At 64.9% G+C, this 57,671-nt stretch carries 50 protein-coding genes, 1 tRNA gene and 1 pseudogene (1 of these 52 running past the window's edge); 28 read left to right on the plus strand and 24 right to left on the minus strand.

The annotated features are described in order from the left end of the window. From IB258_RS21610 to IB258_RS21635, 6 genes are all read right to left on the minus strand, one after another. A partial coding sequence (locus tag IB258_RS21610) for a retention module-containing protein (protein ID WP_192353186.1) occupies positions 1–2,686 on the minus strand: 2,686 nt, incomplete at its 3' end. An 84-nt stretch (positions 2,687–2,770) separates the two neighbouring features. Then, positions 2,771–3,427 carry a response regulator transcription factor gene (locus IB258_RS21615; protein WP_054458286.1) on the minus strand — a complete coding sequence of 219 codons (657 nt, stop codon included), beginning with the start codon at positions 3,425–3,427 and terminating at the stop codon, positions 2,771–2,773. A gap of 19 nt (positions 3,428–3,446) precedes the next feature. Next, entirely contained in the window at positions 3,447–4,868 is a 1,422-nt protein-coding gene (locus IB258_RS21620; protein WP_192353187.1) for an HlyD family type I secretion periplasmic adaptor subunit, read from the minus strand. A gap of 7 nt (positions 4,869–4,875) precedes the next feature. Continuing rightward, entirely contained in the window at positions 4,876–7,041 is a 2,166-nt protein-coding gene (locus IB258_RS21625; protein ID WP_370539850.1) for a type I secretion system permease/ATPase, read from the minus strand. Next, a complete protein-coding gene (locus IB258_RS21630; protein ID WP_042792889.1) occupies positions 7,025–7,237 on the minus strand; it encodes a hypothetical protein in 213 nt (70 codons plus the stop codon). Before IB258_RS21630 ends, IB258_RS21625 begins: the two co-directional genes overlap by 17 nt. Before the next feature lie 24 nt (positions 7,238–7,261). Continuing rightward, the gene (locus tag IB258_RS21635) at positions 7,262–8,755 is read right to left on the minus strand and encodes a TolC family outer membrane protein (RefSeq protein ID WP_054458283.1); all 1,494 of its coding nucleotides are present in this window, start codon (positions 8,753–8,755) and stop codon (positions 7,262–7,264) included. Positions 8,756–9,282: 527 nt separating this feature from the next. Here IB258_RS21635 and leuC point away from each other — a divergent pair. The 11 genes and pseudogenes from leuC (at position 9,283) to IB258_RS21690 (ending at position 21,434) form a co-directional block, all read left to right on the plus strand. Beyond that, on the plus strand, positions 9,283–10,686 hold the full coding sequence (gene leuC, locus IB258_RS21640; RefSeq protein ID WP_054458282.1) for a 3-isopropylmalate dehydratase large subunit: 1,404 nt from the start codon (positions 9,283–9,285) through the stop codon (positions 10,684–10,686). Positions 10,687–10,711: 25 nt separating this feature from the next. Beyond that, on the plus strand, positions 10,712–11,362 hold the full coding sequence (leuD, locus tag IB258_RS21645; protein WP_054458281.1) for a 3-isopropylmalate dehydratase small subunit: 651 nt from the start codon (positions 10,712–10,714) through the stop codon (positions 11,360–11,362). A gap of 35 nt (positions 11,363–11,397) precedes the next feature. Continuing rightward, a complete protein-coding gene (gene leuB, locus IB258_RS21650) occupies positions 11,398–12,474 on the plus strand; it encodes a 3-isopropylmalate dehydrogenase (protein ID WP_042792892.1) in 1,077 nt (358 codons plus the stop codon). Between the two features lie 249 nt (positions 12,475–12,723). Continuing rightward, positions 12,724–13,854, plus strand: a complete 1,131-nt coding sequence (gene asd, locus IB258_RS21655) for an aspartate-semialdehyde dehydrogenase (RefSeq protein ID WP_054458280.1) — start codon at positions 12,724–12,726, stop codon at positions 13,852–13,854. A 257-nt stretch (positions 13,855–14,111) separates the two neighbouring features. Continuing rightward, positions 14,112–15,995: a FimV family protein gene (locus IB258_RS21660; RefSeq protein ID WP_192353188.1), complete on the plus strand. Its 1,884-nt coding sequence runs from the start codon at positions 14,112–14,114 to the stop codon at positions 15,993–15,995. Between the two features lie 3 nt (positions 15,996–15,998). Continuing rightward, on the plus strand, positions 15,999–16,808 hold the full coding sequence (gene truA, locus IB258_RS21665) for a tRNA pseudouridine(38-40) synthase TruA (protein WP_119451610.1): 810 nt from the start codon (positions 15,999–16,001) through the stop codon (positions 16,806–16,808). Positions 16,809–16,860: 52 nt separating this feature from the next. After that, positions 16,861–18,072, plus strand: coding sequence for a TRAP transporter substrate-binding protein (locus IB258_RS21670; RefSeq protein ID WP_054458315.1), 1,212 nt, complete (start codon positions 16,861–16,863; stop codon positions 18,070–18,072). Between the two features lie 63 nt (positions 18,073–18,135). Then, positions 18,136–18,804: pseudogene (locus tag IB258_RS21675) on the plus strand (phosphoribosylanthranilate isomerase); the annotation flags it as partial. Between the two features lie 223 nt (positions 18,805–19,027). After that, positions 19,028–19,104, plus strand: a tRNA-Val gene (locus tag IB258_RS21680). A 395-nt stretch (positions 19,105–19,499) separates the two neighbouring features. Then, the gene (locus tag IB258_RS21685) at positions 19,500–21,080 is read left to right on the plus strand and encodes a sensor domain-containing diguanylate cyclase (RefSeq protein ID WP_192353189.1); all 1,581 of its coding nucleotides are present in this window, start codon (positions 19,500–19,502) and stop codon (positions 21,078–21,080) included. Between the two features lie 159 nt (positions 21,081–21,239). After that, a complete protein-coding gene (locus IB258_RS21690; RefSeq protein WP_054458275.1) occupies positions 21,240–21,434 on the plus strand; it encodes a hypothetical protein in 195 nt (64 codons plus the stop codon). A 90-nt stretch (positions 21,435–21,524) separates the two neighbouring features. On the opposite strand, the gene IB258_RS21695 is transcribed toward IB258_RS21690, so the two are convergent. After that, positions 21,525–22,163 carry a LysE family translocator gene (locus tag IB258_RS21695; RefSeq protein ID WP_119451612.1) on the minus strand — a complete coding sequence of 213 codons (639 nt, stop codon included), beginning with the start codon at positions 22,161–22,163 and terminating at the stop codon, positions 21,525–21,527. A 111-nt stretch (positions 22,164–22,274) separates the two neighbouring features. Beyond that, entirely contained in the window at positions 22,275–23,771 is a 1,497-nt protein-coding gene (locus tag IB258_RS21700; protein ID WP_119451613.1) for a methyl-accepting chemotaxis protein, read from the minus strand. Positions 23,772–23,979: 208 nt separating this feature from the next. Between IB258_RS21700 and IB258_RS21705 the strand changes: the two genes are divergently transcribed. Beyond that, positions 23,980–24,363 carry a YbaN family protein gene (locus IB258_RS21705; protein ID WP_082401328.1) on the plus strand — a complete coding sequence of 128 codons (384 nt, stop codon included), beginning with the start codon at positions 23,980–23,982 and terminating at the stop codon, positions 24,361–24,363. A 9-nt stretch (positions 24,364–24,372) separates the two neighbouring features. Here the strand turns inward: IB258_RS21705 and IB258_RS21710 are convergent, their stop codons facing one another. From IB258_RS21710 to IB258_RS21725, 4 genes are read right to left on the minus strand one after another with little or no spacing between them, the layout of a single operon-like run. After that, positions 24,373–26,154: an IlvD/Edd family dehydratase gene (locus tag IB258_RS21710; protein WP_192353190.1), complete on the minus strand. Its 1,782-nt coding sequence runs from the start codon at positions 26,152–26,154 to the stop codon at positions 24,373–24,375. 58 nt (positions 26,155–26,212) lie between these two features. Then, positions 26,213–27,229 carry a TRAP transporter substrate-binding protein gene (locus tag IB258_RS21715; protein WP_054458271.1) on the minus strand — a complete coding sequence of 339 codons (1,017 nt, stop codon included), beginning with the start codon at positions 27,227–27,229 and terminating at the stop codon, positions 26,213–26,215. A 22-nt stretch (positions 27,230–27,251) separates the two neighbouring features. Further along, positions 27,252–28,532 carry a TRAP transporter large permease gene (locus IB258_RS21720; RefSeq protein ID WP_054458270.1) on the minus strand — a complete coding sequence of 427 codons (1,281 nt, stop codon included), beginning with the start codon at positions 28,530–28,532 and terminating at the stop codon, positions 27,252–27,254. Between the two features lie 42 nt (positions 28,533–28,574). Beyond that, positions 28,575–29,117 carry a TRAP transporter small permease gene (locus IB258_RS21725; protein WP_054458269.1) on the minus strand — a complete coding sequence of 181 codons (543 nt, stop codon included), beginning with the start codon at positions 29,115–29,117 and terminating at the stop codon, positions 28,575–28,577. A 132-nt stretch (positions 29,118–29,249) separates the two neighbouring features. Here IB258_RS21725 and IB258_RS21730 point away from each other — a divergent pair, with 132 nt between their 5' ends. Then, entirely contained in the window at positions 29,250–30,275 is a 1,026-nt protein-coding gene (locus IB258_RS21730; RefSeq protein ID WP_125471405.1) for a LacI family DNA-binding transcriptional regulator, read from the plus strand. Between the two features lie 10 nt (positions 30,276–30,285). Here IB258_RS21730 and IB258_RS21735 read toward each other — a convergent pair whose 3' ends face one another. From IB258_RS21735 to IB258_RS21770, 8 genes are all read right to left on the minus strand, one after another. Then, the gene (locus IB258_RS21735; protein ID WP_192353191.1) at positions 30,286–31,173 is read right to left on the minus strand and encodes a DMT family transporter; all 888 of its coding nucleotides are present in this window, start codon (positions 31,171–31,173) and stop codon (positions 30,286–30,288) included. Positions 31,174–31,187: 14 nt separating this feature from the next. Further along, positions 31,188–32,252: a histone deacetylase family protein gene (locus IB258_RS21740; protein ID WP_192353192.1), complete on the minus strand. Its 1,065-nt coding sequence runs from the start codon at positions 32,250–32,252 to the stop codon at positions 31,188–31,190. A gap of 17 nt (positions 32,253–32,269) precedes the next feature. Continuing rightward, positions 32,270–32,560: a cupin domain-containing protein gene (locus tag IB258_RS21745; RefSeq protein WP_054458265.1), complete on the minus strand. Its 291-nt coding sequence runs from the start codon at positions 32,558–32,560 to the stop codon at positions 32,270–32,272. A gap of 39 nt (positions 32,561–32,599) precedes the next feature. Beyond that, positions 32,600–34,231, minus strand: a complete 1,632-nt coding sequence (locus IB258_RS21750; RefSeq protein ID WP_192353193.1) for an ABC transporter ATP-binding protein — start codon at positions 34,229–34,231, stop codon at positions 32,600–32,602. A gap of 9 nt (positions 34,232–34,240) precedes the next feature. Next, positions 34,241–35,080, minus strand: coding sequence for an ABC transporter permease (locus tag IB258_RS21755; RefSeq protein ID WP_059380519.1), 840 nt, complete (start codon positions 35,078–35,080; stop codon positions 34,241–34,243). Continuing rightward, positions 35,077–36,084 carry an ABC transporter permease gene (locus IB258_RS21760; RefSeq protein WP_054458263.1) on the minus strand — a complete coding sequence of 336 codons (1,008 nt, stop codon included), beginning with the start codon at positions 36,082–36,084 and terminating at the stop codon, positions 35,077–35,079. Before IB258_RS21760 ends, IB258_RS21755 begins: the two co-directional genes overlap by 4 nt. A 102-nt stretch (positions 36,085–36,186) precedes the next feature. Beyond that, positions 36,187–37,761, minus strand: coding sequence for an ABC transporter substrate-binding protein (locus tag IB258_RS21765; protein WP_192353194.1), 1,575 nt, complete (start codon positions 37,759–37,761; stop codon positions 36,187–36,189). 140 nt (positions 37,762–37,901) lie between these two features. Beyond that, complete coding sequence (locus IB258_RS21770) at positions 37,902–38,633, minus strand: FadR/GntR family transcriptional regulator (RefSeq protein WP_054458261.1); 732 nt, start codon at positions 38,631–38,633, stop codon at positions 37,902–37,904. A 291-nt stretch (positions 38,634–38,924) separates the two neighbouring features. On the opposite strand from IB258_RS21770, the gene IB258_RS21775 reads away from it, so the two are divergent. Then, positions 38,925–40,418, plus strand: coding sequence for a glycosyltransferase family 39 protein (locus tag IB258_RS21775; protein WP_370539851.1), 1,494 nt, complete (start codon positions 38,925–38,927; stop codon positions 40,416–40,418). Between the two features lie 7 nt (positions 40,419–40,425). Here IB258_RS21775 and IB258_RS21780 read toward each other — a convergent pair whose 3' ends face one another. Beyond that, positions 40,426–40,692: a hypothetical protein gene (locus IB258_RS21780; protein ID WP_054458311.1), complete on the minus strand. Its 267-nt coding sequence runs from the start codon at positions 40,690–40,692 to the stop codon at positions 40,426–40,428. 167 nt (positions 40,693–40,859) lie between these two features. On the opposite strand from IB258_RS21780, the gene hemN reads away from it, so the two are divergent. Further along, positions 40,860–42,290, plus strand: a complete 1,431-nt coding sequence (hemN, locus tag IB258_RS21785) for an oxygen-independent coproporphyrinogen III oxidase (protein WP_192353195.1) — start codon at positions 40,860–40,862, stop codon at positions 42,288–42,290. 30 nt (positions 42,291–42,320) lie between these two features. On the opposite strand, the gene IB258_RS21790 is transcribed toward hemN, so the two are convergent. After that, on the minus strand, positions 42,321–43,061 hold the full coding sequence (locus tag IB258_RS21790; RefSeq protein WP_054458258.1) for a response regulator transcription factor: 741 nt from the start codon (positions 43,059–43,061) through the stop codon (positions 42,321–42,323). A 589-nt stretch (positions 43,062–43,650) separates the two neighbouring features. Here IB258_RS21790 and thrS point away from each other — a divergent pair. From thrS to ptsP, 6 genes are all read left to right on the plus strand, one after another. Next, positions 43,651–45,603: a threonine--tRNA ligase gene (thrS, locus tag IB258_RS21795; RefSeq protein ID WP_054458257.1), complete on the plus strand. Its 1,953-nt coding sequence runs from the start codon at positions 43,651–43,653 to the stop codon at positions 45,601–45,603. Positions 45,604–45,623: 20 nt separating this feature from the next. After that, positions 45,624–46,175, plus strand: a complete 552-nt coding sequence (gene infC / locus IB258_RS21800; protein WP_080551054.1) for a translation initiation factor IF-3 — start codon at positions 45,624–45,626, stop codon at positions 46,173–46,175. 154 nt (positions 46,176–46,329) lie between these two features. Further along, entirely contained in the window at positions 46,330–47,301 is a 972-nt protein-coding gene (gene gshB, locus IB258_RS21805) for a glutathione synthase (RefSeq protein ID WP_054458256.1), read from the plus strand. 18 nt (positions 47,302–47,319) lie between these two features. Continuing rightward, a complete protein-coding gene (locus IB258_RS21810; RefSeq protein WP_054458255.1) occupies positions 47,320–47,721 on the plus strand; it encodes a PTS sugar transporter subunit IIA in 402 nt (133 codons plus the stop codon). A gap of 109 nt (positions 47,722–47,830) precedes the next feature. Continuing rightward, positions 47,831–48,100: an HPr family phosphocarrier protein gene (locus IB258_RS21815; RefSeq protein WP_013392913.1), complete on the plus strand. Its 270-nt coding sequence runs from the start codon at positions 47,831–47,833 to the stop codon at positions 48,098–48,100. A 106-nt stretch (positions 48,101–48,206) separates the two neighbouring features. Next, positions 48,207–49,916: a phosphoenolpyruvate--protein phosphotransferase gene (gene ptsP / locus IB258_RS21820; RefSeq protein ID WP_054458308.1), complete on the plus strand. Its 1,710-nt coding sequence runs from the start codon at positions 48,207–48,209 to the stop codon at positions 49,914–49,916. A 101-nt stretch (positions 49,917–50,017) separates the two neighbouring features. On the opposite strand, the gene amt is transcribed toward ptsP, so the two are convergent. Then, positions 50,018–51,256, minus strand: a complete 1,239-nt coding sequence (amt, locus tag IB258_RS21825; protein ID WP_013392915.1) for an ammonium transporter — start codon at positions 51,254–51,256, stop codon at positions 50,018–50,020. Between the two features lie 28 nt (positions 51,257–51,284). Next, the gene (locus IB258_RS21830; protein ID WP_054458254.1) at positions 51,285–51,623 is read right to left on the minus strand and encodes a P-II family nitrogen regulator; all 339 of its coding nucleotides are present in this window, start codon (positions 51,621–51,623) and stop codon (positions 51,285–51,287) included. 540 nt (positions 51,624–52,163) lie between these two features. On the opposite strand from IB258_RS21830, the gene IB258_RS21835 reads away from it, so the two are divergent. The 7 genes from IB258_RS21835 to pheT form a co-directional block, all read left to right on the plus strand. Continuing rightward, positions 52,164–52,577, plus strand: a complete 414-nt coding sequence (locus tag IB258_RS21835) for a DUF5339 family protein (protein ID WP_175214310.1) — start codon at positions 52,164–52,166, stop codon at positions 52,575–52,577. Between the two features lie 181 nt (positions 52,578–52,758). Further along, complete coding sequence (locus IB258_RS21840; RefSeq protein ID WP_054458252.1) at positions 52,759–53,010, plus strand: accessory factor UbiK family protein; 252 nt, start codon at positions 52,759–52,761, stop codon at positions 53,008–53,010. Positions 53,011–53,195: 185 nt separating this feature from the next. After that, a complete protein-coding gene (locus IB258_RS21845; protein WP_192353196.1) occupies positions 53,196–54,725 on the plus strand; it encodes a YifB family Mg chelatase-like AAA ATPase in 1,530 nt (509 codons plus the stop codon). A 340-nt stretch (positions 54,726–55,065) separates the two neighbouring features. After that, entirely contained in the window at positions 55,066–55,263 is a 198-nt protein-coding gene (gene rpmI, locus IB258_RS21850) for a 50S ribosomal protein L35 (RefSeq protein WP_008159912.1), read from the plus strand. A 17-nt stretch (positions 55,264–55,280) separates the two neighbouring features. Continuing rightward, complete coding sequence (rplT, locus tag IB258_RS21855) at positions 55,281–55,640, plus strand: 50S ribosomal protein L20 (RefSeq protein ID WP_006218741.1); 360 nt, start codon at positions 55,281–55,283, stop codon at positions 55,638–55,640. A gap of 75 nt (positions 55,641–55,715) precedes the next feature. Then, positions 55,716–56,738, plus strand: a complete 1,023-nt coding sequence (pheS, locus tag IB258_RS21860) for a phenylalanine--tRNA ligase subunit alpha (protein ID WP_054458250.1) — start codon at positions 55,716–55,718, stop codon at positions 56,736–56,738. 13 nt (positions 56,739–56,751) lie between these two features. Next, a protein-coding gene (gene pheT / locus IB258_RS21865) for a phenylalanine--tRNA ligase subunit beta (protein ID WP_175161086.1) crosses the window boundary here: on the plus strand, positions 56,752–57,671 show its beginning. 1,498 nt of this gene lie beyond the right edge of the window; 920 of the gene's 2,418 nt are visible here — the first part of the coding sequence; its start codon is at positions 56,752–56,754; its stop codon lies off the right edge, out of view.

The raw sequence follows: 57,671 nt of genomic DNA on the forward strand, positions 1-57,671 counted from the left end.
TCTGGCCGGCGGGGACCGTGCCCTTGGCCACGCCGACGACGTTGGTGACGTCCGCGCCGAGGGTGTCGGCACCGGTGCCGGTGATGACGTTGCCGGAGGCGGTCAGTGCGGTGTCTTCCGTGACGGAAGCGGTGTCGGGCTTGGCTTCGGGCGCGGTGTCGGTGATCTGGATGACCAGGTCATTGCTGCGGGTCTCGCCGGCAAAGTCCGTAACGGAAACCTGGAAGAGGTCGCGGACCGAATCGTCGCCATTGGAGTGATCGGCGGCTCCGCCAGTTTCCTGGTAGGAGTAGGTGATCTTGCCAGTGGCGGCGTCGTAATTGGTGACGGTCAGCACCCCCTTGTCGGTGGCGATGACTACCGGGTTGGCGGCGCTGGCGTTGCTGACGTCCTTGCCGCCCACCGTGACCTTGTCGACGCCGGCCTCGGCGGAGACGGTCACGGAACCGGTGACCGTGGCGCCAGACGCTTCGGCCACATTGTTATGACCCGCCGTCACATCGCCGTCGCTGTCTTCAGGCGTGATCACCGGAGGAGCGTCGGTCTGGCCGGTGACCGTAATGGTCAGGGTGGCAGTGCTGGTCGCGCCTTGCGCGTCGGACACGGTGTACGTGATCGACGTCGTTGCGGTCTGGCCGTCATTCAAATACTGGAATGCCGTGCCGGGGTTGAACGTGTACGTGCCGTCGGCGTTGAGCGTGAACGTGCCGCCATTCGAACCGACGACAGGCTTGCCGACGTCGGCGTCGGCGCCATTGACTTGCGAAACGCGGATGGTGTCGCCGTCCGGATCGCGATCGTTGCCCAGCACGCCTTCGGTAACGTGGTCAACGACCAGGGGCTTGTCTTCACCGGTGGTGCCTTCGTCATTGGTGGCGACCGGGACGGGGTTGCCCACGGTCCAGACGAAGGTCTGGGAGACGGTTGCGCCCGACTTGTCGGTGGCGGTGACGGTGATGAGGTACTCGCCCTTGACGCCCGTGTTGGTGTGATCGGACGCCCAGTTGGCGAACTGGCCGGTGAAGGTGCCGGTGGTGGGGTCGAACTTCAGGCCGCCGGGGATGTGGTCGACCGAGTAGACCAGGGAGTCGCCGTCGTCGAGGTCGCTGAAGAAGCCGGACAGGTTGTAGTTGACGACATCGCCGTCCATGTTGTCCTGGTTCTGCAGGGCAACTGCGGTCGGCGCGTCGTTGGTGCCGGTGATTTCGACCGTCAGCGTGGCGGAGCTGGTGCCGCCTTGGCCGTCCGTGACGGTATAGGTGATCGAGCTGGTCGCCGTCTGGCCCGCGGCCAGGTGCTGGAAGGCATTGCCGGGATTGAACGAGTACGAGCCGTCGGGATTCAGGGTGAACGTGCCGCCGTTGGAGCCGGCCGTCGGCGTGCCCACGTTGCCAGTGGCGCCGTTGACTTGCGACACGGTCAGGGTGTCGCCGTCCGGGTCCACGTCGTTGGACAGGACGCCGTTCTGGGCGTTGACGTTGAGCGTGGTGTCTTCGTCGGTGGTGCCGTTATCATCGGCCGCCGTCGGCGCAGGGTTGGTGACGTCCCAGTTGAAGTCCTGGGAAGTCGTGGCGCCGGACGGGTCGGTGGCGGTCACCGTCACCGTGTAGACGCCATTGTTGCCGCCTTGCGAGGCGGAATGGTCGATGGTGCCGGTGATGATGCCGGTGTTCGGGTCGATGGTCAGGCCGGGCGGCAGGCCGGTGGCGGTAAAGGTGAGCTTGTCGCTGGTGTCCGGGTCCGAGAAATGGCTGGAGACGTTGTAGCTCACGCCGGTCTGGGCGTCGATGCCCGAGGTGTCGGCGATGGAGGTGGACACCGGGCCGTCGTTGGTGCCGGTGATCGTCACGACGACGTTCGCCGTGGAGGTGGCGCCGCTGGGATCCGTGATGGTGTACGAAACGGTACTGGTGGCCGTTTCGCCCACGGCCAGGTGGCCGTATTCGTTACCCGGGTTGAAGACGTAGCTGCCGTCGGGCAGGACCGTGAAGGTGCCGCCGTTGCTGCCGTTGACCGTGATGCCGGCCGGGGTCATGGGGCGGCCGCTGACCGAGACGATCGCCAGCGGGTCGCCATCGGGATCCGAGTCGTTCAGCAGCAGGTTGCCGCGCACCAGGCTGTTCTGCTCGCCGCTGCCGGTATCGTTCAGCGCGTTGGGCGGGGTGTTGACGGTGGCCGGAGTGGCTTCATCGTCGCCGCCGGCGCCGGTGCCGGACAGGCGGGGCAGGATCTCCTGGCCACGGCTGGGGTTCGGGTAGGCCAGGTCGAGCGGGGTGGTGGTTTCCAGGATGCGGGCCAGGCGCACGAAGCTGCTGCCGCCGGCATCGCCGCCGCCGGCCACGACGGCAGCGGTGGGATCCAGTTCATCGAACGGGTCGCGGCCGTCGCGCAGGGCGGCCAGCAAGCGGTCGGAGTCGGTGCCGGAGGGCGGAGCCACAGCCGCTTCGGACGGGTCGGCCAAGGGGCCGGTCATGTCGCCGGTCACGGCAACCTCGCGGCCTTCGCCGATGACGATCGGCATGCCGTTCTCGACCTGAAGCGAAACCGTGGCGCCCGAGGCAGTGACCACGTCGCTGCCTGCGGGGACCTTGCTGCCTTGATGCAGTTCAGTCAGGGAACCGTCGCTATTGCGTATCCACGCGCGACCGGAGATTTCGTTGACGACTGCGGGAGAGGTGTTGGCCATGTTGGTTCCGTTTCAGGGAGTTATCCAAGATGGCCAGATACTAGATTGCGCCGCCGGCGCGGGATATTGTCCTCAAGGACAGTATCAGGAAGTAATTTTGATTTTGGCGTCGGCGGGGGCAGAAATGCCGTGGACGAGCAGGGCGAGCTGCAGGCGGTCGGTTACGCCCAGCTTTTCGAAAACGGCTGACAGGTGGGCCTTGACCGTGCGCTCGGTGATGCCCAGGGCTTCGGCGATCTGCGCATTGGCCTGGCCGCTGGAGGCATAGCGGGCCACGGTGATTTCACGCTCGGTCAGCACGCCGCCATCCCAGGCGTGCTCGTCCTGGGCGCGCTCGGCGACCAGCTTGAGCAGCCGCGACACCAGCGAACGGCCCATCCAGATGCCGCCGGAGGCGACGACTTCCAGCGCCTGCGACAGCGAGGCGGCCGAGGCATAGCCGTGGCAATAGCCATGCGCGCCGGCGCCCAGCACCCGGGTGCCTTGCTCGTCGTTAGGACTGGGGCTGGCGACCACCACGTGCAGGTCCGCCAGGGTCGCGGCCCAGATGGGATCTTGCCAGGACGGCAGCCGGGGCAGGTCCGCATCCAATACCGCCAGAGTGCGGCCCTGTTCGCGCCAGCGTTGCAGGTCGGCCAGGCCGCGCCCGCGGGCCGCCAGCCAGCGGGCCGGATTCAGGCCGCGCCAATGCTGCCACAACAGGTCGTCGTGCGTAATCAACAGGACAGGAACGGGTTTCATAAGGCCTTGCAGCCCTCCTTTAACGTTCGGTAAAGGCATTCGCCTTGGCGCGCAGTATGGGCTTGAGCAGGTACTGCAGCACCGTGCGCTTGCCAGTCAGGATATGAACCTCCGCCACCATCCCGGGGATGATGGGCAACAGTTTGTCGCCTACCGTGCTGCGATCCGTGCGGACCCGCACCACATAGTAGGAATTGCCTTTCTCGTCGGTCACGGTGTCCGCGCCGATCTGTTCCACCTTGCCTTCGAGGCCGCCGTAAATGGCGAAGTCGTAGGCCGTGAATTTCACTTCTGCCTTCTGGTCGGCATGCAGGAAGCCGATGTCGCGCGGCTGGATGCGGACCTCGAGCAGCAGCGTGTCGTCCTTTGGCACGATCTCGATGATGTCCTTGCCGGGCTGGACCACGCCACCGACCGTGTTGTTGAACAGCGTCTTGACCGTGCCGCGCACCGGGGCGCGGACCTCGGCCAGCTTTACTCGGTCGGCCAGCGCCAGCTTGCCTTGGCGCAGGGTCGCCAGCTTGGTGTTGGTTTCCGACAGCTCGTTGCGGGCCTGGTTGCGGATGTTCAGCTCAGCTTCCTGAAGCTTGCTTTCGGCTTCCTTGATGGAGGCCTGGAAGCGGTCGATCTGGGCTTCGGCGCCTTTTTGTTCGCCGCAGTAGCGGGCCACGTCGCGTTGCAGGCGCAACAGATCGACTTCGGACACGGCGCCGCTCTTGAGCAGGGGACGGGTCACCTGCAGCTCGCGCGAGGTCAGACCGCAGCTGGCCGCGGCCTGGTCGCGCTTGGCGATCGTTTCGCGCAGATCTTCCTGGCGTTGCTTGAGTTGTTCGCGCGCGACGTTGACCGTGGCGTTCAATTCAGTGGTGCGCGCTTGCCAGGCATTGCGCTCCATTTCCACCAGCCCGGGCGCCTGCGTCAGCACTTCCTCGGGAGCCACGAAGGGTTCGCCCGTGGCCAGGGCCTGCAGGCGGGCAGCCTTGGCGAGCAGGGAAAGGTATTCGGCGTTGTTCTCGCCCAGCGACGAGGCGAACCGGGTGGAGTCGATCTTCAGCAGGATCTCGCCCGCCTCGACTTCCTGGCCCGGGCGCACCAGGATTTCTTCGACGATGCCGCCGTCCAGACTCTGGATGATCTGGACCTGGCGCGAGGGCACGACCTTGCCTTCGCCGCGGACGACTTCGTCAATGCTGCCGGTGCCGGCCCACAGCAGCAGGCCGCCGGTGGCCAGCAGGCTGACCCACAACAGGATGCGCGAACCGCGCGCCTGCGATTCATGGATGACCCATTCGGCGTTGCCGACGTAGTCGGAGCGTTGCTGGGGCTTGCCTTTTTCGGCGCCGTCCAGCAAGCGGTCGAAGAAGAACACGAAGACGCCGCGCAGCATGCGCCACAGGCTTCCAAACATGCCGTGCCGGGTTTCGCCAGGATTGTTCAGCATGGTTTCCTCAGCTTCCGCGTCCGACGCGTCCTTGACGCAGTGCCTCGACCACTTGCTCCTTGGGACCGTCAGCCACGATATGGCCGTTGTCGATCACGATCAGGCGGTCGACCAGGTCCAGCAGGGCGGTGCGGTGCGTGACCAGCAGGATCGTCTTGGTGGCGCTGGCTTCACCCAGCCGCTTGCGCAGCTGCGCTTCACTCTGGTGATCCATGTTGCTGCTGGGTTCGTCCAGCAGCAGGATGGGCGGATCGTTGATCAGGGCGCGGGCCACTGCCACCGACTGGCGCTGGCCGCCGGAGAGGGACTCGCCGCGTTCGCCGATGACCATGTCGAAGCCGTCGGGGTGCAGGTTGGCGAAATCGGTGACGCCCGCCATGTTGGCGGCTGCCAGGATGCTGGCGTCGTCAGCGTAGGGCGCGCCCATCGCCAGGTTGTGCTTCAGGCTGCCATAGAACAGCAGCGGGTCCTGCGGCACGTGGCCGATGGCGCGGCGCACGTCGGCCGGATCGATCTGCCGCACGTCCACGCCGTCCAGCAGGACTGCGCCCTCGGTGGGCTGGTACAGCGCCAGGGCCAGCTTTTCCAGCGTGGTCTTGCCGGAGCCGATGCGGCCAATGATGCCGACCTTTTCGCCCGGCTTCAGCTTGAAGGACACTTTCTTCAGCACCGGCTGCTTGCTGCCGGGATAGCTGAAGGTCACGTCGCGGAATTCAATGCCGCCATGGAAGACGGGACGATGCAGGAATTCGGCTTCTGCCGGACGTTCGATCGGCAGCTTCATATAGTTGTCGATCGAGCCCAGCGAGGTGCGAGCGTTCTGGTACTGCATGAGCAGCCCGGCGACCTGGCCGAGCGGGGCCAGGCAGCGCCCGGCGATCATGGAGGCGGCGATGATGCCGCCCATGGAAATGGCGGATTCCTGGGCCTGGTAGACGCCGATGATGACGACGGAGATCGACACCAGTTGCTGGACGGCCTGTACGAAGCCGACCGTCGAGGACGAAATCAGCTTCAGTTTGCCGCCGGTCAGGGCGATGTACTCGGTGGCGCGTTCCCAGTTGCGCTGGATGGATCCCTGCGCGTTGAGCGTCTTGACGGACTCCAGGCCGGTCAGGGCCTCGACCAGGGTCGCGTTGCGCTGCGACGACGCTTGGTAGGAGGCCATGGTGAGGGATTCCATGCGGGCTTGCGCGGCCAGCGACACCAGCAGGATCAACACGATCGCGACCAGCGGCGGCAGCACCATCCAGGGCGAAATCCAGGCCAGCGCCAGCAGGAACAGCAGAATGAAGGGCAGGTCCACCAGGGTGGTGATGGTGGCTGACGCGATGAAATCGCGAATGGATTCGAACGAACGCAGGTTGGCGGCGAAGGATCCCACCGACACCGGCCGGCCCTCCATGCGCAGGTCCAGCACGCGTTCCATGATCTGCGCGGACAGGCGCACGTCGACCCGTTTGCTGGCGCTGTCCACGACGTGGGAGCGAGCGGTGCTCAGGATCATGTTGAAGATCACGACCAACGTGATGCCGATGGCCAGCACCCAGAGCGTTTCGACGGCGTTGTTCGGCACGACGCGGTCATACACGTTCATGGTAAACAGCGGCATCGCCATTGCGAAGACGTTGATCAGCAGGGCGGCGATCAGCGCGTCGCGGTACAGGCGCCGGTTTTCCATGATGGCGGCCCAGAACCAATGGCGCTCGCGCACCTTGGCGACTTCGGGCGCGCGCGCGTCGAAGCGGAACTGCGGGCGCACGAAGCACACCAGCCCGGTGTATTGCGCCGATAGTTCCGCGGCACTCATTTCCATCGAGCTGCCGCCCAGTTCGGGGTGGCTGACGACGTAGTTTTCGCCGTCTTTCTTCAGCAGCAGGCAGGCGCGTTCGCCGTTGAGCAGCAGGATCGCGGGCAGCAGGTCCTGCGAAATGCTGTCCAGCGTGCGCTTGACCACGCGGGCGGAGAGCTGCGCGCGCGCGGCGGCGCGCGGCAGCAATGCCGGCGTCAGTTTGTGTTCTTCCAGCGGCAGGCCGGCCGACAGCGCCTGGGCCGTCGCCGTCACGCCATGGAGCCGGGTGATTTCAACCAGGCAATCGAGCAGCGGGTCGTCATGCGCCGCGCGCGCGTCCGCGCGCCACTCCCGGGCCGCCATTTCAGATAACTTGTCCATCTTCGTCATCCAGCAGGTCGAGGTGTTCGGAGAGGCGCGCGCGCTGTTGCTTGCGCTGGGTCAGCTTTTGTTGAGCCTGGATAGGCAGGTCGGTCATACGCAAGGTGCCATTGGCTATCAGCGCGTCGATCAGGTCTTCCAGGACGCGGACGAAGTCCGCATCCAGTTGTGAGAAGTCGTTGCCCTGTTTCTGCATATGGTCTCCTTGCGCTTGCGTCACCTAGGGTTTGGCCTTGGGCGAGTTTACCGGGATGAACGTGGGCGGCAGATTGCCCTCGTTGTATTGCACGCGCACGGGCGCCAGGCGGGCCGAGTCGGGGATCGTCGAATTGCAGAGCTTGATGACTTCGTCGGAGACTTCCAGCTTGCCGTTTTCCTCGGGCATTTCGTTGCGCGCGGGCTGCAGCGACAGCGCCGGCAGCAGTGCGTGCGACAGCGCCAGCCAGCGGTATTGCGCGATCTGCAGGTCATACAGCGCGTTGGTCAGGGCGCGGCGCGATTCGAACAATTCGTTTTCGGTGTCCAGCAAGTCCAGCAGCGAACGCTGGCCGATCTGGAATTGTTGGCGGTAGGCTTCCCGCACCTTGGTGGTGGCCACTTCGTGGTCGCGCAGGAAGGGCAGCTTCTGGTTCAGGCTGGCGACGTTGTTCCAAGCCACGGCCAGGTCCTGTTGCACATTGCGGCAGGTGTAGTCGCGGATGTCGCGCGCAGCATAGGACTGCGCGGAGGTCTGGCGCACGCGGGCGGAGTCGGAGCCACCGCGATACAGGTTGTAGCTCATGACAACCTGGACGCTGGAGTTCTGGATGTCGCGGTTTTGCGGCGTGGGATCGTTCTGGTCGCGGCCGGTGGCGGCCACGAATTCGAACTTCGGCGAGAAGGCGCCCTTGGACGAGGCGACGCCCGCTTGCGCGGCCTGCAGCCCGGCCTGCTTGGACAGGAAGCTGGGGTTGCGGCGCAGCGACTCGTTGAAGTCGGCGGGCTTGACCGGCAGCTTGCCGCTGATATCGGGCGTAGGCTGCATCGCTTCAGGGGGCAGGGCGCCGGTGACGCGCTGGAAACGCTGCTGCACGTCCAGCAGGTTGGCGGTCTCGGTCATCAGATTGGTCTGGGCCAGCGCCAGGCGCCCGCCGGCCTGTTCCAGGTCGACGCGGCGGCCCACGCCCGATTCGGCGCGCTCGTTGATCTGCTTGAGCGTTTCTTCGTGCAGGGTGTAGTTCTGGCGGGCCAGCAGTTCCATGTCGCGGTAGCGCTGCAGGTCGATATAGGCCTGCACTGCGCTGAACGCGGTGTTGTCGCTGGTGGCCAACAGGTCATAGAAGCGCGCCAGCTTGTCGAAGCCGGCTTGCTTGACGTCGTTGCTCGTACGGAAGCCGTCGAAAATCAGCTGACGCAATTCCACGCTGTAGCCGGGACGGCTCCAGCTTTGCGACCCGACTCCGGGCACGTTGTTGCGGTACTCGCGGCCCACATAGCCTTGCGCATTGATCTGCGGGAAGAACGCGCCGCGGGCAACGGCCTGGCCTTCCAGCGAAGCCTGGAAATCATGGTACTTGGCCTGGATTTCCGGGTTGCTGAGCAGGGTCTGCTCAACGACCTGGTTCAGTGTGACCCCAGCTGCCCCGGAGGCGGGAGCTGCTGACTGTGCAAATGCCGCAGGAACGAATGCCAGGGCAAGGACCGAAGTCGTGCTTTTGAGCAAAAACGAAGCCATAGTGATTATTCGCGAGTCGAGTTAGGAATTAATGGCCGCCATATTGTGTGGAAATGTCAGATTTGACGAGTCAATATTTGTTAATTCTTGACGAAGTTTTCCGGTCGGCAGTTTGAGTTTCTTCGCGCATCATCTCTTAATTAGCTTGAATTTGCACTAATTTCGCCATATCCCGGATTTTTGATCCGGTTTAATGCAGGATAAATGCGGTTTATTGCGCTTTATTTCGTTGTTTGGGTGAATCCAGCGCACAACGATTATATCGGTTTGATAATTTTGTATCTGTTTTAAATACCTGAATTTGTATCTGTAACTGTTTGATTGCAGTTCGATTGAGGTGTGGAAATAGGACGAAGTGACCCTCGCCATGTCCTAGCATGGTAGTGTTAGTACTGGTATATAAGGTGTAGTTGTACTAGGTTGAGACCCTGTGCATAATTCGCTCATGCCGCAGTGGCTGGCGCCCGGGGATCATTGTTTGAACCGCGCGCGGCACGAGCCGGATTGTCTATTTGCAGAGCGCATCCATGGCCCAAACTCTTTACGACAAACTCTGGGACGCCCACGTCGTCCACCAGGAATCAGACGGCACCTGTCTGCTCTATATCGACCGCCACCTGGTGCACGAAGTCACCAGCCCCCAGGCGTTCGAAGGCCTGGCGATGGCCGGCCGCAAGCCGTGGCGCACGGGCGCCAACCTGGCGGTGGCGGACCACAACGTGCCGACGCTGAACCGCGCCCAGGGCATCGACGATCCGATTTCGCGCCTGCAGGTGGACACGCTGGACGCCAACTGCGAAAAGTACGGCATTACCGAATTCCGCATGAATGACCTGCGCCAGGGCATCGTGCACGTGATCGGCCCGGAGCAGGGCGCGACCCTGCCCGGTATGACCGTGGTCTGCGGCGACTCGCACACCAGCACGCACGGCGCGCTGGGCGCGCTGGCCTTCGGCATCGGCACCTCCGAAGTGGAGCACGTGCTGGCGACCCAGACGCTGCTCATGAAGAAAGCCAAGAGCATGCTGATCAAGGTCGACGGCGAATTGCCCTTCGGCTGTACGGCCAAGGATGTGGTCCTGCACATCATCGGCATCATTGGCACGGCCGGCGGCACGGGCTACGCCATCGAGTTCGCCGGCAGCACGATCCGCTCGCTGTCCGTGGAAGGCCGCATGACCGTCTGCAACATGGCCATCGAAGCCGGCGCCCGTTCGGGCATGGTGGCGGTGGACGACAAGACCGTCGAGTACTTCCGCGGCCGTCCCTTCGCGCCCACGGGCGTGCTTTGGGATCAGGCGGTGGGCTACTGGCGTACCCTGCATACCGATGAGGGCGCCAAGTTCGACGCCGTGGTGGAAGTCAACGCCCGCGACATCAAGCCGCAGGTCACCTGGGGCACGTCCCCGGAAATGGTGCTGCCGGTGGATTCCCGCGTGCCGGACCCCGATCGCGAAAAAGACGACGTGCGCCGCAGCGGCATGGAACGCGCCTTGCAGTACATGGGCCTGAAGCCCAACACGCCGCTTACCGATATCCGTGTGGATCGCGTGTTCATCGGTTCTTGCACGAATTCGCGCATCGAAGACCTGCGCGCGGCTGCGGCGGTCGCGCGCGGCAAGCATGTGGCCTCCAATGTGCGCCAGGCCATGGTGGTGCCGGGCTCGGGCCTGGTCAAGCAGCAGGCCGAGCGCGAAGGCCTGGACAAGATCTTCATCGAGGCGGGCTTTGAGTGGCGCGAGCCGGGCTGCTCCATGTGCCTGGCCATGAACGCCGACCGCCTGGAACCGGGCGAACGCTGCGCCTCCACCTCGAACCGCAACTTCGAGGGCCGGCAAGGACAGGGCGGGCGCACCCATCTGGTCAGCCCGGCCATGGCCGCCGCCGCCGCCGTCGCCGGCCATTTCGTCGACGTCCGCACTTTCCGTTAAGCGTCACGCACCGAGTACCGACATCATGCAAGCATTTACCACTCACGAAGGCCTGGTGGCTCCGCTCGACCGCGAAAACGTCGATACGGACCTCATCATTCCCAAGCAGTTCCTCAAATCCATCCAGCGCACCGGCTTCGGTCCGAACCTGTTCGATGAACTGCGCTACCTGGACCATGGCGAACCCGGCATGGACAACAGCAAGCGTCCGCTGAATCCGGATTTCGTGCTGAACCAGCCGCGTTACCAGGGCGCTTCGGTGCTGCTGGCGCGCAAGAACTTCGGCTGCGGCTCCAGCCGCGAGCATGCGCCCTGGGCGCTGACGCAGTTCGGTTTCCGCGCCATCATCGCGCCGTCCTATGCCGACATTTTCTTCAACAACAGCTTCAAGAACGGCCTCTTGCCCATCGTTCTGTCGGAACTGGAAGTCGCGCGCCTGTTCGACGAAGTGAAGGCTTTCCCCGGCTACAAGCTGCGCGTCGACCTCGACCGCCAGGTCGTGGTGGCGGCGGATGGGCGCGAGATGGGTTTCGACATCGAACCGTTCCGCAAATACTGTCTGCTCAACGGCTTTGACGATATCGGGCTGACCCTGCGCCAGTCGGACAAGATTCGCGCCTTCGAGGCCGAGCGCCTGGCCCGCCATCCGTGGCTGGAAAGCCGTCCCATCGCCTGACGCCACCATTCTTCTGATTACAGGATCGTTTTCGTATGACTCACAACATCGCAGTCTTGCCGGGTGATGGCATCGGCCCGGAAATCGTCGAACAGGCCGTGCGCGTCCTGAAGGCGCTGGACGTGTCCTTCGATATCAAGCAAGCGCCCGTGGGCGGCGCCGCCTTCGATGCGTTCGAACATCCGCTGCCGCCGGCCACGTTGAACCTGGCCAAGGAATCGGACGCCGTGCTGTTCGGCGCCGTGGGCGACTGGAAGTACGACAGCCTGCCGCGCGAGTTCCGCCCCGAGCAGGCCATTCTGGGCCTGCGCAAGGCGCTCGGCCTGTTTGCCAACCTGCGTCCTGCCATCCTGTATCCGGAACTGGCCAGCGCCTCGTCGCTGAAGCCCGAGATCGTGTCCGGCCTGGACATCCTGATCATCCGCGAGCTGACTGGCGACATTTATTTCGGCACGCCGCGCGGCGTACGTTCTTCACCCGACGGCGCCTTCGCCGGCGAACGCGAAGGCTACGACACCATGCGCTATGCGGAATCCGAAGTGCGCCGCATTGCGCGCATCGGTTTCGAATCGGCCCGCAAGCGCAACAAGAAGCTGTGCAGCGTGGACAAGGCCAACGTGCTGGAGACCTCGCAGTTCTGGCGCGACATCGTCATCGAAGTCGCGCGCGAGTATCCCGACGTGGAGCTGTCGCACATGTATGTCGACAACGCCGCGATGCAGCTGGTGCGCAACCCGCGCCAGTTCGACGTGATCGTGACCGGCAACCTGTTCGGCGACATCCTGTCCGACGAAGCCGCCATGCTGACCGGTTCGATCGGCATGCTGCCTTCTGCTTCGCTGAACGCAGGCGGCCAAGGCTTGTATGAACCCAGCCATGGCTCCGCGCCCGATATCGCCGGCCAAGGCATCGCCAATCCGCTGGCGACCATCCTGTCCGCGGCCATGCTGCTGCGCTATTCGCTGAATCTGGCGCCGCAGGCCGACCGCATCGAGGCCGCCGTGCGCCGCGTGCTGGCCGACGGCCTGCGCACCGCCGACATCTTCGAACCGGGCACGACCAAGGTTGGCACGGCGCAGATGGGCGACGCGGTGCTGAAGGCGCTGGCCTGATCTTCTCGGGATCGAGCCGCCGGGCGCTAGCGCGCGTGGCGGTTGAAGCACCGTAAAACAAGGGGTGGCCCGGCTGGGCCGCCCCTTGTTTTGCTGTTGTGGCGTCGCCTCGAAAGCGCCCTGTATCCATTGCGGCCCCTATTATTTCTAGCTGCGCCGCAACATCCGGCCGTGCATTCTGATAAATTGTTGAATTGCACGGCTTTTTCCCCTGGACCCTAGTCTCCACACCTTTAAAGAGCGATTGAAATGAATCAAGCAGTAGGCCTTGTCGGCTGGCGCGGTATGGTCGGCTCGGTGCTCATGCAACGCATGCGCGACGAGAACGACTTCGCACTGATCGAACCGGTGTTTTTCTCCACCAGCAACGCTGGCGGCGCCGCGCCCACTTGGGCCACTGGCGCAGGCCCGCTGCAAGACGCCTACAACATTGACGCTCTGAAAAAACTGCCGATCATCGTGACGGCGCAAGGCGGCGACTACACCTCCGAGGTCTATCCCAAGCTGCGCGGCGCAGGCTGGAACGGCATCTGGATCGATGCCGCCAGCACCCTGCGCATGGCCGATGACGCCATCATCGTGCTGGATCCGGTCAACCGTCCGGTCATCGACGCGGCGCTCAAGCGCGGCGTGCGCAACTTCATCGGCGGCAACTGCACGGTCAGCTGCATGCTGATGGGCCTGGCCGGCCTGTTCAACAACGACCTGGTCGAATGGATGACCTCCATGACCTACCAGGCGGCTTCCGGCGGCGGCGCGCAACACATGCGCGAACTGCTGACCCAGTTCGGCGAGATCAATCAATCGGTCAAGTCGCTGCTGGACGATCCCGCGTCGGCCATCCTGGAAATCGACCGCGGCGTGCTGGCCAAGCAAAAGGACCCGGCGCTGCCCCACGAGCACTTCGGCGTGCCGCTGGGCGGCAACCTGATTCCCTGGATCGACAAGGATCTGGGTAACGGCATGTCCAAGGAAGAGTGGAAGGGCGAGGTCGAGACCAACAAGATCCTGGGCCGCGGCGCCGCCTTCGGCACGCCCGCCACGCCGATCGACGGCCTGTGCGTGCGCATCGGCGCGATGCGCTGCCACAGCCAGGCGCTGACCATCAAGCTCAAGCGCGATGTGCCGCTGGACGAGATCGAAGCGCTGATCGCCGAAGGCACGCAGTGGGCGAAGGTCGTGCCCAACACCAAGGAAGCCACGGTTTCCGCGCTGACTCCGGTCGCCGTTACCGGCACGCTGGACATTCCGGTGGGTCGCCTGCGCAAGCTGTCGATGGGCTCGCAATACCTGGGCGCTTTCACCGTGGGCGACCAGTTGCTGTGGGGCGCCGCCGAGCCGCTGCGCCGCATGCTGCGCATTGCGCTGGCCGAAGCCTGATGCCGTCGCAGGCGGCGTTCGGCGCCGCCTGACCAGGCGCGCAAGGCAAGCAAGGGCACCTCAGGGTGCCCTTGCCGTTTGCGCAGAGTCTGTGCTGTATCGGCGGACAGGCCCGCCAGCAAACGCGGCCGGGCCTTTCAGGTTTGTGAAATGCGCATGATCCATTACACTTTTCCCGTGAATTGATGCCTGTTCTCACCGATATGGCGTGAGCCGGCTCCAGCCCGCAAGTCGACTACAAGACGGAATTCCAGCTTATGACCCAGCGTTCGCGCCAAGTGAAGCATGCCCGCCGTTTAAAAGCCCTGCAGTGGGCGATTGCGCTGGCGATTGGCTCAAGCGTGTGCAGTACCGCCATGGCCATGCGCGTGGGGCATTCGCGGGTGGTTTCCGTGCCGGGCGCGCCGCTGCAGGCGGTGGTGGGATTGCAGGAGCTCACGCCCGAGGAAATCGCATCGCTCAAGGTGTCGGTGGCTGACGAGGCCTCCTGGCAACGCGCAGGTCTGAAGCCGCCGGTTCCGCTGGCAAGCATGGTGGTCCGGGTCGAGGACGGCCTGGACGCCACGCGCAAGAATCTGCGCGTGCGGGCCTCGCAGCCGCCGGCCAGCGGCGCGGTTGATCTGCTGCTGAATATCAACTCCAGTTCCGGGCAGCGCCAGGTGCAGGTCAGCATTCTGGTGCCGCTGCGCGGCACGACGGCTGACGTGACGCCGGCTGCGGTCGGCACGCCGGGGCGCGCGGCGGGATCGCGTTCGGTCAACGTGAAGTCCGGCGACAATCTTTTCGCTATCGCGCAACGCAATGCGGTGCCCAACGCATCGGTCTATCAGATGCTGGTGGCCTTGTGGCGCGCCAATCCCGAGGCCTTCATCCAGAACAATATGAATCTGGTGAAAGCCGGCCAGAGGCTGACGATTCCCGATGCGGCTACCGTGCGCGCGGTGGATCCGGCCGAGGCGCGGCGCATCTTCAATGAACATGCCGAGGCGTTCGCGAAGTACCGAGCCCGCATCGGCGCGGCGGCCGGCGCGAATCCCTCCGTGGTCCAGGGGCAGGGCGCGGCTTCGGGCAGCGTCGCGCCTCCTGCTGATGCCGGGGCGGCCAGCGCATCGCCGCCGCAGGATCGCGTGCGGCTGTCCTCGGGGCAGGCGCAAGACAGCGCATCGGCACAAGCAGAGGCGCAGGCCGATGCCAAGACGTCGACTGAGCGCGCCATGGCCGATGTCCAGGGGCGCGTGAGCCAGTTGCAAAGCAACGTCGACGATTTGAACAAGGCGGTGGCACAGCAAGGCGCCGCTGGTGGCGCTCCTGGTACTGCGGCGTCGCCGGGCGCGGCAGGCACTTCGGGTGCAACAGGCGCTCCGGGTGCAGCAGGCGCTTCGGGTGCAGCAGGCGCTTCGGGTGCAACAGGCGCTTCGGGTGCAACAGGCGCTTCGGGTGCAGCAGGCGCTTCGGGAGCGGCAGGCGCTTCGGGAGCGGCAGGCGCTTCGGGAGCGGCAGGCGCTTCGGGAGCAGCAGGCGCTTCGGGAGCAGCAGGCGCTTCGGGTGCAACAGGCGCTTCCGGTGCAGCAGGCGCTTCGGGAGCGGCAGGCGCTTCGGGAGCAGCAGGCGCTTCGGGTGCAACAGGCGCGTCTGGCGCGGCGGGCACTTCGGGTGCGGCAGGCGCTTCTGGTGCAACAGGCGCTTCTGGTGCAACAGGCGCTTCTGGTGCAACAGGCGCTTCGGGCGCGACAGGCGCGTCGGGTACGCCGGGCGCTCCGGGCGCAGCAGGTACGCCCGGCGCAACAGGGTCGGCAGGACCTGCGAACACCTCGAGCGCCCCAGGCGCTTCTGGGGCATCTACGCCAGATCAGGCCGCTGGCACGCCGGCAGGCAAGGATTCCGCTTCGGACATGCCCGGGTGGCTGGCCGACAATCTGCTCGTTATCGTCACTGCAGTGCTGGCGCTGATCGCATTCGCGATTGCCTGGCTCTTGCGCCGGGCCGGTGCGCGGCGCGGGGACGATGACGAGGAAACCTACGAATTCAACGAGCCAGCGCTGGATACGGCGGCGCTGAACCGCAAGCTCGGAAGCATCAATCTCGACCTGGACGAACCGCCCACGGACGAACCGCACCGTGTCGGCGGGCCACGGGTTTGATACATGTCTAGAGTTGCATTGGGGCTGGCGTACGACGGCTCCGCCTGGCAGGGTTGGCAGACACAGCCGCATCGGCAAACGGTGCAGGACACGTTGGAGGCCGCCCTGGGCAGTTTTTGTGGTGTGGAAGGGCCGGTGGCGACGATCTGCGCCGGCCGCACCGATACCGGGGTGCACGGCGCGATGCAGGTGATTCATCTGGACACTGAACTCGACCGCCGGATGGAGTCCTGGGTCCGGGGGGTGAATGCTTTCCTGCCTCCCAGCATTTCAGTCCAGTGGGCGCAGCCGGTATCGGACGAATTCCACGCGCGGTTTTCCGCGCGCGCCCGTACCTACGTATATTTGTTATGGCGCGGCCGGGTGCGGCCGGCATTGTGGGCGGGCCGGGCGGGCTGGTGCTTTCAACCGCTGGACGTCGATGCCATGCGGGCCGCGGCGAATGCCTTGCTGGGCGAGCACGATTTTTCCAGCTTCCGTTCCTCGCAGTGCCAGGCCAAGCATCCTGTGCGCCATCTCTACCGGCTGGATATCGATGAGCGCGGGCCGTTCCTGGTGTTCACGCTGAAGGCCAATGCCTTCCTGCATCATATGGTGCGCAACATCATGGGCGCGCTGTTGCAGATCGGGCAAGGGCGCGAATCGGTGGACTGGATGGCGCAGTTGCTGTCCTGGCGCGACCGCAAGCGGGGCGCGCCGACCTTCGCGCCCGATGGGCTGTACCTGTCCGCCATCGATTATCCGGAAGAGTTCGGCCTGGATGAGCTCGACGGGGGATCGCAGTTGCTGTCGCCGTTTACTCAAACCTATTAGGGATGCCGCCGGCAACGGCGATGCCTGCCCGTATCCGATGGAGGCTTTTGTCATGCAACGCCGCGCGTTTTTGAAGCAGACCGCCCTGGGCGGCGCCGCTCTGGTCGCTCCGGCGTTCGCGCAGGAAGTTCCGTTGGCCGAGGAAAACGCCAGCCCGGCCCCGTCGGCGCCGCCAGCGGGACCGCAAGAGGCTCCGCCCAGCCCGCCGCCCGCTCCGGCCGCCGCGCCCGAAGCGCCGGCGGTGGTGGCAGCCCCAGCCAAGGTCGCTTGGCGGCTGGCCTCCAGTTTTCCCAACGAGTCTCCCACCTTGTTCGCCGGCGCCGAAGACGTGGCGCGTTACGTGAACGAGGTGACGGACGGGCGCTTCAGCATCGAAATCTTTCCCGCCGGCGACCTGGTGCAGCCGGGGCAGGTGCTGGAAGCCGTGCAGCATCGCGTCGTCGATTGTGGCCATACGGCGTCGACCCGCTACTTCGATGTCGACCCCGCGCTGTGCTTTGACGCCGGCGTGCCGTTCGGCCTGAACACGCGGCAGATGAACGCCTGGATGACGCAGGGGGAAGGCCTAGCGCTCACGCGCGTGCTGTTCGACAAGTACAACATCCTGAACTTTCCCTGCGGTTATACCGGCGCGCAGATGGGCGGCTGGTTTCGCGGGGAAATCAAGACCGTGGACGACCTGCGCGGGCTCAAGGTGAAGGCCGGCGGGTTCGCCCGCCATGTGCTGGCGCGGATGGGCGCCACGCCCGTGGACGTGCCCGTGGCCGAAGCCTATGCCGCGCTGGAGCAGGGCGTCGTGGACGCCGTGGCTTGGATCGGCCCTTATGACGATGAAAACCTGGCGCTCTATAAAGTTGCCAGGAATTACTACTTTCCGGGCTGGTGGGCGGGCACGCTGCAGCTATCCTTGTATGTGAACCAGGACGCCTACGACGAACTGCCCAAGCCGTATCAGTCCGCTTTGACGCTGGCATGCCGTATGGCGACTGCCAACATGATCGCCAAGTACGACGCGGGCAATCCGGACGCGCTGCGCCGACTGGTGTCGCGCGGCGCGCAGTTGAAAGCGTTTCCCAAGCCGGTCCTGCAGGCGAGCTACGAAGCCTCGCTGGCCGCCTACCAGGAAATGAGCGCCAAGGATCCCATGTTCAAGAAGCTGTACGACAGCATGGCGGCGTTTCGCGACAAGGAAACGCCCTGGTTCCGTCTGGCCGAGGGCAGCTTCGACAATCTCGTGGCCACCGTGGGTCAGCCCGGCGCGTAGGCGCTGCCTGCACGCCGGATATACTGATTCGACCGGCCGCGCAGGGCGGCCAAGCCAGCGAAGAGTTTCATGCGCACACGCATCAAGATCTGTGGATTGACCCGGGAACAGGATATCGACGCCGCCGTCGCGGCGGGCGTCGATGCGATCGGCTTTGTGTTTTACCCCAAGAGCAAGCGTTGCCTGACGCCGACGCGCGCAGCCCAGTTGCGGCGCATGGTGCCCGCCTTTGTCGACGTGGTGGCCTTGTTCGTGAATGCGCAAGAGGCCGAGGTGCAGGCCGTGCTGGACCAGGTCAAGCCGGAGCTGCTGCAGTTCCATGGCGATGAAACGCCGCAGGACTGCGCGCACTACGGTCATCGTTTTTTGCGGGCATTCCGTGCCGGCGCGCCCGGCCTGGACACCGCGGAAAACCTGGCCTCCACATGCCGCGCCTATGGCGAAGCCGCGGGCTGGCTGTTCGACAGCTACAGCGCGGGCTACGGTGGCAGCGGTCATGGTTTCGACTACGCGTTGCTTGACGAAGTGAGGGCCGATCCGGTGTCTCGGCCCCTGATCCTGTCGGGCGGCTTGAACGCGGAAAACGTCGGGCAGGCCGTGGAATTGGTCAGGCCTTGGGCGGTCGATGTAAGTAGCGGCGTGGAGCTTGAGCAAGGAATTAAAAGTTCTGATAGAATCTCGTTCTTCGTTGCTGCGGCGCAAGCGGCAGACGCGAAGCTGAAGGGAAATTAGTAGTGCGGTGCAGGCGGTTTGAAGTAGTGGGGCAAGGCTGAAAAGCGGCGTCCAAGGTTCTCAGGAACTGGCACTTCAAAACGCGTTGCGCAGACAAGCTTGAAGGCATGCGAAAGTAAACCTCGCAAACGCCGCAAACTTCGAAGCGCAATAGATAATGCAAAAAATCTTGCCAGACGATTTGCATAGTTTAAAAAAGCACTATATAATTCTTCTTCTTTGCAGGCGGTTAGCTCAGCTGGTTAGAGCGCCACGTTGACATCGTGGAGGTCGTTGGTTCGATTCCAATACCGCCTACCAAATTCCTGCAAAGTGCTGTCAAGCACGGCAAAGAGAAAGCCGCTAGATCAATGATCTGGCGGCTTTTTTGTTTGGGTTTCGTCCGTTGCATGCCGCGCGCCATGCCACAAAGCATGGTTTTCGCGGGGCAATGGCAAAGGCGCGAAAACTCTTCAGCTATCGACGCCAGCCGTTAGCCCTGCATTTACACAAGCCTGTGCGTTCTGCGCAGTTCGCGGTGAATCGCCGAATCATATTGAAGTAAGCCACGCATAATGGAAATATGGCGATTCATTAGCGTGTGGCCGAACATTTTGGTCACGTTCCGTTGACCGGCCGCCAGACATTTCCTTTCAGTACAACTGGCGGATTGGCCGATGATTGCCTGAGGCCGTTGGTTTGAATCAGGGGACCCTGTGAGCGCAGAATTGTCGCGACAAGGTAGACGTGAACGGCAGGGCCATTCCCTCGTGCGTCGCGTGACGCTCGGTCTGGCCCTGGCATGGTTTGCGTTGGTGATAGCTATTGCACGCTGGATGTCGCAGGGAATGGAGGCATCGCGGCTGGACAGCCTAGCCGCCAGCGCTGAATACGAGGCAAGAATTACTGCGCGCGTCATGGATCGGTTATTCACCGAGATGGTGAGCGTAGCGAACATGGTGGCCCGCCAGGGCCAAGTGATCCAGCTTGCCGTCCGTTACCGTACGGATCCACCCGGCGCAGCCGACTTGTCTCGAGAGCAGCGAGCGGCCCTGTTCACGCGGGATCCATTGGTGCGCAGGGTAGGCGACTTCATGAATGAGCTGGCCAGCGATCTGCGATACGCCCGCATTTATATGAACAATATGTCGGACGATACGGTGACGGCCAGTAACTGGGCGGAACCCGACAGCATCGTCGGCATGATCTATTCGGGTCGGGCTTATCTCGAAGACGCATTGCGTGATGGCTATGGCAGTTACTTCGGCATTGCCCGGTTGAACAAGAGTCCATCGTATTTCGTCGCCAGCCGCATCGAAGACTCGAATGACATGCCGCAGGGCTCGGTGACGGTAAAGTTCGATGCGCCGGATGTGGCGCTTTACCTGGCCGGGCGACATATCGCGTTGGTTGTGAATCGCCAGGGAAGGGTAACCACGGCTTCGTCCGAGCCGTTCATGCTGCGTAATGTCGCAGCCCTTTTACCTGCCGATTCGGTACTGCCTTCCGATGGCGATGAAGACCTCGGCGAACCCCTGGATATTCGCGCCATACCCGGCTCCATCCAATCCGGCCGTTGGCTCATCGATGGCAGGCCCTATCTGGCGAGGCGGCAGGCGCTGGCTAATGGGCAATATCACTTGATCACGCTGGCCTCGCTGGAATCTTTGGCGCCCATGCGCAAGCGGCATATCTGGGCGACGGGATTGGTGGCGATGGTCGGTCTGGTCCTGATCCTTCTCTCCAGCCATGTGGTCGCGCAAATGGTGAGACGCCGCCAGGATGAACGGCATGCCGCCAACCATGATGCGCTTACCGGCTTGCCGAATCGGCGAGCGATCATGGCGGAGTTGGAGCGGTATTTCTCGGAGGCGAATCGGACGCAGCGGTCTGTTCAAGTCGCGTTTATAGATCTGGATGGGTTCAAGACGATTAACGATACCTACGGCCACGACATCGGCGACAAATTCTTGATCGAGGTTGGCCGACGTCTGTCGGCAGGCCTGCGTTCTGGAGAGGTGCTGGGTCGATGGGGGGGCGACGAATTCGTCGTCGTTGGCTTGGGCGCAAGGTCAGGGCCGACGGCTGATGCTGTGGTTGAAACAATGCGCACGCGCCTGGCCCCGTTGCTCAGCGGCATCTACACCCTGGACGACTGCAGTTTTCACTACGCCGGCGCGAGCTTTGGCATTGTGAATGCCGACCCATCGGCCAGCGCGCTGCAGGCCGTCCTCAGGGAAGCAGATCAATTGATGTATGCAGACAAGCAGGCGCGGCGTGAGATGCAGATTGCGTAACCGCCTGCCGGGCTGAGCCCGGGAATACCTGCATCCGTCAGCCTTCTCGATACCCCCTAGGCCGTCATGCTGCGGCTCAATATGCTGTATAAAAATACAGTATATTTGAGGTCGGCAGCAGCGCAATTCGGCCCGGTTTCGGCCGAGAGGGGACGAAGCATGATCGATGAGGAATGGACGCAGCGGGACGACTATTACTGGCAAGGGCCAGCGGGCTGGACGATCTCCCGGGTCTTCGTGGACGGGATGTGGCAGTACGAACTATGGTTCAGCCGCGGCGGCGGAGGCACGATTTACGGAATGCGCGCCTCATTGGAAGGCGCGCAAGAGCTCTATCAGCAAAAGCTGCGGTAAGTTCTTGCCTGTCTGCAGGGAAGCGCCACCCGCGGCGTGGCTTCTATCTGCTGCGGCTGCTCGTGTTGCGCATCGGAAACCCGACTTTTCCTAGATTCCGTTTTTGGGCGCATTAAGAATCAGCCGCAAGCCCAGCGCGGCAATAACGCCCGCCGCTGCCCGGTCTATCCATTGCTTCGCCCGTAGATAAACCTCGCGCGGGCCCTTGGTCGAAAAACAGAGCGCCACGATCGCATACCAGCCGAATTCGACCAGGAACACCAGGGGCGGCAGCGCGAAATAGGTCCATGCCGGCGGATGCTGAGGCAGCAGCGCGGCGAAGATGCTGCCATACCAGATGGCCGTCTTGGGGTTGCTCAACTGGGTCGTGAGACCGATCCAGAAGGAACGACCTCCATTGCGTGATGCTGGCGCGCTGCTGCCGGGCATGGCAAAAGGCTGCCTGGCGTTGCGCCAGATGCCGGCAGCCACGTAAAGCAGATAGGCGCCGCCCGCGATTTTCAGCGCGACGTACAGCCATTCCACGCTTTGCAACAGGGAATACAGCCCCGCCAGCGCCAGGCCGGCGAACAGCATGCCGCCTGCGCCCATGCCGAAGGCCGAGGCCAGGCCGTCCCAGCGGGACTGGCCGATGGCCTTGCGCGCGACGATGATGAAGCTTGGTCCCGGCAGCATGGCTCCGAGCCACAGCGCACCGAGGATAGCGAGTATGGAAGCAAAGGGAGTCATGGTCGTTGGGGGCTGGAGCCATGGGAGACAATGATTCTTCCATGAAAGTCCGGCCCTGCAAAGGACGGTGAAGCGCCTGCTGGCGGCAGGCGTTTCGCGCAAATCCGGGTCTCAGCCGCTCGCCAGCGCCAGCGGCGCGGTGCGCGCTGGAGCGGCCGCCCTCGGGGCGGACTGCGCTTGCGGCTGCCGTTCATCCTGCAGGCGGAATACGCCCACGGCTTGCAGCAGCTCGGTCGCCTGCGATTGCAGGGCCGCCGAGGCGTCGGCGGCCTGGGCTACCCGGGCCGCGTTCTGCCGGGTCAGTTCGTCCATTTGCGTCACGGCCTGGTTGACTTCGTCGATGTCCGTACTCTGGGCCCGGCCCGCGTCGCCGATCTGACCGACGATGGTGGCCACGCGCTCGATGCTGGCCACGACTTCGCGGATCACGCCGGCGGCATGGTCGGCCTGGCGGAAACCGCTGCTGGTCTTCTCCAGCGAGCCGTCGATCAGGGTGCGGATCTCGCGCGCGGCGCTGGCGCTGCGTTGGGCCAGCGCGCGGACCTCGGTGGCGACGACCGCGAAGCCTCGCCCGCTTTCACCGGCGCGGGCTGCTTCCACCGCCGCGTTCAAGGCGAGGATGTTGGTCTGGAATGCGATGCTGTCGATCAAGCCGGTGATTTCGGAGATCTTGTTGGCTTCCTGCTGGATTTCTCCCATCACCGTCGCCACGCCCGCTACCGCGGCGCTGCCCGTGTCCGCGATGCGCCGCGCTTCGTCGCTCAGCTGCCGGGCCTGCAAGGCGTTGCCGGCGTTGTCATGGACGTTGGCGGCCAGGTCGCGCATCGATGCAACGGTCCGCTCCAGGGAGTCGGCCTGGGTCCGGGTGCGTTCTTCGAGCTGCTGGTTGTCCTGCATGATGTCGCGCGAGGCGGCGGAAAGGGCGGTGGCGGTGTTCCTTACGCCGCTCAGGGTCCGGTGCACGGCGTCCATCGTGGCCTTGAAGCTGCGGCCCAGGCTGCTGTCCATGCTCATGCCGCCAAAGCGCAGGTCGAACACGCCAGCCTCACGGCCGATATGCGCACTGAGTCGGGCCAGTTCCTCGGCCGCCACCGCGGCCCGTTCCATTTTCCAGGCCAGCCAGCCTAGCGCGGCAGCCTGCACCACCACATAGGCTGCGTGCAACAGCACCATGGGCAGGCTCGGCTCGGTGAAGCAAATTGTTCCGTAGCCCCATTGCTGCAGGAAGTTGAAGGACAAGTGATGAAGCGCGATGACGACGGCCGCGCACAGGATGGTGCGCCAGTCGCGATAGGCCAGCAGCAGCGAGAGCAGCACGAAGATGCCGAAATGGATCTCGGCCATGCCGGACATCAGATGGATATGGAGCGCGGCCAGCACCATCAGGCTACAGGCCACGACCAGGCGGGTACTCAAGCGGCCGGGCCGCCAGAGTATCAACAGCGACGGTATGCCTGCGGCGGCCAAGCCGACGCCGATGGCGGCGCCCCAGCGTCCGTATTGAGGGGCCAAGCACAGTCCGACGGCAAACAGCAGCCAGAGCAGAGGCAGCATCGCCCGGTCGGTGCGGCGGTAAGAGTCTTCCAGCAAATCGCTTGCGTTGCGCATGGCAGTTCCTTGCTACGGGAAGCGCGGGGACCCGCGCACGTTCGATTTTTATTCAATAATTCCAATTTGTGAATATATATTCCAAATTATTCTCTACTGTTGCCGCGACGCGGCCAAGTGATCCGCCCCATACCGGCGGCCGGAAAACCGGCGCTTTGCGCGGCGCGTTTGAAGCGAGCGGAAAACCTGGGATATCCTGCTGCCCATCATGATGAGAGTACTGTGGCTCTGCCTGGGTTGCCTGATGCTGGCATTGGGTGTGATCGGCGCGTTTCTGCCCGTCATGCCTACGACCATTTTCCTGATCCTGGCGGTGGCCTGCTTTTCGCGCTCTTCGCCGCGTCTCGAGAAATGGCTGCTGGATAGCCCGACCTACGGTCCCGCCCTGCGCGCCTGGCGGGATCAGGGCGCCGTATCGCGCAAGGGCAAGACCTACGCCTGCCTGGGCATGGCGCTGGGCTATATGCTGTTCTGGTGGGGCGCGCATCCGTCTTGGATGCTGGCCGCCGGTGTGGCCGTGTTCTTCCTGGCTAGCGCGGCCTACGTCGTCACGCGGCCGACGCCGCAGGCCGGCAGCGGACAAGCGCGGTAGCCGCCGGCGTCAATGCGAATGCCGGGGATCGCCCCGTGTTTCCACGACCTTCAGATACAAGGTGGCGGGCTCCAGGCAGCCGCCGGTTGAAAGCTGGCCGACCAGTTGCCGGTATAGCTCTTGCCACGGCGTCTGAGATTCCGGCGCCTGGTAGGGCGGCTCCAGCTTGCGGCGTTCCATTTCTGTTTCATCCACCAGGGCGGTGACCGTGCGCTGGTTCAGGTCGACGCGGATGCGGTCGCCCGTGCGCAACAGCGCGAGGCCACCGCCCACCGCGGCTTCCGGCGACATGTTCAGGATCGAAGGGCTGGCCGAGGTGCCGCTCTGGCGGCCGTCGCCCAGGCAGGGCAGGGAGTCTATGCCGCGCTTGAGCAGATGCGAGGGCGGCGCCATGTTGACCACTTCCGCGCTGCCGGGGTAGCCGACGGTGCCGGCGCCGCGGATCACCAGGATGCAGTGCTCGTCGATGTTCAGGGCGGGGTCTTCGATGCGCGCGTGGTAGTCCTCGGGGCCTTCGAAGACGATGGCGCGCGCCTCGAAGGCGTTCTCTGAACCGGGCTCCGACAGATAGGCGTGGCGGAAGGCTTCGCCGACGACCGACATCTTGATGATGGCGCTGTCGAAGAAGTTGCCCGAGAGGACGATGAATCCCGCGCGATGCCTGAGCGGCGCGTCGCAGCTGCGGATGACGTCCGCATTGTTGGTCTTGGCCGTAGCCGCGATCTCGCCGATGGTCTTGCCGGACACGGTGCCGCAATCGGTATGCAGGCGGCCTGCTGCCGCCAGTTCGTGCAACACCGCCGGGACGCCGCCCGCGCGGTGAAAGCCTTCGCCCAGATGCTCACCCGCAGGTACACAGTTGACCAGCAGCGGCACGTCTTCGCCCAAGCGCTGCCAGTCGTCCAGGCTCAGGTCGATGCCGGCGTGGCGGGCCATGGCGATGAGGTGCGGCGGGCAGTTGCTGGAGGCGCCCAGCGCCGAGGCCACGACGATGGCGTTCTCGAAAGCCTGCCGCGTCAGGATGTGGGACGGGCGCAAGTCCTCGCGCACCATGTCGCAGATACGCAGCCCGGTGGCGTAGGCCATCTGGCCGCGCTCGCGGTACGGCGCGGGAATGCTGGCGCAGGTGGGCAGCGACATGCCCAGCGCTTCGGCCAGCGAGTTCATCGACAGCGCCGTGCCCATGGTGTTGCAGTGGCCGACGGACGGCGACGACGCCGTGGCCAGCGTCATGAAGCCTTCGTAGTCCAGCTTGCCCGCGGCCATCAGATTGCGCGCATGCCAGATGACCGTGCCGGAGCCGACGCGCTGGCCGTCGTGCCAGCCGTCCAGCATCGGCCCGCCGGACAGCACGATGGCGGGAATATCCACGGTGGCCGCGGCCATGAGGCAGGCGGGCGTGGTCTTGTCGCAGCCGGTGGTCAGGACCACGCCGTCCAGCGGATAGCCGTGCAGGATCTCTACCAGGCCCAGATAGGCCAGGTTCCGGTCCAGCGCGGCGGTGGGGCGCCGGCCCTGTTCGGCCAGCGGGTGCACGGGAAACTCCATGGGGATGCCGCCCGCGTCGCGGATGCCGGCCTTGATGCGCTCGGCCAGCGCCAGGTGATGCCGGTTGCAGGGCGCCAGGTCGCTGCCGGTCTGAGCGATGCCGATGATCGGCCGCCCAGATTGCAGTTCCTGGCGCGTCAGGCCGTAGTTGAGGTAGCGCTCGACATAGATGGCCGTCATGTCGGCGTGGGCCGGATCGTCGAACCACTTCTGGCTGCGCAGCTTGCGGGGAGTCTGGGACATGGGATTCTCGTTTACAGCGGTTGCGTGGCGGCCCGGCGCGCGTGCGGGCCGCAAAGGCTTAGTTGCGCGCCTTCTGGATCTCGTCGTTGAGCTGCTTGACCAGCTCTGGGCCGAGGTCCTGCGTGTACTTGTCGACCACCGGCTGCACCTTCTGGCGCATGCGCGCGATCTCTTCGGGCGAGACCGTGTTGATCTTCATGCCGGCCTTTTCCAGCGTGGTCATGGCCTTTTGGGAGTCCGCACGGCTGTCCTGGCGCTCAAAGTCGCGCGAGGATGCGGCCGCCTGGCGGATCAGCTTCTGTTCTTCCGGCGACAGGGTGTCCCACCATTTCTTGGACGCCAGCACCACCCAGGGCGTGTAGACGTGGCGGGTGATGGTCAGATAGGGCTGAACCTCGTAGAACTTGCTGCTCTGGATGGTGGTGATGGGGTTTTCCTGGCCGTCCACGGTGCGGGTTTCCAGCGCGGTGAACAGCTCGGAGAACGGCATGGGCACGGCGTTGGCGCCCAGCGTATTGAAGACGCCCAATGCGATCTGGTTCTGCATCACGCGCAGCTTGATGCCTTGCAGGTCTTCCGCGCGCGCGATGGGGCGCTTGGAGTTGGTCATGTTGCGAAAGCCGTTTTCCCAATAGACCAGGCCGATGATGCCCTTGGCTTCCAGCTTTTTCAGCATGTCCTGGCCCAGAGGCCCGTCCAGCACGGCGTCCGCTTCCTTTTCGCTGTTGAAGAGGAAGGGCAGGTCGAACACGCCGAACTCCTTGACCATGCCGGCCAGGGGCGCGGTGGACCCCACCATCATTTCCTGCACGCCGCCCACCAGCGCGCTTTGCATCTGCTCGTCCGAGCCCAGGTTGGCCGAGCCGAAGGTCTTCATCTTGAGCTTGCCGCCGCTGATTTTTTCCAGCTCCTGCGCCAGGTGGCGCGCGGCGCGCCCCTGGACGCTTTCCTCGTTCAGGCCATAGCCGAAACGGATCAGGCGAGGTTTGACGTCGGCGGCGGACGCGACGCCGGCGACGGCGCAGGACAGCGCCGTCGCCAGGACAAGAATGCGGGTCTTGAAACGGGTGATCATGGTGCTCCTCCTTGGGGTTTTTCTAATGCATCCAGCGTGCGGGGACGGTGATCAGCTCGGGGAAGATCACCAGCAGGATCAGCAGCAGCGTGTAGGCGACGACATAGCGCCACACGCCCCTGCAGATGGTTTCCATATTGATGCGGGCGACGCCGCAAACCACGTTGAGCACGGTGCCCACCGGCGGCGTCAGCAGGCCCACGCAACCCACCATGACGAACATCACGCCGAAGTAGACGGGGTCGATCCCGGCCTTGGTGACCACCGGCATCAGCACCGGCGCCAGGATCAGGATGGTGGGCGTCAGGTCCATCACCGTGCCCACCAGCGTCAGCAGCACCAGCAGGGCGAACATCAGCAGCTTGGGTTGGTCCAGCACGGGTTCCAGCAGCGCGATCAGGTCCTGCGGCATGTCGGCCAGAGTGATCATGTAGGACGAGACCATGGCGGCGGCCACCAGGAACATGACGATGGCGGTGGTGCTGGCGGCGTTGATGAAGAGCGGCGCCAGGTCGCGCACGCCGATTTCGCGGTAGACGAACAGGCTGACCAGCAGCGCGTAGACCGCGGCGACGACGGCCGCCTCGGTCGGCGTGAAGATGCCGCCGCGCAAGCCGCCGATGATGATGACGGGCAGCATCAGGGCCCATAGCGATTCGCGCAGCGCCTTCCAGCGCTTGCTCCAGGGTTCGCGCGGCGAGGGCTTGATGCTGCCATGCTTACGCGCCACCCAGGTCCATACGGCGACCAGGGTCAGGCCCATCATCAGTCCGGGCGCGATGCCGGCGAAGAACAGCTTGGTGATCGACACGTTGGTGGCGACGCCAAAGATGATGAACGAGATCGAGGGCGGAATGATGGGCGCGATGATGCCGCCGGCCGCGATCAGCCCGGAGGCCTGGCCCGCGTCGTAGCCCCTTTCGCGCAGCATGGGGATGAGCAGCGAGCCCAGCGCCGCGGCGTCGGCCACGGCCGAGCCGGACAGCGCGGCCAGCAGCACGCTGGCGAAGATGGCCACGTAGCCCAGGCCGCCCTGGATATGGCCCACGAAGGTGCTGGCCAGATTGACGATACGGCGCGAAATGCCGCCGGCGTTCATCAGTTCGCCGGCCAGCATGAACAGCGGCACCGCCATGAGGGTGAAGCTGTTGGCGCCAGACAGCATGTTCTGCGCCAGGATCTGGGTATCGAAAAAGTCCAGCTGGAACATCATGGCGATCGCGCTGAGCAGCAGCGCGAAGGCGATAGGCATGCCCAGGGCGATCAGCCCCAGCAGCACGAGCAGGAAAACGGTCAGGATCATTGCGGGCGTCCGGGCGGGGTAGGGGAGTTGGAGGCGGAGCCGTCAGACCAGCGGGTCTTCGGGGCTGGATTCCGCCGGCAAGGGCCCGCCCGCAAGGACGCGCACCAGATCGATCAAGGTCAGGATGCCCATGGCGGCGGCCGCATAGAGGGCCGCGGCGTTGAACACCGCCAGCGACATGCCGGTGACAGGCAGCACGGTGTCCAGGCCGATGACGGTCTGGGTCCAGCTGCCCTCGGCCATCAGCCACAGCACCCACAGCGTCAGCAACTGGCAGAACACGTGCGAGGCGCGACGGGCAGCGGGGCCGAAGCGTTCGACCAGCATGGTGACGCCGATGTGCTGATGCGAGCGCAGCGCTATCACCGAGCCCAGGAAGATCATCCAGACGAAGGCCAGCCGCGAGATCTCATCAGAGACGTTGATGCCGGAGTTGAACAGGTAGCGCAGCGCGACGTTGCCGAACAGCAGCACCACCATGACGGCCAGACAGGTCACCATCAGCCAGGTCTGCAGCGCGAAGCACCAATTGGCGGCGCGGGCCAGCGGCGTGCCGCCAGGCCGCCCCGGTGGGGAAGCTTGCATGCTTGTCTCCTATCCGTTTCCCGGAATTTTTTAGGGTTATGCTGTGCGAAATGTTAGCGCTAACATTTTGCGTTTGGCAAGCCCCAGTTTTTTGCGTCAGACTACGCGCTCACCAACCCATGCCGAGGACCGATGTCCATCCGTAAACCCCGCAGTTCACGCGCCGGCCGCGTCACCATGCAGGATGTCGCGCGTCGCGTGGGCGTGAGCGCGATCACGGTATCGCGCGCCTTGCGCACGCCGGACAAGGTGGCGGAAGAACTGCGGCTGCGCATCGCGCGGGTGTGCCAGGAACTGGGCTACGTGCCCAACCATGCGGCCAGCGCGCTGGCGTCGGCGCGTTCGCAGACCATCGTGGCGCTGATTCCGTCGCTGAGCAACGTGGTGTTCGTCGACATCATCGCGGGGATCAAGGAAGAGCTGGACCGGCACGGCTACCACATGCTGATCGGCGTGACCGGCTATTCGCTGGACGAGGAGGAGGCTCTGCTGCGCAAGTACCTGCAGCACGCGCCCGACGGCCTGATCCTGACCGGCATCGACCACAACCCTGGCGTATGGGACCTGCTGGACACGCAGCGCATTCCCACCGTGCACACGATCGAGACGCTGGACGGCGGCGAGCACATGAGCGTGGGTTTTTCGCAATTCGATTCCGGCTATGCCGCGGGCCGCCATCTGGTGGAGCGGGGCTACCGCCGTATCGGCATCGTCGGCGCGCAACTGGATCCGAGGTCGCTGCGCCGCTGCGAAGGCTGCCGCCAGGCGCTGCGGGATGCGGGCCTGTATGACGCGGCGCTGGAAATCATGACGCCGGAGAAATCATCCATCGGCCTGGGAGCCTCGCTGCTGGAAGCGCTGCGCGAACGTCATCCCGACTGCGATGCGCTGTTCTTTTGCAACGATGACCTGGCCCAGGGGGCGGTGTTCCAGTGCGGAAGGCTGGGCGTGCCGGTGCCGGAACGCATGGCCATCGTCGGCTTCCACGATGTGGCGGGCACGGCCTGGACCACGCCGCCGCTGTCGACCATCGCCACGCCGCGCTACCAGATCGGCGTATCGGCCGCGGGCCTGCTGATGCGCCATCTGGCCGGCGAGGCCGTCGCCGAGCGCCATGTGGACCTGGGCTTCAAGCTGGTGCAGCGCGAAACCAGCTGAACGCCAAGCCTCAGCCCCGGCGCAGCGCCAGGAAGACGCCGGAGGCGATGATCAACCCCATGCCGGCCAGGGCCAGCCCATCGGGCGGGCGCTGGAACCAGAAGGTGCTGAACAGCACCGCCAGCAGCAGCTGGAAGTAGTTCAGGGGCGCCAGGGTCGCCGCCGCCACGCGCTGGAAGGCGGATATCAGAAAGATCTGCGCCAATCCGCTGCAGGCGCCCAAGCCGACGATGAAAAGCATGTCGGCGAGATCCGGGCACGGATCCGGCAGGAAGAAGGGCGCGGGCAGCCCGGTGACGACGAGGCAGATGAAGGCCGTGTAGGCATACTGGATGGGCCCGGGCACCTTGCCCGAGAGCCTGCGCGTCAGCACCTGGAACACTGCGTAACTGACCGCGGACACCGCCATCAGCAGCGTGCCCAGCCACGGCAGGTTGGAGCCCGGCCGCACGATCAGCAGCATGCCGCCAAAGCCCGCCGCCACCGCTGTCCACTGGGCGGGTCGCACCCGCTCGCCCAGCAGCCAGGGCGACAGCGCCACCATGATCAGAGGCGATGTGAAGTAGATGGCGGTGGCTTCCGACAGCGGCATCCAGATCAGCGCCGTCATGAAGCAGGTACCGACCGTGGCCAGCAGCAGGCCACGCAGGATCAACAGCGGCTTTTCGGGCGCATCGCGCAGACGCAGTCCGCCGCGGTGCCGCCACAACAGCGCCACCGCCAGCACGGCCACCGCCGAATAGCGCATGATGTTCAGGAAGGGCGCAGGGTAGCGCGCCAGCATGTGCTTGGACCCCGCATCGAAGGTGGCAAAGGCCACCAACGCTGCGAAGAACAGCAGGATGCCCGTCTGGCGCGCGGCGGCGGGCGAGGGTAACGCGATGGGAACGGAGCTCATGTGGGCGGGAGGACTCAGGCTGCCGCCTGGCCCGCGCCCTGCAGGAACGCGTCCAGAGCCGGGCCGATGGCCTCGACCATGTAGCCGCCTTCCTGCACGATCACGGTGGGCAGTCCCAGGCTGGCGACGCGCGCGCCGATGTCGCGGTAGGCATCGATGTCGAGCTTGAGCACGCTGATGGGATCGTCCTTGTAGGTGTCAAAGCCCAGGGCCAGCACCACCGCCTGCGGCGCATAGCCGGTCAGGGCGGCGAGCGCCGTATCCAGCGCCCGCAGGAAGGAGTCGTTGCCCGAACCGTGCGGCAGCGGCAGGTTCAGGTTGCAGCCTTCGCCCGCGCCGTAGCCGCGCTCATGCGCATAGCCGGTATAGAAGGGGTAGTAGCCGGCGGGGTCGGCGTGCAGGGATACCGTCATGACGTCGCCGCGCTGATAAAAAATGTTCTGCGTGCCATCGCCATGGTGGGCGTCGACGTCCAGCACCGCCACCTTGGACCAGGTCTGAAGCAACCGGCTGGCCGCGGCCGCGCTGCTGTTCAGATAACAGAAGCCGCCCGCGCGGTCGCGGTGGGCATGGTGGCCCGAGGGCCGGCACAAGGCATAGGCCATGCCCCCGGCGCTGGCGACGTGGTCGGCGGCGGCCACCGCGCTATGCGTGGAGCGCAGCGCCGAGCGCCAGGTCTGCGGCCCGATGGGACACGATAGATCGCTCAGGTAGTAGCCGGTCTGGGCCACGATGGAGGGCGACGGGCAGGGGCCGCGGCCAGCCAGCTCGATGCGGCCGTTGTAGTACGGCGAAAGATTGGGCAGCACTTCGGGGCCCGGATCCACGCCAGGCGAGCGCAGGGCCTGCCAGCGCGCATAGGCCGATTCCAGATAGTCCAGGTAGTCCCGGCTGTGGATGTCCTGCAGCGGCTTGCGGCCGTAGTCAGCCGGCGCTTGGACGCGGATGCCGCGCGCGGCCAGCGCGCCTTGCAGGCTTTCCGCCCGTGCCGGCAGATCGGTGGGCGCGCTGATGCGCCCAAGCCGCATGAACTGCCGCGGCGTATGCAGCAGCTGCTCTTCCGAGAAAAACGCCTTCATGGCTGCCCTCGCTGGCGTTATGCGTGCTTGAGTTCGATTTCGACGAACACGAACTCCGTGTCGCCGGGATTGATCACGTTGTGCTCTACACCCACGGGCCGGTAGTAGGCCACGCCGGTGGTGAGCTGGCTGGTGATTTCGCCGTCGGGCGTGTCCAGCAAGAGCGGGCCGGTGGTCTGCGGGACCACCACGTAGTTCATTCCATGGCGGTGCCATCCCGTTTCGCCGCCGGGCGGGAAGCGCCATTCGGTGACGGTGACCATGTCATTGTCGATCTGCACGGTCGGTATGGCGGCGGGGCGTTGCATGGGGCGTTCTCCTTGGAAGTATGAATATTCTTGTGCGCTTCAGGCCGCTTGCGCCTTGGTCGGGTCCCAGTGCTGGCCGGGGACCGCGGCGATCAGCTGCTGCGTATAGGCGTGTTGCGGGTTGTCGAAGATCTGCGCGGGCGAGCCGTACTCGACCACCTTGCCGCGATGCATGACCAGCACGGAATTGCAGATCTGGGCCGCCACGCGCAAATCATGGGTGATGAAGACCAGTGCGATCTTCAGGCGTTGCTGCAAATCGTGCAATAGCTGCAGTACTTGCGCCTGAACCGAGACGTCCAGCGCCGACACTGATTCGTCGGCCACCAGCACCTTGGGCTCCAGCGCCAGCGCGCGCGCGATGCCGATGCGCTGGCGCTGTCCGCCCGAAAACTGGTTGGGATAGCGATCGAAGGCCGACGGGTCCAGCCCGACCAGCGACAGCAGCTCGCGCACCCGCGCTTCGGCCTGGGCGCGTGGCACGCCGTTGGCGACGGGGCCGTCGCTGATGATGCGGCCTACGGTATGGCGCGGGTTGAGCGAGGCGAACGGATCCTGGAAGATCATCTGGATGTCGTGGCGCAGCGGCCGGAAGCGCGATTCCGGCATGGCGGCGATGTCCTGGCCGTTGAAGATCAACTGCCCGCCGTTGATGCCCACCAGCTTGAGCAGGCATTTGCCGATGGTGGACTTGCCCGAGCCCGATTCGCCCACGATGCCCAGCGTCTCGCCGCGCCGCACGCTGAAGCTGACGCCGTCGACCGCGTGAACCTCGCGTTTGCCGCCCAGCCAGCCGCGGCCCACCACGTAGGTCTTCTTCAAGTCGCGCACGTCCAGCACGGGCTGGTCGTGCGGGGCGGACTCGCGCTCGGCGCCACGGCGGTGCGGCACGGCCGCGATCAGGCGTTGCGTGTAGGGGTGGCGGGGCCGGTTCAGCACTTCGTCCGCCGGCCCCTGTTCGACCAGGACGCCTTTTTCCATCACGGCGACCCGGTGCGCGATTTCGGCCACCACGCCGAAGTCATGGGTGACGAACATCACGCCCATGCCTTTCTCTTTCTGGATGCGGGCGATCAGCGCCAGGATCTGCGCCTGGGTGGTGACGTCCAGCGCGGTGGTCGGTTCGTCGGCGATCAGGAGTGCAGGCTCCAGCGCCAGGGCCATGGCGATCATCACGCGCTGGCGCTGTCCGCCCGACAGGCGGAATGGGTAGACGTGGTAAAGCGTGGCGGGGTCGGGCAGCCCTACGAAGGCCAGCAGCTCCAGCGTGCGGGCCATGCGCTGCGCGCCCGGATACGCGTTATGCACGCGCATGACTTCGCTGATCTGCTCGCCTACCGTCATCAGCGGGTTGAGCGCCGACAGGGGCTCCTGGAAGATCATCGCCATGTCCTTGCCGCGCATGGCTTGCAGCGTGGCTTCGTCCTGCCGCAGCAGGTCCTGGCCGCGGAACAGGATGCGGCCCTGCTGCGGCGTCAGGTAGTCGGGTAGCAGGCCCATGATGGCGTTGGCGCTCATGGACTTGCCCGAGCCCGATTCGCCGACGATGCAGAGGATCTCGCCGGCGCGGATGTCGTACGACACGTCCTGCACGGCATAAGGGCGGTCGCCGCCTTTGGGCAGGGCGATGCTCAGGTTCTGGATGGATAGCAAAGGAGTGGAAGCGTTCATGCCGTCCTCCTATTCGCCGCGCTTGCGCAGCTGCGGGTTGAGGGCATCGTTCAGGCCTTCGCCGATCAGGTTGATGGCCAGCACGGTCAGCAGGATCGCCACGCCGGGCCAGACGCTCATCCACCAGGCTTCGCGGATCATGGTGCGGGCCGCGCCGATCATGAAGCCCCAGCTCATCAGGTTGCGGTCGCCCAGTCCCAGGAAGGACAGCGACGATTCCGTCAGGATCGCGGTGGCGACCATGAACGACGCCGACACGATGATGGGCGACATGGCGTTGGGCAGGATCTGCGTGCCGACGATGCGGGCCGGCGTCTGCCCGATGACAATGGCGGCCTGCACGAACTCGCGCTGCTTGAGCGTCATGAACTCCGAGCGCACCAGCCGCGCGGCCGGCGGCCACGACACCACCGCGATGGCCCCCATGATGGAATAGACGGATGGACTCAGGATCGCCACCAGCACCACGGCCATGGCAAGCTGCGGGATGGTCTGGAAGAACTCGGTGAAGCGCATCAGCGCGTCGTCCACCCGGCCGCCGCAGTAACCCGCCACCGAGCCGACCACGATGCCGAAGACCAGCGCCACGGCGGTCGACAAGAGGCCCACCATCAGCGAGACCCGGGCGCCCCAGACCAGCCCGGCCGTGATGTCGCGGCCCAGCATGTCGGTGCCGAAGGGGTAGTCGGCATTGGTGAACGGCGGAATCAGCGGATCCGCCACCATCATCCAGGGGGATTCTTCATACAGCAGCGGCGCGGCCAGGGCCACGACGATCACGACCAGCATGATGGCCAGTCCGGCCACCGCTCCGTAGTTGCGCATGTAGCGCCGGGCAAATGACTTCATGCGGCGGCTCCTTGCTGCGCGCCCGCGCCGATGCGCGGATCGATGAGTCGGTACAGCACGTCGGTCAGCAGGTTGAACACCACCACCATGATGGAGGTGACCAGGAAGATGCCCAGCAGCAGCTGGTAGTCGCGCTGCAGCAGCGCGTCGAACATCAGCCTGCCGATGCCGGGCCAGGCGAACACGGTTTCGGTCAGCACCGCGCCGCCCGCCATCTGTCCCAGCTGGATGCCGGCGAAGGTGATGACCGGCAGCAGCGCATTGCGCAGCACGTGGGCGCGGATCACGCGGCCGGGGCTTACGCCCTTGGCGCGCGCCGTCTTGACGAAATCCATGCCTATCACTTCCAGCATGGAGGCGCGGGTCAGCCGCACGTAGACCGCCATGAAGAAGCAGCCCAGCGTCACGGTGGGCAGGATCAGGTGCTGGGCGATGTCGCCCGCGCGCGCCCAGCCCTTCAGGTTGGCGCCCACGGTCTCCATGCCGAAGGCCGGCAGCCAGCCCAGCACCACCGAGAACAGCAGGATGCCCATCAGCGACAGCCAGAACAGCGGCGTGGCGTACAGCACCAGCGCGCCCGTCATGACGGAGCTATCGATCCAGCGGCGCTTGTTGCGGTAGCGGGCCTTGGCCGCCACCACGCCCAGGAAGACGCCCAGCACGATGGAGAACACGAAGGCGCAGGACATCAGCAGGAAGGTGGCGGGCAGGCGTTCCAGGATCAGGTCCAGCACCGGCACATGGTTGCGGTACGAGAAACCCAGGTCCAGTTGCACCACGCCCTTCAGGTACAGCATCAGCTGGGTCAGGATGGGCTTGTCCAGGCCGAAGGCCACGCGCAATTGTTCGACGTAGGCGGCGTCGCCCGCGCCGGCCTGGCCCGCCAGCACGGCGGCGGGGTCGCCGGGGGCCAGGCGGATCAGGAAGAAATTGATGATCACCACGCCCAGCACGACCACCAGGGCCTTGCCGATGCGGGAAACGAGGAAAGACAGGAATTTCATGCTCGGGGTCCTCTCTGGTCGGGCGCGGCCTGCCTGGGGCAGCCGTTGTCCGGCCGGCATCCGCCGCCGCGGCAAGCCTGCCGCGGCGGCGTCCTGCGGCGCTTACTTTTCGATGTACACGTCGTCGAAGCTCTCGTTCAGGCCGATGGCGGTCTTGACCAGATTCTTGACGTTGCCGCGGTAGAGCGTCGGAAACTCCATGTCCACCAGGAAGCCGTTGGCGATCTCATTGACCAGCGTGGTCTGCAGCTTGGTGTAGAGCTCCTGGCGCTTGGCGGGATCCACCTCGGAAGCGGCCGCCTCCCATTGCTTGTCGGTCTCCGGATTGCTGTAGCCCTGCACGTTGGCGAAGGGCGAACCCTTGACGATGTTCGACGAGACATACAGCCGTTGCACGCCCAGCGCGGGATCGCCGTACTGGTAGGTGAAGGTGGTCGTCATGTCGAAGTCCCAGTTGCCCGTGCGGCTGGCCCAGCCGCCGGCGTCGGTGGCTTCCAGGTTGACCTTGAAGCCCAGCTGCTCCAGCGCCTGCTTGGTGTATTCGCCCAGGCGGTCCCAGGTGGAGCCGTAGGGGAAGCTCAGCTGGCGGATCGTGTAGTCCTCGGGCTTGATGCCGGATTCCTTGATCAGCGCGCGCGCCTTCTTCATGTCGAACGCCAGCGGCGGCATGTTCTTGTCATAGAACATCTCGGTGGTGACGAAGGGGCTGGTGGACACCTTGCCCAGTCCGAAGAAGATGTTGTTGACCACCATGTTGCGGTTGATGGCCGCCATCACGGCCTGGCGCACCTTCAGGTTGTCGAAGGGCGGCTTGCGCATGTTGAAGATCAGGTAGGCCTGGGGCGAGAACATCTCCCAGCCGGCCGTGGTGTATTCGACCTTGGGCAGGGCGCGCAGGCGCTTGATGTCGACGTTGTCCACGTCGCCGCCGCGCAGCACGTCCACGCTGCCGCGCTCGAAAGCCACCGCGCGCGAGGCCGAGTCGGGGATGACGTTGAACACCAGTTCATCCAGATAGGGCTTGCCGGGCTTCCAGTAGTCGGGGTTGCGGGTCAGCTTGATGTATTCGCCGCGTTTCCATTCCTTGAACATGAACGGGCCCGTGCCGACCGGCTTCTGGTTGGCGGGATTGGTCATGTAGTCGGTGCCGGCATAGATGTGCTTGGGCATCATGGGCGCAAAGCCCGGTTCGAACATCAGCATGAAGGCCGGGAAGGGCGTCTTCAGTTTGACGACGACCGTCTTCGCGTCCGGCGCCTGCACCGATTCCACGAACTTGTTCAGGATCACGCGGGCGCGCGCATGGGTCTTGGGCAGCATGTCCGCCAGCGAGAACACCACGTCCGCGGACGTGAAGGGCTTGCCGTCATGCCACTTGACGTTGTCCTGCAGGTGGAAGGTGTAGGACAGGCCGTCGGGCGAGGCGTCCCACGACTTGGCCAGGCCGGGCTGGGGCTTCAGATCGGTGGAGTAGGTCAGCAGGCTCTCGTAGATCTTGCCGGCGACGAACTGCGTGGGCCCCTGCTGATTGATGGCGGTGACAATCACCGGCGGTTCGGGCTGGACGATCATGTTCAGCGTGCCGCCCTTGGTCTGCGCCAGGGCTTGCGTGGCGGGCAGCGCGGCCGCGAGGACCAGTGCGCCGATGCTTAGGGAGAACCATTTCTTCGATTTCACTGCGAGCCTCCGGGCTGGAAAGGGTCTGACAGGTGTCCGCGTCGCGGATGCCGTGCACTGGCAAGCAAACCTCATGCCACCTGTGTTTTCAGGGGTACTACGGGTGGAGCCGCTACAACAATGCTTCGTACAGGTGCTCTTCAGCGTGCCGCGCACCATTGCGGAGCGCCGTTCTCGTCGCCAAAGTCTTCCCGCAGGCGGGCCAGGATGCCTAGCAGATGCGCATGCATGGCATGGCGCGCGCGGATCGGATCGCGCGCCTGTATGGCCGTCAGGATGCGCTGGTGTTCGGCATGGGCGATGGCCCAGACCTTGGTGTCGACGAAGTAATCCTCCATGCGGCTGTACACGGGGCTGGCCTGCGTCAATTCCCACAGATGGGCCACCGAGGCCGCTACCGCGGCGTTGCCGCAAGCCGCGGCAATGGCGTTGTGGAATTCGCGGTCGTGGCGGCCGGGCGAGTTGCCCAGCGACATGCCCTCGTGGGCGTCGCGGATGGCGGCAATCTGGGCGGGCGACCCATGCTGCGCGGCCATGCCCGCGCACTCGGGTTCGATCAGCATGCGCGCTTCCAGCAGGTCGAACGGGCCGATGCCGTCCTGTCCTGGCGCGGCGTACGCGGGAGCGGCGGCTTCCCGGATGGCAGTGACGAACACCCCGGTGCCCACGCGCACCTCGACATAGCCTTCTATTTCCAGCGCGATCAGTGCCTCGCGGATAGACGCGCGGCTGACCTGCAGCTGTTCGGCCAGCTCCCGCTCAGAAGGCAGGCGCCCGCCGCGGGGGAATTCCCCGGCCCGGATCCGGCCGGCGATCTGGTCGGCGATGACTCGGTACAGGCGGGTGACGGCGGCAGCTTGGAAGGTGTTCATCGACGATAGGGGCGGGAACGGAGAGCCAAGTGGTCAGGCCACCAAATATAGGCATCTCATCCTTGAATAAGAAGGGAAATTTTCCATTTCAAGGGAAAACGATCACAGGGATTCCACCTCTTTCTTTGAAGTGGTCAGGCCAGCTAGGAATGTCGCGGGCGCTTTACAGTTTCCAGACAAATCCCGCACAGAAGCCCCGCTGTTGCGGGCGGACGCCATCCCATACTCCGTTGCGCCCGATACCGGGCATGTGGCAAGGCAGCGCGCTGCGGCGGCTGGAGGGGGTAGGACGTGCAGGAAGTGACGAAGCGGGCGTTCCGGCCCGAGGGCTGGTGGATAGGCTTGGGCATGGCGGTCTTCGCCCTGGCGTGGTTGACGCTGCTGGACAAGGCGGCCCTCGCGCCGCCGACTGACAATATCGAGCAACTGACCTGGGTGCGCAGCCTGGAATGGGGCTATTACAAGCATCCGCCTCTGCCGACCTGGCTGCTGTGGCCAGCGGTGCAATTGCTGGGCTGGTCGGCGTGGACGAGCTACATCGTCGGTGCGCTCTGCACCCTGGGCGCCTTCGCGTTGTTGTGGCGCTGGCTGCGGGGCATGCGCGGCAGCGGCCATGCGCGGGCGGCGTTGCTGGCCGGCCTGTGCATCACCTTCTACAACGGCCGTCTGCATTTCTACAACCACGAGATCGTGCTGATTCCCCTGGCGGTGGGCTGCGCCGTCGCGTGCTGGAAAGCCTGGACCACGCGCCGGATCGGTTGGTGGATCGTGCTGGGCGCGTGCCTGGGCCTGGGGGCTCTGTCCAAGTACCAAAGCGCGGTGACGGGCGCCGCCGTGCTGGTCTTCTGGCTGAGCCAGCGCGGCTGGCGCGACTCCATGCACCGGTTCGGGCTGCAGGTTGCGGGGTTGACCGCGCTGGCGGTCTTCGCGCCGCATCTCTGGTGGCTGGCGTACAACGGCTTCGAACCCCTGAACTACGCGATGACTTCATCGCTGGCCGCCGGCCTGCCTTGGGTTCGGCGCGCGGCGGAAGTGGCGCGGTGGTGGGGCGATCAGATGCTGAACCGCGCGCTGCCTGCGTGGGTGTTCCTGGGCGTCTTGTGCTGGTTGGCGCGCCGCCGCGCCGCGGTGGCTGCTGTGACGGCAGAAGCGCCGCCGCGCGATGCGGGCCGCGCCATCCTGCTGTCGTTCGGTTTTACGCCCTTGGTGTTCGTCAGCATCATGACGCTTGCCAGCGGTTCCCATGTGCAACTGCACTGGGGCACGCCTTATCTGCTGTTCATGGCGCCGGCGATGATGGAACTGATGCGTGGCGGCGTCTGGGAGCGCGTGCGGCCGCGCGATGCCGTGGCGGTATTCGCATTGGTCCAGGCGCTGTTGATGGTCCGGGTCGGGCTGACGTCGCCGGGCGGGGCGGGGCTTGCGCGCAAGGCGTCGGATTGGCGCTATTTCGATTCCCGGGCGCTGGCCCTGGCTGTGCACGAACCCGCCAAAGCGGCGCTTGGCGGGCCGGTCAGGGTGATATCGGGGCCGCCGGCCGAGGCCGGCGCGCTGGCCCTGAGGCTGCCGGAACAGCCGCTGGTGCTGATAGACGGACAGCTCCGTTTCAGTCCCTGGGTGCCGAAAGACGTGGCCGAGGCTTGCGGCGCATTGGAGCTGGAGCTGGAACCGAGAACGCCCGGAGCGGGGTTTGTCGCCGTTGGAAAGGATTTTCCTGGCCTGCACTGGCGTGTGACGCCGTCTTCCCGGCTTTGCGGCACGGCGTCTGGCGTGCCTCGCCCCTAGGGGCAGGCTATTGCGCCTCGTCGTCCGGTTCAGGCGTCTGCGTGAAGGCGCGCACCAGGCGCGCGATGCCGTCCAGTTCGTCGTGCGCGCCCGCTACCCATTCCGGCTTCTCGAACGGGCTGTCCGAAGGAGCGTTGTCCATGCTTGCCTTCAGGTCATTAAGCAGTTCCAGCGCCATGTCGGTGGCCTGGGGGCTGCTGCGGGTCGAGAGGGCGATGGCGATCGCCAGCGCCTGGCGCATGGCGAGCAGGCGGCCGTCCAGTTCAGTGCCCATGATGGTTTCCTTGTTGTGCATCTTTGTGACAGGCGCATTTTACGGGGGCGAGGCCGCCAGCGCCGCGGGGTGTTCTCTGGGTGGGCAGGTGGACTGGCGGGGGGCAACACGCTGGCGTTTGCGCAAGATCAACCCGGACTGGCCGGCACAGGCGAATAATTCCAGGTATGCAAGCCGCCCTACGCCCGTCACAGACAGAATCCCGCGAGCCCTCCGCCGCCAGCCCATTGTTCCCGCCGCAATTGCTGGCGCGGCTGGACAAGAACGGGCCCCGCTATACCTCGTATCCCACGGCTGACCGGTATCACGGCGGCTTCGGCGAGCAGGAGTACCGGCAGGCGCTGCAGCAGCGCCGCGCGACGGCGCCGGCCGAGCCTTTGTCGCTCTACGTGCACATCCCGTTCTGTGAATCGGTCTGTTATTACTGCGCCTGTAACAAGGTGGTGACTCGCCACCACGACCGCGCCGCCCGCTATCTGGACGCCCTGGCGGCCGAGATCGAGCTGCATGTGCGCGAACTGGGCGAAGGCGTACCCGTATCGCAGTTGCATTTCGGGGGCGGCACGCCGACCTTTTTGTCCGACGAGGAATTGTCGCGTCTGATGGAGAACCTGCGACGCGCCTTCCGCTTCGAACCCGACGCGGAAATCTCGATCGAGGTAGATCCGCGCACCGCCACGCCCGAGCGCCTGGCCCATATGCGCGAACTGGGCTTTAACCGCCTGAGTTTCGGCGTGCAGGATTTCGATCCCCGGGTGCAGGCCGCTGTGCACCGCATGCAGTCGTTCGAGGACGTGCGGGCGCTGATGCAGAGCGCCCGGGCGTTGGGCTATGCCTCGGTCAACGTGGATCTCATCTATGGCCTGCCGCTGCAGACCACGGAGTCCTTTGCCCGCACGATCGCTCAGGTCATCGCGCTGCGGCCCGACCGCATCGCGCTGTATGCCTACGCCCACCTGCCCGCGCGCTTCAAGCCGCAGCGCCGCATCAACGAGGCCGACCTGCCCGACAGGGAGACGCGGGTGGGGCTGCTCAGTGCCGCCATCGATGGTTTTCTGAAGCAGGGCTACGCCTATATCGGCATGGACCATTTCGCGCTGGAAACCGATGCGCTGGCGATCGCCAAGCGCAAGGGGGCGCTGCACCGCAACTTCCAGGGCTACAGCACGCAGCCCGACCGCGACCTGGTCGCGCTGGGCGTGTCCGCGATCGGCCGCATCGGCAATACCTACAGCCAGAACGCCAAAGTCCTGGACGAGTATTACGCGGCAATCGAAGCAGGGCGCTTCGCCGTCGAAAGAGGGTTGGCGCTGAGCACGGATGATCTGGTTCGCCGCGAGATCATCATGGACATCATGTGCCAGGGCCGCGTGGACTACAGCCGGATAGAGGCGCGCCACGGATTGCGGTTCGCCGACAGCTTTGGCCCGGAACTGCTGCAGATGGCGAATCTGGCCGAGCTGGGCCTGGTCAACCTGCACCCCGGCGAACTGCAGGTGACCGGCCTGGGCTGGTACTTCGTGCGAGCCGTCGCCATGGCGTTCGACGGCTACCTGCGGGCGCCGGGCACCGCGGCCAGCTACTCGCGGATCATCTGAGCCGCGGCGTCGCGCAGAGCCCGGCGGCGCTCATTCGGCGAACTTCTCCCGCAGATAAAGCGCCAGCGACAAATCGTCGGACAACTGCAGCTTGCGCATGGCGCGGCGCTTGTGGGTGCTGATCGTTTTCTTGCTGCGCATCAGCCGCGCCGAGATCTGCGTGACGGACAGCCCTAGGCTGATGTGGCGCAGTATCTCCACTTCCGAAGTCGTCAATGCCGCGTGAGGATGCGTCGGCTGCTGCGGCCGGATCTTGCCGTCCTGCACCGTGAGGAACTCTTCCTTGCCCGCCAATACGCCGCGGATCATCTCCGGCAGCAGCACCATGCCGCATTCCTTGGCGAAATAGCCATTCGCGCCTGCGCGGAACGCCGCGTACTGGGTTTCCTGGCGGCTGCCCGCCGAGAAGGTGATGAGCGCCATCCCGGGGTGGTAGCGGCGCAGGCGCCGCAGATAGTTCACGCCGTCCCAGGGTTCCAGGGGCAGGTAGAAATCGACCAGGGCGACTTCGCAGGGTGAGTGGGTAAGTTTCTCCAGGAGGGACCGTGCCGAGGTCTCCCGGTGCACCACCCGGAAGCCCGGCCGGCTCTCCAGGTAGGCGCCCACGCCCACGGCAACCACGGGGTGGTCGTCCAGGATCGCCACCTTGATGAGAGGCGGCGGCCGGGACAGGAGCAGGTGCCGGCGCGTGCCCGGGCGGTCGCCGCTTTCGGCGGGCTCGGGGTTGATGTGCGGGGGCGCTTTGAGGGTGAGCGCTGAGACAGTTTTCATCGATGCTCCACATGCAGGATGGGGGAACGCCGGCGGTCGATTGCGCAGGTCGCGGGTGTCCTGAATTTGCGAAGGCAGATTACGTTTTCGCATGGCCCGCGGGAGATGAATCGCGCCAATATCAGACTGTTGCACCGTCGACCTGTCATATATGCGAGAAGCACGCGTGCAACAGCCGGGATTTAGGCCGCGACGGCAGATGAGTTTTTGAGTTATGGCGCCGCCGGGCGCACCTCGCACGCGCTCCAGGGCGCGCTGTGGCGCTTTAGCCACGGAAAAGGCGTAAATAGTGATACAATCGTCGACGATAAGCACAGCTTCTGTTGCGCAGTGCATTGTTTGCTGTTTTTGATCCCTGCCGCTGCGGCGAGCATCATTAGGTCCAGACACCATGTTTTTCCCGCTGGCACGAACTACGACCCGGAACTTTCGCCCTATGTCGCGTTAAGTTTTCGTGCGTCGGGTTTCACCGTGTCAGGTCAGCGGTAGGACTCAGCAAGACAATCCAAGGAACGCGGCTCTCAGGCCGCGTTTTTCGTTTCCGTAATTTGTTTGTTTAGTTCCCAGAACCCCCCAGGAAGCACTCCCGATGGTACAGATCACATTGCCCGATGGTTCGCAGCGCCAATATCCGGGGCCGGTAACGGTTGCCGAAGTGGCGCAATCGATCGGTACGGGCCTGGCGAAGGCCGCCTTGGGCGGCCGCGTGACGTTTGAGGGCTCGGACTCCAGGCTGGTCGACACCAGCTTCCGCATCGAGGGCGACGCGCGCCTGGCCATCGTCACCGCCAAGGACGCCGACGGCCTGGATCTGATCCGCCACTCGACGGCGCACTTGCTGGCCTATGCCGTCAAGGAGCTGTTTCCGGATGCGCAGGTCACCATCGGTCCGGTGATCGACAACGGCTTCTACTACGACTTCTCGTACAAGCGCCCGTTCACGCCCGAAGACCTGGCCGCCATCGAGAAAAAGATGGCCGAACTCGCCAAGAAGGACGAGGTCGTCACGCGCGAGGAATGGTCGCGCGACGACGCCGTCGAATTCTTCAAGAGCATCGGCGAAAAGTACAAGGCCGAGATCATCGCCTCGATTCCGTCGAACGAGCCGCTCAGCCTGTACCGCGAAGGCGACTTCATCGACCTGTGCCGCGGCCCCCACGTGCCGTCCACGGGCAAGCTGAAGGTCTTCAAGCTCATGAAGGTTGCCGGCGCCTACTGGCGCGGCGACAGCAAGAACGAGATGCTCCAGCGCATCTACGGCACGGCCTGGGCAACCAAGGAAGAACAGGAAGCCTACCTGCACATGCTGGAAGAGGCCGAGCGCCGCGACCACCGCAAGATCGGCCGCGAATTGGACCTGTTCCACTTCCAGGACGAGGCCCCTGGTCTGATTTTCTGGCACCCCAAGGGCTGGGCGCTGTGGCAGCAGGTGGAGCAATACATGCGCTCCGTCTACCGCGACAACGGCTACCAGGAAGTGAAGGCGCCGCAGATCCTCGATATTTCGCTCTGGAAGAAGACGGGCCACTGGGACAACTACCGTGAAAACATGTTCACGACGGAGTCCGAGAACCGCGTTTACGGCCTGAAGCCGATGAACTGCCCCGGTCACGTGCAGATCTTCAACGCCGGCCTGCATTCCTATCGCGAATTGCCCCTGCGCTACGGCGAATTCGGCCAGTGCCACCGCAACGAGCCCTCGGGCTCGCTGCACGGCATGATGCGCGTGCGCGGCTTCACGCAGGACGACGGCCACATCTTCTGTACCGAAGAACAGCTGCAGGACGAGTGCGCCGACTTCACCGCGCTGCTGCAGAAGGTCTACCGCGACTTCGGCTTCACGGAAGTGCTGTACAAGGTCGCCACGCGTCCTGAAAAGCGCATCGGCACGGACGAAGTCTGGGATACGGCCGAAGCCGCCCTGATGGAGAGCCTGCGCCGCACGGGTTGCGAATTCGAGATCTCGCCGGGAGAGGGCGCGTTCTATGGCCCCAAGGTGGAATACACCCTGAAGGACGCCATTGGCCGCCACTGGCAGTGCGGCACGATCCAGGTCGACTTCTCCATGCCCGTGCGCCTGGGCGCCGAGTACGTGGACCAGAACGATCAGCGCCGCCCGCCGGTCATGCTGCACCGCGCGATCCTCGGTTCGCTGGAGCGTTTCATCGGCATGCTGATCGAAAACCACGCCGGCGCCATGCCTCCCTGGCTGGCCCCGGTGCAGGCCGTCGTATGCTGCATTTCCGAACCTTCGGCCGATTATGCGGCTGAAATCACGCAAAGCCTGAAAAAACAAGGCTTTAGAGTAGAGTCCGATTTGCGCGGTGAAAAAATCACTCGTAAAATTCGGGAGCACAGCCTGCAAAAGGTGCCGTACATCCTCGTCGTCGGCGACAAGGAAAAGCAAAACGGCACTGTAGCCGTACGCGGACTGGGCGGATTGGACCTCGGAGCCATCGCATACGACGAATTCGTCGCGCGCTTGTCCGAGGACGTTTCCACCCGTCGCGACGTCGTTCATCCTGATAGCAGCGCTGCTTAACATTTCTAGGAGCTTTCAACATCGCCACTGAAAAAGCCAATCGCATCAACGGTGAAATCCGCGTCCCCGAGGTGCGCCTGATAGGTCTGGACGGAGAACAGCTCGGCATCGTCAAGATTGCCGACGCCTTCCGTCTTTCCGAGCAAAGCGACGTGGATCTGGTGGAAATCGCGCCGAACGCCGAACCGCCGGTCTGCCGTTTGATGGACTACGGCAAATTCAAGTACCAGGAGCAGAAGCGCCAAGCTGAAGCTCGTTCCAAGCAGAAGGTCATCCAGGTCAAGGAAGTCAAATTCCGTCCGGCCACCGACGAGGGCGACTATCAGGTCAAGCTGCGCAATCTGCGCCGCTTCCTCGAAGAAGGCGACAAGGCCAAGGTGACGCTGCGTTTCCGTGGCCGCGAAATGGCCCACCAGGAACTCGGTATGCGGGTGCTTGAACGTGTGCGCGACGATCTGCTGGAACTTGCCCAGGTCGAAGCCATGCCGAAGCTCGAAGGCCGTCAGATGGTCATGGTGCTGGCGCCGAAGAAAAAGGCCGTGCCTGCGGGCAAGCCTGAGTCGGCTGCCTGAGCTCCTGCCGTAGTCTCCCCAGGGAGGCTACGCCGCCTGTGCGATCTGCCGCCTGCCATGGCGCCGGCGGGTTCGCTAATTGGGCGGCTCTGCGCTACGATGTCATAAAGCCGCCTTCCCGCGAGGGAAGGCGGTGTCCGTTCAGGGTGTCGCGATGCATGTATTGTTCGTTTTGGATCCCTTGCCGCTGCTCAAGGCGTACAAGGACAGCTCTGTCGCCATGATGCGCGCCCTGGTGGCGCGCGGCCATACGCTAAGCGTGGCCATGCAGGGCGATCTCTATATCGAGGCGGGCACGGTCAAGACCGCGGCCACCCCCATCGAACTGGTCGCGGACGCCGATCTGCACGGCCATGACTGGTGGCGCGAGTCTGCCGCCCGGGATCTGCCGCTGGCGGAATTCGGCGCGGTGGTCATGCGCAAGGATCCGCCGTTCGACATGGAATACGTCTATTCCACGCACCTGCTCGAATATGCCGAGGCGCAAGGCGCCCGCGTGTTCAACAGCGGCGCGGCGATCCGCAACCATCCCGAAAAGCTGGCCATCACCGAAATCAGCGAGTTCACCGCGCCCACGCTGGTGACCCGCAGCATGGCCCGCCTGAAGGCGTTCCACGACGAGCATCACGATGTCATCGTCAAACCGCTGGACGGCATGGGCGGCACGGGCGTGTTCCGGCTGCAGCCCAAGGATCCCAACCTCAACGCCATCCTGGAAACGCTGACGGACAATGGCGCGCGCACCATCATGGCGCAGCGCTACATTCCCGACATCGTCAAGGGCGACAAGCGCATCCTGCTGATCGGCGGGGTGCCGGTGCCGTACTCCCTGGCCCGTATTCCGCTGGCCGGTGAAACCCGCGGCAACCTGGCGGCCGGTGGCCGCGGCGTGGCCCAGGAACTTTCCCCGCGCGACCGCGAGATCGCCGAGGCCGTGGCTCCCAAGCTCGCCGCCCGCGGTCTGCTGCTGGTTGGCCTGGACGTCATTGGCGATTACGTCACTGAAGTCAACGTCACCAGCCCCACCTGTTTTGTGGAAATCGCGGAGCAAACCGGTTTCGACGTCGCCGGCATGTTCGTCCAGGCGCTGGAAAAGGCCGTGGCGACCCCTGCCGCTGCCGCTTGACCCGCCAGGATCCCTGTCATGACCACCGGTATAGTCATCGTCGTGCACGCGCCCCTGGGCGCGGCGATACGCGATTGCGCCAGCCACGTCATGGGCAACCTGGACGGCATGCTGGCCATACACGACATCCAGCCTGAAGACCGGCCGGACGACCTGGCGCCGCAAGTCCTGAAGGACATCCTGGAGCAGGAACACGGCGCGGGCGTGCTGGTGCTGACCGATCTGATCGGCGCCACGCCCGCCAATATCGCCAAGCGCGCCGTCTCCGATGCCCAGGCCCAGGGCATCCAGTGCTGCGTGCTGGCCGGATTGAATACCCCGATGCTGCTGCGGGCCCTGACCTATCGCAATCTGCCCTTGGCCGAAACCCGCGAGAAGGCGCTGGCCGGCGGGCTTCAGGGCGTCTTACGTGTAGACTGACGGGCGGAAGTTTGCCCTATTATGTCGGCTATCCATTCAGGCCGATTGACGGTTCGACGGTTTGCTGTGATCAACACTGCGGCCTCATGCCGCAGCCATAATATTTCCTATGCCTAATACAGACATCGTCATCAGCAATAAACTGGGCCTGCATGCCCGGGCGGCTGCCAAGCTGACGCAGCTGGCCAGCAAGTTTTCCAGCGAGATCTTCATCTCGCGCGGCGCGCAGCGCGTGAACGCCAAGAGCATCATGGGCGTCATGATGCTGGCGGCCGGGCTGGGCGTGACGGTTAAGCTGGAGGCCTCCGGCAATGACGCCGATCAGGCCCTTTCCGAAATTCAATCATTGTTCGACAGCAAATTCGGTGAGCAGGAATAGAATTTCTTCCGAATCGGCCGGCCTGGGCGTTGCCCAGGCCGGCTCGTCTACGACCCTCAATGACGCACCCAACAACGGGGCTGGTTCTGCCAGCCCCGTTGTGTGTCTGTATGGCAAAGGCGTGGCCAAGGGATACGCCATCGGCCGCGCGGTCGTCATGGGTGCGGCGGCGCTGGAGGTCGCGCACTACCGCATCTCGCCCGAGGACGTGCCTGCCGAAAGCAGCCGGCTCACCGATGCCCTGGCTTCGGCGCAGCAGGAACTGCTGCAGCTGGCCGATACCTTGCCGGCCGACGCGCCGCGCGAGCTCGGCGCCATGCTCAACGTGCACAGCCTGCTATTGGGCGACCCGCTGCTGGCCGAGCAGACCCTGGCGCTGATTGCCGAACGCCACTACAACGCCGAATGGGCGCTGACGACGCAGGGGCAGATCCTGGGCCAGCAGTTCGACGCCATGGAAGACGAGTACCTGCGCGAGCGCGGGGCCGACGTGCGCCAGGTCATCGAACGGGTATTGCATGTGCTGGCTGGCACCTCGGCCATCCTGCCCGACATGTCCCACATGGGCGGCGACGACGCGTTGGTGGTCGTGGCCCACGATATTTCGCCCGCCGACATGCTGCGCCTGCGGGGCGGCCGCTTTGCCGCCTTCGTGACGGACCTGGGCGGTCCCACTTCGCATACCGCCATCGTGGCGCGCAGCATGGCCGTGCCAGCGGTGGTCGCCATGGGCAACGTGCGGGAACTGGTCCGCGACGGCGACATGCTGATCATCGACGGCGCAGCCGGCGCGGTGATCGTCAATCCGTCCAGCCGCATTCTCGAGGAATACCGCCGCCGCCAATCGGCTTATGCCGACGAGCGCGCCGAACTGAGCCTGCTGCGCGACGAGCCCTCGGTCACGCTGGATGGCATTGATGTGGTGCTGCACGCCAACATCGAACTGCCGGACGAAGCGGCGCTGGCATTGGCTTCCGGCGCGCACGGCATCGGCTTGTTCCGTAGCGAATTCCTCTTCATGGGGCGTCCGGACCTGCCGGGCGAAGAAGAGCAGTACGAAGCTTACTCGTCGGTGGTCAAGGTGATGGCCGGCCGGCCCGTCACGATCCGCACGCTGGACATCGGCTCGGACAAGACGCTGGATGGCGAGGCCACGGTGGCCACCAATCCCGCGCTCGGCCAGCGCGCCATCCGCTATTGCCTGGCGCGCCCGGAGATGTTCGCAACACAGCTGCGCGCCATCCTGCGGGCCTCGGCCCACGGGCCCGTGCGCCTGCTGATACCGATGATTGCACACATGCACGAGGTGGTGGCGACCAAGGCGGCCATCGAATCGGCGCGGCGCGAACTCGACGCGCGCGGCCAGGCCTATGCGCCCCACATGGAAGTGGGCGCCATGGTCGAGGTGCCCGCCATCGCCATCGCCATCGAACCCTTTGCGCAGGCGCTGGACTTCCTGTCCATCGGCACCAACGACCTGATCCAGTACACATTGGCGATCGATCGCGGCGACCACGACGTGGCGTCCCTGTACGATCCGCTGCATCCCGCGGTGTTGCGCCTGGTCGCGCACACCATCAATGCGGGCGAGCGTGCCGGCAAGCCGGTTGCCGTGTGCGGCGAGATGGCGGGGGATTCGCGCATGACCCGGCTGCTGCTGGGCCTGGGCCTGACCGAGTTCTCCATGCACCCTCAGCAACTGCTGGACGTCAAGCGCGAGGTCCGGCGCGCGCACTCCAACGCTTTGCGCGTGAAGGTGGCCAGCGCCCTGAACCGCGCCTTGCCGGTGGATCTGGACACGCTGGACCTGGCCTGAGGCGGTTCGCCGCTGCATCAAAAAAGGCGCCGGGGCAGAATGCCCCGGCGCCTTTTTTATCCCCGCCCACCTATGCCATCCGGTGGGGAGGGGTTCCAGGTTTAGCTGTGGTACGCCGATTCGCCGTGGCTGGTGACGTCCAGGCCTTCGCGCTCCTGATCTTCCGGCACGCGCATGCCGCACAGGGCGTTGGCGATCTTGTAGGCGATCCATGCCACCACGCCGGACCAGACGATGGTCAGCAGTACGCCTTCCAGCTGGACCCACAGTTGATGGCCGATCATGCCGGGCTCGGCCAGGCCGGGGCCGCCGAGGATCTGCGCATTGAACACGCCAGTCAACAGGGCGCCAACGATGCCGCCCACGCCATGTACGCCGAACACGTCCAGCGCGTCGTCGGCGCGCAGCAGGCGCTTCAGGCCGTTCACGCCCCAGACGCAGACGATGCCGGCGATGACGCCGATGACCAGCGCGCCCACGGGGCCCACCAGGCCGGCGGCCGGGGTGATGCCGACCAGGCCTGCGACGGCGCCCGAGGCGGCGCCCAGCATCGAGGGCTTGCCCTTTACGGCCCATTCGGTGAACAGCCAGGACAGCACGGCGCCAGCGGTCGCGATCATGGTGTTGAAGAAGGCCAGCGTGGCGTTTTCATTGGCGGCCAAGGCGGAGCCTGCATTGAACCCGAACCAGCCCACCCACAGCAGCGCCGCACCCACGAAGGTCATCGGCAGGTTGTGCGGCTGCATGGCTTCGCGGCCGTAGCCTACGCGCTTGCCCACCACGTAGGCGCCCACCAGGCCAGCCACGCCAGCGTTGATGTGCACCACGGTGCCGCCGGCAAAGTCCAGCGCGCCCTTCGCATTCAGCAGGCCCGGCGCCGTTTCGGACGCGAACCAGACCATGTGTGCGATCGGCACATAGGCGAAGGTGAACCAGATCACCGTGAACACCAGCACCGCCGAGAAGCGGGCGCGTTCGGCGAAGCTGCCCACGATCAGCGCGCAGGTGATGCCGGCGAACGTGGCCTGGAATGAGGCGAACAGCAGTTCGGTCAGCGAGTTCGACATGGCGTACTTGCCGTCGGACGGGGTGAACATGCCGGAGAAGAAGGCGCGCGACAGGCCGCCGAAGAAAGCGTTGCCCTCGGTGAAGGCAAGGGAATATCCGTAGATGAACCAGAGCACCAGGCCCAGCACGAACGTGCACAGCACTTGCAGCAACACGGACAGCACGTTCTTGCTGCGTACCAGGCCGCCATAGAACATCGCCAGACCGGGTACGGCCATCATCAATACAAGCAGGGTAGAGACGAGCAACCAGGAGATATCTGCTTTATCCATTTTCAGGCTCCATTGAGTCTTTATTTATTTACAGCGCAGCTTCGCCGGATTCACCCGTTCTGATGCGGATCACTTGTTCGAGCGGGGCGGCGAAGATCTTGCCGTCGCCGATCTTGCCGGTGCGGGCAGCCTGTTCGATGGCTTCAATGACCTGATCGACCAGATGGTCGGGCACGGCGGCCTCGACACGCAGCTTGGGCAGGAAATCGACGGCGTACTCGGCGCCGCGATACAGCTCGGTATGGCCCTTCTGGCGGCCGAATCCCTTTACTTCAGTGACGGTCAGGCCCTGGACGCCGATCCCGGATAGAGCCACCCGCACTTCGTCGAGCTTGAAGGGCTTGATGATGGCGATGATGAGTTTCATGGCATTTCCTCTCATGGTTGCACGTTGGCTTCGTCTATCAAGCAAATTCCATGCCATGTCGGATATGGCCCAGCGAAGGAGGTTGGCGCGCTCAAAGCGTGCTTGATTGCACCGGTTTGGTGCTTCATGCACCGCAAGTCAGCTTCAAGTTGGTGCGCAGCGCCAGCCCTTGGGGCAAGCAACAAAATATGTTTGGCGTCCGATATTTGTAGCAAATTGATGCGCGTTTTATTGCGTTTTATGTTGGCATATCAGCTTTTTTATCGAGTCATCGATGACTCGCCTGCTGCCCGCGGAGCCATATGCGGCGCGCCTTTGACCTAAATCGGCAGACCGTTGGAGAGACGCAGAGGAGCGCCGGAATCGGCGCGGCCGGCGCGGTCTCGTGATACGAGGGTTTACACCCGTCGGCTTGTTGCCGAAGACCGGCTGCAGAAGAATCGATAACAGTTCAAGCCTGTCCCCGAACAGGCTGGGCCGCAGGCGGAGTCTCCGCGTCGACGGATCTCCAAAAGAAAGCAGGAACGGGAAAGGGTAGTCATGAAAATCCACCGCAAGGCTTTCTGCACTTTGGTCCTGGCCGCGTCGCTTGCCGCGCTGGCCGGCTGCAACAAGAGCGAAGAAAAGGCCGCCACGCCGGCCGCCACCGCACCTGCGCCCGCACCTGCGGCTCCCGCGACGCCGCCTCCACCCGCGACTTCGCCTTCCTCGGCTGCTCCGGCGGCAGGCACTGCAGCGTCCGTTCCCGCCGAGTGTGAGGCCTACGTCGCCAAGATCAATGCCTGCATGGACAAGCTCGGCAGCGGCAACCCGGCTGCCACCGCGATCAAGGAGCAGCTAGACGCGGCCAGGGCGCAATGGGGCGCGGTCAGCGACAAGACGCAGTTGGCGGCGCAATGCAAGCAGTCGTCGGATACGTTCACGCAGTCGGCAAGCCAGATGGGTTGCCCGTAACGATGTTGGTAGGGGGTTGCCGCCATGGCAGCCCGGTTTTCTCCTGTGCTTTGAAGGGCGGTCACCGCATGCGGCCCGCCCTCTTTTTTTGGATCGAGGCGGCCCTTTTTTTGCGCGGTCAGTCCGGAAACGGCGTTCCGACGCACTACACTTGAGGCATTAAGAACACAGTGAGGCCGTCATGAACAATCGCACCCAATGGATGGAAGACATCCAGAAGAACATCTCCGACCTGATCGCCCGCAGTCCGGCCGCGGATGTGGAGCGCAATGTGCGCGCGATGATGACGCAGGCATTCTCCAAGCTGGATCTCGTCACGCGCGAGGAATTCGACGTCCAGGCCGACCTGCTGGCGCGCACCCGCGCCCGGGTGGACCAATTGGCCGCGCAGGTGCAGCAGCTGGAGTCGCGCTTGTCCGCGCTGGACAAGTAAGCGCTGGAGGCCGCATCTCGCGGCCGGCAGGAAATGCTTTCCGGAAACGGCCGCGATCAGCGGCCGTTTTCCATTTCCGCGTGCGCATCTGTGGTTGACGGGAGTGATGCTTCTGTCACGGCCGCCGCCGCGCGGGCCTCGCGTTTGCGGATACTGGCGGACCCAACTCTTGCTCGGAGGCCGCCTTGACGCTAGCCGTACTTGCCAGCCGCGCCCTGTGCGGCCTGGATGCCCACGCGGTGCGCGTGGAAACGCATCTGGGCCCGGGCCTGCCCAGCTTCAATGTGGTCGGCCTGCCCGATACCGAAGTGCGCGAAAGCCGCGAGCGCGTGCGCGCCGCCATCTTGAACAGCGGCTTCGAGTTCCCGCCCGGCAGGATCACGGTCAATCTTTCGCCCGCCGACATTCCCAAGGAGTCGGGGCGTTTCGACCTGCCGATCGCCCTGGGCCTGCTGCTGGCCTCCGGCCAGTTGGCCGCGCCGGCGGACGTTCGCGATTCGGAATCGCCCGTTCGGGATCCAGCCTTGGCCGACTTGGTGCTGGCCGGGGAGCTGTCCCTGACCGGCGCGTTGGTGCCGGTCGCGGCGCCGCTGGTCATCGCGCTGAGCGTCGCCCGGGAGGCGCCCGGCGCCACGCTCATCCTGCCTGCGGGCAGCGCCGAGCAGGCCGCCTGGGTTCCCGGGCTGCGCGTGCTGTCGGCGCGCACGCTGGCCGACGTGGCAGCGCACGCCACCGGTGCCTGCCTGTTGTCCAACGCCGTGCCCCGGCCCTGGCCGGCGGCTGCGCCCGGACCCTGCCTGTCGGATGTGCGGGGGCAGCCGGGGGCGCGGCGGGCCTTGGAGGTTGCTGCAGCGGGCGGACATAGCCTGTTGATGATAGGGCCGCCGGGAGCGGGCAAGAGCATGCTGGCGGCGCGCCTGCCGGGCCTGCTGCCGCCGCTGGCGCGCGGCGAGGCGTTGGAAGTGGCCGCCGTCGCCGCGCTGGCTGGCTTGTCCGACGCGCCTGTGGGGCAGCCCCCGTTCCGCGCGCCACACCATTCCGCCACGGCGGCGGCGCTGGTAGGCGGGGGGAGTCGTCCGCGTCCGGGCGAGATCAGCCTCGCGCATCATGGGGTGTTGTTTCTGGATGAGTTGCCAGAGTTCAGCCGCCGTACGTTGGAGGCCCTGCGGGAACCCCTTGAGACGGGCAGGGTGGTCATCGCGCGGGCGCTGCGCGCGGCGCAGTTTCCCGCCCGTTTCCAGTTGGTGGCGGCCATGAACCCGTGCCCTTGCGGGTGGCGCGGGCATCCCGGGCGGCCCTGCGCCTGCACGCCGGATCAGGTGGCGCGCTATGCAGGCAAGATATCGGGCCCGTTGCTGGACCGCATCGACCTGCACGTGGCCTTGCCGCCATCCGACCCCGAATGGATGGGCAAGCCGCCGGGGGAGGCGTCCGGCCCGGTCCGGGAGCGCGTGGCGCGTTGCCGCCAGCGTCAGCAGGCCCGCCAGGGCAAGCCCAACGCCGCGCTGGCGGGGGCGGAACTGGACGAGCATTGCCGCCTGGACGACGAAGGCCAGGCCTTGCTGCTACAGGCCATGCGCCGCCTGTCGGGGTCGGCCCGCGCCATGCACCGTGCGCTGCGGGTGGCGCGTACGATCGCCGATCTGGAAGGGGAGGACGCCCTGGGGGCCCGCCATATTGCCCAGGCGGTACAGTACCGGCGGCCGGGCGTATGACACCCCTCTGTGGCGTTCGCCACCCCTGGGGTTGCGCTTTGCCGGCTGGCTGGCTCGACAAAATGCGGGAAATCACCATATAATCAAAGGCTTTCCCGGATCTGGATCAGATTTGATCTGTTTCTGGGGAGAATCCGCCTGGCAGCAATGCTGGCGGAGCGTACCCCGGAAATGCTTCGGATGTAATCCAGAAGTACCCCGGAAGTACCCCGGAAGTACCCCCAAGAAGTGGCAACAGGTCTCCAAGTTTTGCCGCCATGGAAGGTTTCATCGGCCGTCCATGCGTCAAGCACCTGGCGTCATGCATATCAACAATGAGTGTTTAGTTTAGGGAATCAACATGCCCAAGATGAAAACCAAGAAAAGCGCCTCCAAGCGCTTTAAGGTTCGCGGCAGCGGCTCCATCAAGCGCGGTCAGGCGTTCAAGCGCCACATTCTGACCAAGAAGACCACCAAGGCCAAGCGTCAACTGCGCGGCTCGGCAGCGGTCCATGACTCCAACGTGGCCTCCGTCAAGGCCATGATGCCTTTCGCTTGATCTAAGGGAGATCTACTATGCCTCGCGTCAAACGCGGCGTAACCGCCCGCGCACGTCACAAAAAAGTCATTGCCGCCGCCAAGGGTTACCGTGGCCGCCGCGGTAATGTGTTCCGTATTGCCAAGCAAGCAGTCATGCGCGCTGGCCAATACGCCTACCGCGACCGTCGTAACAAGAAGCGCACGTTCCGTGCTCTGTGGATCACGCGTATCAACGCCGCCGTCCGCGAACATGGCGTCAGCTACAGCGTGTTCATCGCCGGCCTGAAGAAGGCTTCGATCGAACTCGACCGCAAGGTTCTGGCCGACCTGGCCGTGCGCGACAAGGCCGGCTTTGCCGCCATCGTGCAGCAAGCCAAGGCTGCCTTGGCTGCCTGATCGCGCTTTAACTCATCGCGCATCGCTGCAAACGGGGCTGTAATGGCCCCGTTTGCGTTTTGAAGGCTGGATTTCATGACTCAAACGGTTGACGACCTGGTCTCCCAGGCGCAAGAACGCTTCGCCGCGGCCTCCGATGCCGCCGCGCTGGAAAATGCAAAGGCTCGGTTCCTGGGCAAGGAAGGCGCGCTGACGGTGCTGCTCAAAGCCCTCGGCAAGCTCGACCCGGAGCAGAAGCGCGAGATGGGCGCCCGGATCAATCAGGCCAAGCAAAGGGTCGAAGAGCTGCTGAACCTGCGCCGCGCGGCGCTGGCACAGGCTGAACTGGACGCCCGCCTGGCATCCGAAACCATTGACGTCACCCTCCCGGGCCGCGGCCGCGCGCCGGGCGGCATCCATCCGGTGATCCGGACCTGGGAACGCGTGGAAGAGATCTTCCGTTCCATAGGCTTCGACGTGGCCGACGGCCCCGAAGTGGAAAACGACTGGACCAATTTCACTGCTTTGAACAGCCCGCTGGACCATCCTGCGCGCTCCATGCATGACACGTTCTACGTCGACATGCAGGACGCCGAAGGCCAGCCGCTGCTGCTGCGCACGCACACCAGCCCCATGCAGGTGCGTTACGCCCGCATGCATAAGCCGCCCATCAAGGTCATCGCACCGGGCCGCACCTACCGCGTCGATAGCGACGCTACGCACTCGCCCATGTTCCACCAGGTGGAAGGGCTCTGGATCGCCGAGGACATTTCGTTCGCCGACCTGAAGGGCGTGTACACCGATTTCCTGCGCTGCTTCTTTGAAACCGACGACCTGGCCGTGCGTTTCCGCCCGTCGTTCTTCCCGTTCACGGAACCGTCCGCCGAAATCGACATGATGTTCACCTCGGGGCCGAACCGCGGCCGCTGGCTGGAGATTTCCGGCTCGGGCCAGGTGCATCCGCAAGTGGTGCGCAACTTCGGCCTCGATCCCGAACGCTACATCGGCTTTGCCTTCGGTTCCGGACTTGAGCGCCTGACCATGTTGCGCTACGGCGTCAACGATCTGCGCCAGTTCTACGAAGGCGATTTGCGCTTCCTGCGCCAGTTCAACGAATAACAGACGGCTGATCATGCAATTTCCCGAATCCTGGCTGCGTACGCTGGTCAACCCCGCTATCGCCACCGATGAACTTGCACACCGGCTCACCATGGCCGGCCTGGAAGTCGAAGACACCGTGCCCGCCGCGCCCGCCTTCAGCGGCGTGGTCGTGGGCCACATCGTCGAAATCGCGCCCCATCCCGACGCCGACAAGCTGCGCGTCTGCAAAGTGGACGACGGCGCCGGCGAACTGCTGCAGATCGTGTGCGGCGCGCCCAACGCCGCTGCCGGCCTGAAGGTGCCGCTCGCGCGCGTCGGCGCCGAGCTGCCTGGCGGCATGAAGATCGGCGTGGCCAAGATGCGCGGCGTGCAGTCCTCGGGCATGTTGTGCTCGGCCCGCGAACTGGGACTGTCGCAAGACCATGCAGGCCTTTTGGAACTGCCCGCCGACATGACGCCGGGCCAGTCGATCCGCGAGGCGCTGAATCTGGACGACACGCTCTTCACGCTGAAGATGACGCCCAACCGCGCCGACTGCCTGTCCATCCTGGGCGTGGCGCGCGAAGTGGCCGCCCTGACCGGTGCGCCGCTGTCGGTACCCACCGCTGTCGCTGTGCCGGTCACGCTGGACGAGCGCCTGCCGGTCAAGGTCGAGGCGCCTGATCTGTGCGGCCGTTTTGGCGGCCGCGTGATCCGCGGCGTCAACGCCCGCGCAGCGACTCCCGAATGGATGAAGACGCGCCTGGAGCGCGCCGGCCAACGCTCGGTATCGGCGCTGGTGGACATCTCCAACTACGTCATGCTCGAACTGGGGCGTCCGTCGCACGTGTTCGACCTGGACAAGATCCGCGGCGACCTCAGCGTGCGCTGGGCCCGCGAAGGCGAAACGCTCGAACTGCTGAACGGCCAGACCGTCACGCTGGATTCGACGGTGGGCGTGGTGGTCGCTGG

This window comes from Achromobacter sp. ACM02 (genome assembly GCF_014851605.1).
In the GTDB taxonomy this organism is placed as follows: Bacteria; Pseudomonadota; Gammaproteobacteria; order Burkholderiales; family Burkholderiaceae_B; genus Achromobacter; species Achromobacter aegrifaciens.

Excerpts from the sequence above, each read along its gene's own strand:
- IB258_RS21615 (WP_054458286.1), bottom strand. The coding sequence starts at position 3,427 with ATGAAACCCGTTCCTGTCCTGTTGATTACGCACGACGACCTGTTGTGG.
- IB258_RS21620 (WP_192353187.1), bottom strand. The coding sequence starts at position 4,868 with ATGCTGAACAATCCTGGCGAAACCCGGCACGGCATGTTTGGAAGCCTG.
- IB258_RS21625 (WP_370539850.1), bottom strand. The coding sequence starts at position 7,041 with ATGGACAAGTTATCTGAAATGGCGGCCCGGGAGTGGCGCGCGGACGCG.
- IB258_RS21630 (WP_042792889.1), bottom strand. The coding sequence starts at position 7,237 with ATGCAGAAACAGGGCAACGACTTCTCACAACTGGATGCGGACTTCGTC.
- IB258_RS21635 (WP_054458283.1), bottom strand. The coding sequence starts at position 8,755 with ATGGCTTCGTTTTTGCTCAAAAGCACGACTTCGGTCCTTGCCCTGGCA.
- leuC (WP_054458282.1), top strand. The coding sequence starts at position 9,283 with ATGGCCCAAACTCTTTACGACAAACTCTGGGACGCCCACGTCGTCCAC.
- leuD (WP_054458281.1), top strand. The coding sequence starts at position 10,712 with ATGCAAGCATTTACCACTCACGAAGGCCTGGTGGCTCCGCTCGACCGC.
- leuB (WP_042792892.1), top strand. The coding sequence starts at position 11,398 with ATGACTCACAACATCGCAGTCTTGCCGGGTGATGGCATCGGCCCGGAA.
- asd (WP_054458280.1), top strand. The coding sequence starts at position 12,724 with ATGAATCAAGCAGTAGGCCTTGTCGGCTGGCGCGGTATGGTCGGCTCG.
- IB258_RS21660 (WP_192353188.1), top strand. The coding sequence starts at position 14,112 with ATGACCCAGCGTTCGCGCCAAGTGAAGCATGCCCGCCGTTTAAAAGCC.
- truA (WP_119451610.1), top strand. The coding sequence starts at position 15,999 with ATGTCTAGAGTTGCATTGGGGCTGGCGTACGACGGCTCCGCCTGGCAG.
- IB258_RS21670 (WP_054458315.1), top strand. The coding sequence starts at position 16,861 with ATGCAACGCCGCGCGTTTTTGAAGCAGACCGCCCTGGGCGGCGCCGCT.
- IB258_RS21690 (WP_054458275.1), top strand. The coding sequence starts at position 21,240 with ATGATCGATGAGGAATGGACGCAGCGGGACGACTATTACTGGCAAGGG.
- IB258_RS21695 (WP_119451612.1), bottom strand. The coding sequence starts at position 22,163 with ATGACTCCCTTTGCTTCCATACTCGCTATCCTCGGTGCGCTGTGGCTC.
- IB258_RS21700 (WP_119451613.1), bottom strand. The coding sequence starts at position 23,771 with ATGCGCAACGCAAGCGATTTGCTGGAAGACTCTTACCGCCGCACCGAC.
- IB258_RS21705 (WP_082401328.1), top strand. The coding sequence starts at position 23,980 with ATGATGAGAGTACTGTGGCTCTGCCTGGGTTGCCTGATGCTGGCATTG.
- IB258_RS21710 (WP_192353190.1), bottom strand. The coding sequence starts at position 26,154 with ATGTCCCAGACTCCCCGCAAGCTGCGCAGCCAGAAGTGGTTCGACGAT.
- IB258_RS21715 (WP_054458271.1), bottom strand. The coding sequence starts at position 27,229 with ATGATCACCCGTTTCAAGACCCGCATTCTTGTCCTGGCGACGGCGCTG.
- IB258_RS21720 (WP_054458270.1), bottom strand. The coding sequence starts at position 28,532 with ATGATCCTGACCGTTTTCCTGCTCGTGCTGCTGGGGCTGATCGCCCTG.
- IB258_RS21725 (WP_054458269.1), bottom strand. The coding sequence starts at position 29,117 with ATGCAAGCTTCCCCACCGGGGCGGCCTGGCGGCACGCCGCTGGCCCGC.
- IB258_RS21730 (WP_125471405.1), top strand. The coding sequence starts at position 29,250 with ATGTCCATCCGTAAACCCCGCAGTTCACGCGCCGGCCGCGTCACCATG.
- IB258_RS21735 (WP_192353191.1), bottom strand. The coding sequence starts at position 31,173 with ATGAGCTCCGTTCCCATCGCGTTACCCTCGCCCGCCGCCGCGCGCCAG.
- IB258_RS21740 (WP_192353192.1), bottom strand. The coding sequence starts at position 32,252 with ATGAAGGCGTTTTTCTCGGAAGAGCAGCTGCTGCATACGCCGCGGCAG.
- IB258_RS21745 (WP_054458265.1), bottom strand. The coding sequence starts at position 32,560 with ATGCAACGCCCCGCCGCCATACCGACCGTGCAGATCGACAATGACATG.
- IB258_RS21750 (WP_192353193.1), bottom strand. The coding sequence starts at position 34,231 with ATGAACGCTTCCACTCCTTTGCTATCCATCCAGAACCTGAGCATCGCC.
- IB258_RS21755 (WP_059380519.1), bottom strand. The coding sequence starts at position 35,080 with ATGAAGTCATTTGCCCGGCGCTACATGCGCAACTACGGAGCGGTGGCC.
- IB258_RS21760 (WP_054458263.1), bottom strand. The coding sequence starts at position 36,084 with ATGAAATTCCTGTCTTTCCTCGTTTCCCGCATCGGCAAGGCCCTGGTG.
- IB258_RS21770 (WP_054458261.1), bottom strand. The coding sequence starts at position 38,633 with ATGAACACCTTCCAAGCTGCCGCCGTCACCCGCCTGTACCGAGTCATC.
- IB258_RS21780 (WP_054458311.1), bottom strand. The coding sequence starts at position 40,692 with ATGGGCACTGAACTGGACGGCCGCCTGCTCGCCATGCGCCAGGCGCTG.
- hemN (WP_192353195.1), top strand. The coding sequence starts at position 40,860 with ATGCAAGCCGCCCTACGCCCGTCACAGACAGAATCCCGCGAGCCCTCC.
- IB258_RS21790 (WP_054458258.1), bottom strand. The coding sequence starts at position 43,061 with ATGAAAACTGTCTCAGCGCTCACCCTCAAAGCGCCCCCGCACATCAAC.
- thrS (WP_054458257.1), top strand. The coding sequence starts at position 43,651 with ATGGTACAGATCACATTGCCCGATGGTTCGCAGCGCCAATATCCGGGG.
- gshB (WP_054458256.1), top strand. The coding sequence starts at position 46,330 with ATGCATGTATTGTTCGTTTTGGATCCCTTGCCGCTGCTCAAGGCGTAC.
- IB258_RS21810 (WP_054458255.1), top strand. The coding sequence starts at position 47,320 with ATGACCACCGGTATAGTCATCGTCGTGCACGCGCCCCTGGGCGCGGCG.
- IB258_RS21815 (WP_013392913.1), top strand. The coding sequence starts at position 47,831 with ATGCCTAATACAGACATCGTCATCAGCAATAAACTGGGCCTGCATGCC.
- amt (WP_013392915.1), bottom strand. The coding sequence starts at position 51,256 with ATGGATAAAGCAGATATCTCCTGGTTGCTCGTCTCTACCCTGCTTGTA.
- IB258_RS21830 (WP_054458254.1), bottom strand. The coding sequence starts at position 51,623 with ATGAAACTCATCATCGCCATCATCAAGCCCTTCAAGCTCGACGAAGTG.
- IB258_RS21835 (WP_175214310.1), top strand. The coding sequence starts at position 52,164 with ATGAAAATCCACCGCAAGGCTTTCTGCACTTTGGTCCTGGCCGCGTCG.
- IB258_RS21840 (WP_054458252.1), top strand. The coding sequence starts at position 52,759 with ATGAACAATCGCACCCAATGGATGGAAGACATCCAGAAGAACATCTCC.
- rpmI (WP_008159912.1), top strand. The coding sequence starts at position 55,066 with ATGCCCAAGATGAAAACCAAGAAAAGCGCCTCCAAGCGCTTTAAGGTT.
- rplT (WP_006218741.1), top strand. The coding sequence starts at position 55,281 with ATGCCTCGCGTCAAACGCGGCGTAACCGCCCGCGCACGTCACAAAAAA.
- pheS (WP_054458250.1), top strand. The coding sequence starts at position 55,716 with ATGACTCAAACGGTTGACGACCTGGTCTCCCAGGCGCAAGAACGCTTC.